Annotated in this window: 54 protein-coding genes, 1 tRNA gene and 1 riboswitch (2 of these 56 running past the window's edge); of the genes, 14 read left to right on the forward strand and 41 right to left on the reverse strand. The window is 66.9% G+C overall.

Annotated features, from left to right (window positions below; all coding sequences use genetic code 11):
* From metW to MXC11_RS05565, 5 genes are all read right to left on the reverse strand, one after another.
* Positions 1 to 328, reverse strand: the 5' portion of a protein-coding gene (metW, locus tag MXC11_RS05545; protein ID WP_250006350.1) for a methionine biosynthesis protein MetW. Its footprint begins 263 nt before the window's first position; only the first 328 of its 591 coding nucleotides appear in the window; the start codon lies at positions 326 to 328; its stop codon lies off the left edge, out of view.
* Between the two features lie 12 nt (positions 329 to 340).
* A complete protein-coding gene (gene metX, locus MXC11_RS05550) occupies positions 341 to 1,480 on the reverse strand; it encodes a homoserine O-succinyltransferase MetX (protein WP_250006352.1) in 1,140 nt (379 codons plus the stop codon).
* Between the two features lie 93 nt (positions 1,481 to 1,573).
* The gene (locus MXC11_RS05555; protein ID WP_250006354.1) at positions 1,574 to 2,170 is read right to left on the reverse strand and encodes a YggT family protein; all 597 of its coding nucleotides are present in this window, start codon (positions 2,168 to 2,170) and stop codon (positions 1,574 to 1,576) included.
* A gap of 9 nt (positions 2,171 to 2,179) precedes the next feature.
* On the reverse strand, positions 2,180 to 2,998 hold the full coding sequence (gene proC / locus MXC11_RS05560; protein ID WP_250006356.1) for a pyrroline-5-carboxylate reductase: 819 nt from the start codon (positions 2,996 to 2,998) through the stop codon (positions 2,180 to 2,182).
* A gap of 33 nt (positions 2,999 to 3,031) precedes the next feature.
* On the reverse strand, positions 3,032 to 3,736 hold the full coding sequence (locus tag MXC11_RS05565) for a YggS family pyridoxal phosphate-dependent enzyme (protein ID WP_250006358.1): 705 nt from the start codon (positions 3,734 to 3,736) through the stop codon (positions 3,032 to 3,034).
* Positions 3,737 to 3,808: 72 nt separating this feature from the next.
* On the opposite strand from MXC11_RS05565, the gene MXC11_RS05570 reads away from it, so the two are divergent.
* A complete protein-coding gene (locus tag MXC11_RS05570) occupies positions 3,809 to 4,843 on the forward strand; it encodes a type IV pilus twitching motility protein PilT (protein ID WP_250006360.1) in 1,035 nt (344 codons plus the stop codon).
* A 30-nt stretch (positions 4,844 to 4,873) separates the two neighbouring features.
* On the forward strand, positions 4,874 to 5,269 hold the full coding sequence (locus MXC11_RS05575; protein WP_250006517.1) for an NINE protein: 396 nt from the start codon (positions 4,874 to 4,876) through the stop codon (positions 5,267 to 5,269).
* 62 nt (positions 5,270 to 5,331) lie between these two features.
* Here the strand turns inward: MXC11_RS05575 and MXC11_RS05580 are convergent, their stop codons facing one another.
* The 10 genes from MXC11_RS05580 to MXC11_RS05625 all read right to left on the reverse strand — a co-directional run bounded on the left by MXC11_RS05580 (position 5,332) and on the right by MXC11_RS05625 (position 14,944).
* Positions 5,332 to 6,603 carry a dihydroorotase gene (locus tag MXC11_RS05580; protein WP_250006362.1) on the reverse strand — a complete coding sequence of 424 codons (1,272 nt, stop codon included), beginning with the start codon at positions 6,601 to 6,603 and terminating at the stop codon, positions 5,332 to 5,334.
* Positions 6,600 to 7,604, reverse strand: coding sequence for an aspartate carbamoyltransferase catalytic subunit (locus tag MXC11_RS05585; protein ID WP_250006364.1), 1,005 nt, complete (start codon positions 7,602 to 7,604; stop codon positions 6,600 to 6,602). Before MXC11_RS05585 ends, MXC11_RS05580 begins: the two co-directional genes overlap by 4 nt.
* 10 nt (positions 7,605 to 7,614) lie before the next feature.
* Positions 7,615 to 8,127, reverse strand: coding sequence for a bifunctional pyr operon transcriptional regulator/uracil phosphoribosyltransferase PyrR (pyrR, locus tag MXC11_RS05590; RefSeq protein WP_250006366.1), 513 nt, complete (start codon positions 8,125 to 8,127; stop codon positions 7,615 to 7,617).
* Between the two features lie 17 nt (positions 8,128 to 8,144).
* Positions 8,145 to 8,579 carry a Holliday junction resolvase RuvX gene (gene ruvX / locus MXC11_RS05595; RefSeq protein WP_250006368.1) on the reverse strand — a complete coding sequence of 145 codons (435 nt, stop codon included), beginning with the start codon at positions 8,577 to 8,579 and terminating at the stop codon, positions 8,145 to 8,147.
* Positions 8,576 to 9,145 carry a YqgE/AlgH family protein gene (locus MXC11_RS05600; RefSeq protein ID WP_250006377.1) on the reverse strand — a complete coding sequence of 190 codons (570 nt, stop codon included), beginning with the start codon at positions 9,143 to 9,145 and terminating at the stop codon, positions 8,576 to 8,578. The genes ruvX and MXC11_RS05600 overlap by 4 nt, the downstream gene beginning before the upstream one ends.
* A 47-nt stretch (positions 9,146 to 9,192) precedes the next feature.
* Positions 9,193 to 10,059, reverse strand: a complete 867-nt coding sequence (locus MXC11_RS05605) for a TonB family protein (protein ID WP_250006379.1) — start codon at positions 10,057 to 10,059, stop codon at positions 9,193 to 9,195.
* A gap of 66 nt (positions 10,060 to 10,125) precedes the next feature.
* The gene (gene gshB, locus MXC11_RS05610; RefSeq protein ID WP_250006381.1) at positions 10,126 to 11,085 is read right to left on the reverse strand and encodes a glutathione synthase; all 960 of its coding nucleotides are present in this window, start codon (positions 11,083 to 11,085) and stop codon (positions 10,126 to 10,128) included.
* Positions 11,086 to 11,190: 105 nt separating this feature from the next.
* Positions 11,191 to 11,910, reverse strand: a complete 720-nt coding sequence (locus MXC11_RS05615; RefSeq protein WP_250006383.1) for a 16S rRNA (uracil(1498)-N(3))-methyltransferase — start codon at positions 11,908 to 11,910, stop codon at positions 11,191 to 11,193.
* Positions 11,911 to 12,058: 148 nt separating this feature from the next.
* Positions 12,059 to 13,294, reverse strand: coding sequence for a hypothetical protein (locus MXC11_RS05620; RefSeq protein ID WP_250006385.1), 1,236 nt, complete (start codon positions 13,292 to 13,294; stop codon positions 12,059 to 12,061).
* Between the two features lie 243 nt (positions 13,295 to 13,537).
* Entirely contained in the window at positions 13,538 to 14,944 is a 1,407-nt protein-coding gene (locus MXC11_RS05625; protein ID WP_250006387.1) for an adenosylmethionine--8-amino-7-oxononanoate transaminase, read from the reverse strand.
* Positions 14,945 to 15,075: 131 nt separating this feature from the next.
* On the opposite strand from MXC11_RS05625, the gene MXC11_RS05630 reads away from it, so the two are divergent.
* Together MXC11_RS05630 and MXC11_RS05635 are read left to right on the forward strand one after the other, a co-directional pair.
* Positions 15,076 to 15,627, forward strand: a complete 552-nt coding sequence (locus tag MXC11_RS05630; RefSeq protein WP_250006389.1) for a cytochrome b — start codon at positions 15,076 to 15,078, stop codon at positions 15,625 to 15,627.
* Positions 15,628 to 15,675: 48 nt separating this feature from the next.
* Entirely contained in the window at positions 15,676 to 16,308 is a 633-nt protein-coding gene (locus MXC11_RS05635) for a potassium channel family protein (RefSeq protein ID WP_250006391.1), read from the forward strand.
* Positions 16,309 to 16,347: 39 nt separating this feature from the next.
* On the opposite strand, the gene MXC11_RS05640 is transcribed toward MXC11_RS05635, so the two are convergent.
* The 3 genes from MXC11_RS05640 to ahcY all read right to left on the reverse strand — a co-directional run bounded on the left by MXC11_RS05640 (position 16,348) and on the right by ahcY (position 20,790).
* On the reverse strand, positions 16,348 to 18,243 hold the full coding sequence (locus tag MXC11_RS05640) for a DEAD/DEAH box helicase (protein WP_250006393.1): 1,896 nt from the start codon (positions 18,241 to 18,243) through the stop codon (positions 16,348 to 16,350).
* Between the two features lie 252 nt (positions 18,244 to 18,495).
* Positions 18,496 to 19,341, reverse strand: coding sequence for a methylenetetrahydrofolate reductase [NAD(P)H] (gene metF, locus MXC11_RS05645; protein WP_250006394.1), 846 nt, complete (start codon positions 19,339 to 19,341; stop codon positions 18,496 to 18,498).
* 54 nt (positions 19,342 to 19,395) lie between these two features.
* Positions 19,396 to 20,790 (reverse strand): adenosylhomocysteinase, encoded by a 1,395-nt coding sequence (ahcY, locus tag MXC11_RS05650; RefSeq protein ID WP_462938103.1) that lies wholly within the window; start codon positions 20,788 to 20,790, stop codon positions 19,396 to 19,398.
* A gap of 18 nt (positions 20,791 to 20,808) precedes the next feature.
* A riboswitch (S-adenosyl-L-homocysteine riboswitch) is annotated at positions 20,809 to 20,926 on the reverse strand.
* Between the two features lie 200 nt (positions 20,927 to 21,126).
* On the opposite strand from ahcY, the gene MXC11_RS05655 reads away from it, so the two are divergent.
* Positions 21,127 to 21,570, forward strand: a complete 444-nt coding sequence (locus MXC11_RS05655) for a c-type cytochrome (RefSeq protein WP_250006398.1) — start codon at positions 21,127 to 21,129, stop codon at positions 21,568 to 21,570.
* Here MXC11_RS05655 and ligB read toward each other — a convergent pair.
* Entirely contained in the window at positions 21,567 to 23,252 is a 1,686-nt protein-coding gene (gene ligB / locus MXC11_RS05660; RefSeq protein WP_462938105.1) for an NAD-dependent DNA ligase LigB, read from the reverse strand. The two genes, MXC11_RS05655 and ligB, sit on opposite strands and share 4 nt — an antisense overlap.
* A 293-nt stretch (positions 23,253 to 23,545) precedes the next feature.
* Between ligB and MXC11_RS05665 the strand changes: the two genes are divergently transcribed.
* A tRNA-Thr gene (locus MXC11_RS05665) sits at positions 23,546 to 23,621 on the forward strand.
* A 270-nt stretch (positions 23,622 to 23,891) separates the two neighbouring features.
* Here MXC11_RS05665 and MXC11_RS05670 read toward each other — a convergent pair.
* Positions 23,892 to 24,215 (reverse strand): hypothetical protein, encoded by a 324-nt coding sequence (locus MXC11_RS05670; RefSeq protein ID WP_250006403.1) that lies wholly within the window; start codon positions 24,213 to 24,215, stop codon positions 23,892 to 23,894.
* Positions 24,216 to 24,631: 416 nt separating this feature from the next.
* Between MXC11_RS05670 and MXC11_RS05675 the strand changes: the two genes are divergently transcribed.
* Positions 24,632 to 24,781 (forward strand): hypothetical protein, encoded by a 150-nt coding sequence (locus tag MXC11_RS05675; RefSeq protein ID WP_250006405.1) that lies wholly within the window; start codon positions 24,632 to 24,634, stop codon positions 24,779 to 24,781.
* A gap of 18 nt (positions 24,782 to 24,799) precedes the next feature.
* Here the strand turns inward: MXC11_RS05675 and MXC11_RS05680 are convergent, their stop codons facing one another.
* The 9 genes from MXC11_RS05680 to MXC11_RS05720 all read right to left on the reverse strand — a co-directional run bounded on the left by MXC11_RS05680 (position 24,800) and on the right by MXC11_RS05720 (position 31,858).
* Positions 24,800 to 25,003, reverse strand: coding sequence for a hypothetical protein (locus tag MXC11_RS05680; protein ID WP_250006406.1), 204 nt, complete (start codon positions 25,001 to 25,003; stop codon positions 24,800 to 24,802).
* A gap of 331 nt (positions 25,004 to 25,334) precedes the next feature.
* Positions 25,335 to 26,108 (reverse strand): hypothetical protein, encoded by a 774-nt coding sequence (locus tag MXC11_RS05685; protein WP_250006408.1) that lies wholly within the window; start codon positions 26,106 to 26,108, stop codon positions 25,335 to 25,337.
* On the reverse strand, positions 26,105 to 27,781 hold the full coding sequence (locus MXC11_RS05690; protein ID WP_250006410.1) for a DUF3987 domain-containing protein: 1,677 nt from the start codon (positions 27,779 to 27,781) through the stop codon (positions 26,105 to 26,107). The genes MXC11_RS05685 and MXC11_RS05690 overlap by 4 nt, the downstream gene beginning before the upstream one ends.
* Positions 27,778 to 28,770, reverse strand: a complete 993-nt coding sequence (locus MXC11_RS05695) for a toprim domain-containing protein (RefSeq protein ID WP_250006412.1) — start codon at positions 28,768 to 28,770, stop codon at positions 27,778 to 27,780. Before MXC11_RS05695 ends, MXC11_RS05690 begins: the two co-directional genes overlap by 4 nt.
* A complete protein-coding gene (locus tag MXC11_RS05700; protein ID WP_250006414.1) occupies positions 28,770 to 29,009 on the reverse strand; it encodes a hypothetical protein in 240 nt (79 codons plus the stop codon). Before MXC11_RS05700 ends, MXC11_RS05695 begins: the two co-directional genes overlap by 1 nt.
* On the reverse strand, positions 29,006 to 29,161 hold the full coding sequence (locus MXC11_RS05705) for a hypothetical protein (RefSeq protein WP_250006416.1): 156 nt from the start codon (positions 29,159 to 29,161) through the stop codon (positions 29,006 to 29,008). The genes MXC11_RS05700 and MXC11_RS05705 overlap by 4 nt, the downstream gene beginning before the upstream one ends.
* A gap of 3 nt (positions 29,162 to 29,164) precedes the next feature.
* The gene (locus tag MXC11_RS05710; protein ID WP_250006418.1) at positions 29,165 to 29,389 is read right to left on the reverse strand and encodes a helix-turn-helix transcriptional regulator; all 225 of its coding nucleotides are present in this window, start codon (positions 29,387 to 29,389) and stop codon (positions 29,165 to 29,167) included.
* 543 nt (positions 29,390 to 29,932) lie between these two features.
* Positions 29,933 to 31,372, reverse strand: coding sequence for a tyrosine-type recombinase/integrase (locus MXC11_RS05715; protein ID WP_250006420.1), 1,440 nt, complete (start codon positions 31,370 to 31,372; stop codon positions 29,933 to 29,935).
* Positions 31,373 to 31,678: 306 nt separating this feature from the next.
* Positions 31,679 to 31,858, reverse strand: a complete 180-nt coding sequence (locus MXC11_RS05720; protein ID WP_250006422.1) for a hypothetical protein — start codon at positions 31,856 to 31,858, stop codon at positions 31,679 to 31,681.
* A gap of 77 nt (positions 31,859 to 31,935) precedes the next feature.
* On the opposite strand from MXC11_RS05720, the gene metE reads away from it, so the two are divergent.
* Positions 31,936 to 34,236, forward strand: coding sequence for a 5-methyltetrahydropteroyltriglutamate--homocysteine S-methyltransferase (gene metE / locus MXC11_RS05725; protein WP_250006424.1), 2,301 nt, complete (start codon positions 31,936 to 31,938; stop codon positions 34,234 to 34,236).
* Positions 34,237 to 34,270: 34 nt separating this feature from the next.
* Here the strand turns inward: metE and MXC11_RS05730 are convergent, their stop codons facing one another.
* On the reverse strand, positions 34,271 to 37,549 hold the full coding sequence (locus tag MXC11_RS05730; RefSeq protein ID WP_250006426.1) for a DUF3427 domain-containing protein: 3,279 nt from the start codon (positions 37,547 to 37,549) through the stop codon (positions 34,271 to 34,273).
* Between the two features lie 218 nt (positions 37,550 to 37,767).
* Here MXC11_RS05730 and MXC11_RS05735 point away from each other — a divergent pair, with 218 nt between their 5' ends.
* The 3 genes from MXC11_RS05735 (at position 37,768) to MXC11_RS05745 (ending at position 39,663) form a co-directional block, all read left to right on the forward strand.
* Complete coding sequence (locus tag MXC11_RS05735) at positions 37,768 to 38,313, forward strand: DUF3455 domain-containing protein (protein WP_250006434.1); 546 nt, start codon at positions 37,768 to 37,770, stop codon at positions 38,311 to 38,313.
* A gap of 79 nt (positions 38,314 to 38,392) precedes the next feature.
* Positions 38,393 to 38,953 (forward strand): sigma-70 family RNA polymerase sigma factor, encoded by a 561-nt coding sequence (locus MXC11_RS05740; protein ID WP_250006436.1) that lies wholly within the window; start codon positions 38,393 to 38,395, stop codon positions 38,951 to 38,953.
* Entirely contained in the window at positions 38,950 to 39,663 is a 714-nt protein-coding gene (locus MXC11_RS05745) for an anti-sigma factor (protein ID WP_250006439.1), read from the forward strand. The genes MXC11_RS05740 and MXC11_RS05745 overlap by 4 nt, the downstream gene beginning before the upstream one ends.
* A gap of 6 nt (positions 39,664 to 39,669) precedes the next feature.
* Here the strand turns inward: MXC11_RS05745 and MXC11_RS05750 are convergent, their stop codons facing one another.
* From MXC11_RS05750 to MXC11_RS05795, 10 genes are all read right to left on the reverse strand, one after another.
* Positions 39,670 to 40,098: a hypothetical protein gene (locus MXC11_RS05750; RefSeq protein WP_250006441.1), complete on the reverse strand. Its 429-nt coding sequence runs from the start codon at positions 40,096 to 40,098 to the stop codon at positions 39,670 to 39,672.
* A gap of 98 nt (positions 40,099 to 40,196) precedes the next feature.
* A complete protein-coding gene (gene ahpF / locus MXC11_RS05755) occupies positions 40,197 to 41,753 on the reverse strand; it encodes an alkyl hydroperoxide reductase subunit F (RefSeq protein ID WP_250006443.1) in 1,557 nt (518 codons plus the stop codon).
* A gap of 126 nt (positions 41,754 to 41,879) precedes the next feature.
* A complete protein-coding gene (gene ahpC / locus MXC11_RS05760) occupies positions 41,880 to 42,443 on the reverse strand; it encodes an alkyl hydroperoxide reductase subunit C (RefSeq protein ID WP_250006445.1) in 564 nt (187 codons plus the stop codon).
* Between the two features lie 160 nt (positions 42,444 to 42,603).
* Positions 42,604 to 43,308 carry an ABC transporter ATP-binding protein gene (locus MXC11_RS05765; protein WP_250006447.1) on the reverse strand — a complete coding sequence of 235 codons (705 nt, stop codon included), beginning with the start codon at positions 43,306 to 43,308 and terminating at the stop codon, positions 42,604 to 42,606.
* Positions 43,301 to 44,542: an ABC transporter permease gene (locus tag MXC11_RS05770; protein ID WP_250006449.1), complete on the reverse strand. Its 1,242-nt coding sequence runs from the start codon at positions 44,540 to 44,542 to the stop codon at positions 43,301 to 43,303. Before MXC11_RS05770 ends, MXC11_RS05765 begins: the two co-directional genes overlap by 8 nt.
* The gene (locus MXC11_RS05775) at positions 44,532 to 45,710 is read right to left on the reverse strand and encodes an efflux RND transporter periplasmic adaptor subunit (protein WP_250006451.1); all 1,179 of its coding nucleotides are present in this window, start codon (positions 45,708 to 45,710) and stop codon (positions 44,532 to 44,534) included. Before MXC11_RS05775 ends, MXC11_RS05770 begins: the two co-directional genes overlap by 11 nt.
* Positions 45,711 to 45,718: 8 nt before the next feature.
* Entirely contained in the window at positions 45,719 to 46,072 is a 354-nt protein-coding gene (locus tag MXC11_RS05780; protein ID WP_250006453.1) for a histone-like nucleoid-structuring protein, MvaT/MvaU family, read from the reverse strand.
* Positions 46,073 to 46,200: 128 nt separating this feature from the next.
* Positions 46,201 to 46,893, reverse strand: a complete 693-nt coding sequence (locus MXC11_RS05785; RefSeq protein ID WP_250006455.1) for a UPF0149 family protein — start codon at positions 46,891 to 46,893, stop codon at positions 46,201 to 46,203.
* Between the two features lie 57 nt (positions 46,894 to 46,950).
* Positions 46,951 to 47,301: a YajD family HNH nuclease gene (locus MXC11_RS05790; RefSeq protein WP_250006457.1), complete on the reverse strand. Its 351-nt coding sequence runs from the start codon at positions 47,299 to 47,301 to the stop codon at positions 46,951 to 46,953.
* 99 nt (positions 47,302 to 47,400) lie between these two features.
* The gene (locus MXC11_RS05795; RefSeq protein WP_250006459.1) at positions 47,401 to 48,039 is read right to left on the reverse strand and encodes a TetR family transcriptional regulator; all 639 of its coding nucleotides are present in this window, start codon (positions 48,037 to 48,039) and stop codon (positions 47,401 to 47,403) included.
* 136 nt (positions 48,040 to 48,175) lie between these two features.
* Between MXC11_RS05795 and MXC11_RS05800 the strand changes: the two genes are divergently transcribed.
* From MXC11_RS05800 to MXC11_RS05810, 3 genes are read left to right on the forward strand one after another with little or no spacing between them, the layout of a single operon-like run.
* Entirely contained in the window at positions 48,176 to 49,363 is a 1,188-nt protein-coding gene (locus MXC11_RS05800; protein ID WP_250006462.1) for an efflux RND transporter periplasmic adaptor subunit, read from the forward strand.
* Between the two features lie 12 nt (positions 49,364 to 49,375).
* On the forward strand, positions 49,376 to 52,516 hold the full coding sequence (locus tag MXC11_RS05805; RefSeq protein ID WP_250006464.1) for an efflux RND transporter permease subunit: 3,141 nt from the start codon (positions 49,376 to 49,378) through the stop codon (positions 52,514 to 52,516).
* On the forward strand, positions 52,513 to 53,907 hold the full coding sequence (locus MXC11_RS05810) for an efflux transporter outer membrane subunit (RefSeq protein ID WP_250006466.1): 1,395 nt from the start codon (positions 52,513 to 52,515) through the stop codon (positions 53,905 to 53,907). The genes MXC11_RS05805 and MXC11_RS05810 overlap by 4 nt, the downstream gene beginning before the upstream one ends.
* A 66-nt stretch (positions 53,908 to 53,973) precedes the next feature.
* Here the strand turns inward: MXC11_RS05810 and MXC11_RS05815 are convergent, their stop codons facing one another.
* Positions 53,974 to 54,458 carry the 3' portion of an adenovirus L4-33K/L4-22K family protein gene (locus tag MXC11_RS05815; protein WP_250006468.1) on the reverse strand. It continues 730 nt past the right edge of the window, so 485 of the gene's 1,215 nt are visible here — the last part of the coding sequence; the start codon falls outside the window, past its right edge; its stop codon occupies positions 53,974 to 53,976.

Below are 54,458 nucleotides of genomic sequence, written 5' to 3' on the forward strand. Positions count from 1 at the left end.
AGGTGATGATGCAGGTCTTGCCGACCCGCAGCATGTCCCTGAGCAGGCGATCGGGGTAGTGGACCGCCTGCAGGGTCTGGGTCATCACTACCACATCGAAGCTGTCGTCGCCAAAGTTGTCGAGACCAAGATCGAGGTTCTGCTCGATGACGTTGACCCCGCGGGCCAGGCACAGGGCGATCTTGTCCGGATCGCGCTCAAGGCCATAGCCGTGCACGCCCTTGTGCTCGCGCAGCCAGGCCAGCAGCTCGCCGTTGCCGCAGCCCAGATCCAGCACCCGGCTGCCGGGGGGGATCCATTCCTGGATGATTTCCAGATCGGCACGCATGAAACGGACTCCTCAGACGCTGATGCGGTTCATGTAACTGGCAAAGCCCTGGATATAGCGCGGGCTGGGAATCAGGAAGGCATCGTGGCCGTGGGCCGATTCGATCTCCAGATAGCTGACGTCCTTCTTCGCCGCCACCAGCGCATCGACGATCTCCCGCGAGCGCGCCGGCGAGAAGCGCCAGTCGGTGGAGAAGGAGATCACGCAGAAGCCGGCCTGTGCCGGTTCAAGGGTACGCACCAGATCGCCGCCTTGCCGGGCCGCCGGGTCGAAGTAGTCCAGCGCCTTGGTCATCAGCAGGTAGGTGTTGGCATCAAAGCGCGCGGAGAACTCCTCGCCCTGATAGCGCAGGTAGCTTTCCACCTGAAATTCCACGCTGTGAAAGTCGTAGTTGAGCTGATCGGTGCGCAGCTCGCGACCGAATTTCTGCCCCATCGCATCATCGGACAGGTAGGTGATATGCCCGACCATGCGCGCCAGCATCAGCCCGCGCTTGGGGATGGTGCCCTGCTCCTGGAAGTGGCCGCCATGGAACTCCGGGTCGGTGAGGATCGCCTGACGGGCCACCTCGTTGAAGGCAATGTTCTGCGCCGAAAGCTTGGGCGCCGAGGCGATCACCACGCAGTGGCGGATGCGCTCGGGGTAGCTGATGCTCCACTGCAGCGCCTGCATGCCACCGAGACTGCCACCAACCACCGCCGCCCACTGGCGGATGCCGAGGGTGTCGGCCAGCCGCGCCTGGCTGTGCACCCAGTCCTCGACGGTGATCACCGGAAAATCGGCGCCATAGGGGCGGCCGGTCTCCGGGTTGCGGCTGCCGGGGCCGGTGGAGCCGTTGCAGCCGCCGAGATTGTTCAGGCAGACGACGAAGAAGCGCCGGGTGTCGATCGGCTTGCCCGGGCCGATGCAGCTGTCCCACCAGCCGGGTTTGCGGTCGTCCGGGCTGTGATAGCCGGCGGCGTGATGGTGGCCGGAGAGCGCATGGCAGATCAGCACGGCATTGCTGCCCGCCGCGTTGAGGGTGCCGTAGGTTTCGTAGACCAGTTCGTAGTCGGCCAGTTGGCGGCCGCAGGCGAGCGGGAGGGGCTCTTTGAAATGCGCAACCTGGGGACTGACCAGGCCTACGGAATCTTCAGGGAAGACGGATGGCAAGGATCTGCTCCCGATACGTGAGGTGCGCCAGTCTAAAGAGCGCGGCAGGTGCCGGCAAGGGCAGGTCCGCCGCAGCGGCCTGCCCTGCAGGGCTCAGAGGAACGGGCTCAGGGCCCGGGGCATCTGGGTCATCACTGCCAGATTGCGGATCACCAGCATCTCCATCAGGTTGAGCGCGATAAAGGCGAAGATCGGCGACAGATCCAGCCCGCCGAGGCTTGGCAGCAGCCGGCGAATCGGCATCAAGAGCGGCTCGCAGACCTGCTGCACCAGCTGGGCGCCGGGGTTGCTGCTGTGCGGCGCGACCCAGGAGAGGATCACGCTGGCGATCAGCGCATAGAAGAACAGGTTGACGAACATCGCCGCCACACCAATCAGCGCCCAGACCAGCAGCTGCGGCCAGAGGGTCAGCGGCAGGCTGATGCCGGCCAGCAGTAGGATCAGCGCCATCACCGCCAGCTGCACCAGCAGCGCCAGCACCAGCGAGGACAGGTCCAGCCCGCCCAGCCCCGGAATCACCCGGCGAAGCGGGTTGAGCAGTGGCCGGGTGGCGCGCACCACGAACTGGCTGATCGGGTTGTAGAAGTCGGCGCGTACCAGCTGCAGGACAAAGCGCAGCAGCACGATCATCAGGTACAGGCTGCCGAGGGTCTGCAGCAGGTAGGTTCCGGCGGTGCCTAGTCCGTTCATCACGCCCCCTTACTGACCGAGCTGCTCGGCCATCTCGGCCGAACGCTGGGCGGCGGCCTTGAGCGCCGCCTCGACCAGCGCCTCGAAGCCGCCGTCCTGGAAGGTGCGGATGGCCGCCTCGGTGGTGCCGCCCGGCGAGGTGACCCGGCGGCGCAGTTCAGCCGGCGACAGCTCGCTGACCAGCGCCATGCGCGCGGCGCCAAAGGCGGTCTGGCGGGCCAGCAGGCTGGCGGTGTCGGCATCCAGGCCGAGGCGCTCGCCGGCGGCGCTCATCGCCTCCATGAGCAGGAAGAAGTAGGCCGGACCGCTGCCGGAGACCGCGGTCACCGCATCGAGCTGTGCCTCGTCCGCCAGCCACAGGGTCAGACCGACTGCCTCCAGGATGTTCTCGGCCTGTTCGCGCTGCGCCTCGCTGGTTGCGGCATTGGCATACAGACCGCTGGCGCCGGCATGCAGCAGCGCCGGGGTGTTGGGCATGCAGCGCACGATCGGCCGCGCACCCAGCCAGCGCTCGAGGCTGGCACAGGGGATGCCGGCAGCAATCGAGACGATCAGCGCGTGGGCCGGCAGCGCCGTTGCCAGCGCCTGACAGACCGCCTGCATGACCTGCGGCTTGACGGCCAGCACCACGAGATCGGCGCCGGCCAAGGCCTCGGCATTGTCCTCGACCGCGCGCACGCCCTGCTCACGGCTCAGCCGCTCGCGCTGCTCGGCATAGGGGTCGCTGGCGATCAGTTGCTCAGCCGGTACGCCACGGGCGATCAGGCCGCCAATCAGGCTGATGGCCATGTTGCCGGCACCAATGAATGCAATACGGGGATGCTGCATGGGGGATTCCTTGTCGATAACAGGCCGGGGGCGTCAGGGCGCGGTATCCGCGGCCGTGGCGGGAGCGGTGCGGGCGCCGAACAGCGCGCTGCCGACGCGCACCCAGGTAGCACCTTCGGCAATCGCGGCTTCCAGATCCTCGCTCATGCCCATCGACAGGGTGTCGAGGGGCAGTGGCAGCTGGGCCTGCAACTGGCGCAGGCGGGCAAAGGCGGCGCGCTGGGTGGTGGGGTCGGTGCTGGGCGCGGGAATGGCCATCAGCCCGCGCAGGCGCAGGTGCGGCAGGGCCGCCATCGCGGCGGCCAGCGCCGGCACCTCCTCGGGCAGGCAGCCGGACTTGCTCGGCTCCTCGCTGATATTCACCTGCAGGCAGATATTGAGCGGCGGCAGGTGGCTGGGGCGCTGGGCGGACAGGCGCTCGGCAATCTTCAGGCGGTCCACCGAATGCACCCAGTCGAAGTGCTCGGCCAGCGCGCGGGTCTTGTTGGACTGGATCGGGCCGATGAAATGCCAGACCAGCGGCAGGTCGGCCAGCGCCACCTGCTTGCCCAGCGCTTCCTGCAGGTAGTTTTCGCCAAAGTCGCGCTGGCCAGAGGCGAAGGCCTCGCGCAGCTGTTCGGCCGGCTTGGTCTTGCTCACCGCCAGCAGACCGACGCTGTCGGCGTGGCGTCCGGCGCTTTGCGCCGCGTCACGAATACGCTGACGGACCTTTGCGAGAGTGTCCCGGATCATCGACATTCACCTGTCCTGCCTGTGCGGCCGCTGGCTGAGACCGGCATTCTAACCCTTCGCCTGCAATTGGGTATCCCCATGGACCTTACCGAACTGCTGACCCTGTGCGTGACCGAGGGCGCCTCCGATCTGCACCTCTCCGCGGGGCTGGCGCCGCGGCTGCGCATCGACGGCGAGCTGCACGCGCTCGCGCTGCCGGCCTTGACCGACGAGGCGGTGCTGACGTGGCTGGAGGCGCTGGTCGGCGCCGAGCGCCTCGCCGATTACCGGCGCACCCACGAGCTGGATGGTGCGATCGACTGGCCGGGTCTTGGGCGCTTTCGCCTGAATGCCTTTCGCCAGCAGCGCGGTGCGGCGGCGGTGCTGCGCCGCATCCCGAGCGAAATTCCGCCGCTGGAGACGCTGCTGAGTGCCCCGGTGTTCCGGCAGATCGCCAGTCTGCCCAGCGGGCTGGTGCTGGTCTGCGGGCCGACCGGCTCCGGCAAGTCCACCACCCTGGCGTCGCTGCTGGACTGGATCAACCGCCAGCGCCGCCAGCACATCCTCACCCTTGAGGACCCGGTGGAGTTCGTGCATCAGCCGGCCCAGTGCCTGATCAGCCAGCGCGAGGTGGGGCGCGATACCCGGGACTTTTCCAGCGCCCTGCGCGCGGCACTGCGCGAGGATCCGGACATCCTGCTGATCGGCGAGCTGCGTGATCTGGAGAGTATCCGCTTGGCACTGACCGCGGCGGAGACCGGCCATCTGGTCTTCGCCACCCTGCACACTGCCAGCGCCGCCCAGAGCATCGACCGGCTGATCGATGTCTTCCCCGGCGATGAGAAGGGCATGGTGCGCAGCCTGCTGTCTGGCACGTTGCGGGCGGTGATCGCCCAGCAGCTGCTGCCGCGCAGCGGCGGTGGCCGGATGGCGGTGCAGGAAGTGCTGCTGGCGACGCCCGCGGTGCGCAACCTGATTCGCGAGGATCGGGTGGCGCAGATCTACTCGGCCATGCAGACTGGCGGCGCTCTGGGCATGCAGACGCTGGATGCCGGGCTTGCGCGGCTGCTCGAGCAGGGGCTGATCAGCCGTGACGCGGCCCGCGCGCTGGCGCGCAGTCCCCAGGATTTTTGAACCCGACGTCAGGAGGACGGCATGCGTCCGATGCTTCTCGATACCCACCGCAAGACCATTGGCTACCTGCTGTGGATCTTTGGCTTTCTCGGTGCGCACCGCTTCTACTATGGCCGTCCGGTCACCGGCACCCTGTGGTTCCTCACCCTGGGACTGTGCGGGGTGGGCTGGCTGATCGACCTATTTCTGATTCCCGGCATGGACCGCGAGGCGGACCTGCGCTTTCACGGTGGGCGCTACAGCTACAACGTCGCCTGGCTGCTGCTGACCTTCCTGGGGGTTTTCGGCGTGCATCGCCTGTATCTGGGCAAATGGATCACTGGGATTCTCTACCTGCTGACCGGCGGCTTCTTCCTGATCGGGGTGCTTTACGACTTCTGGACCCTCAACGAGCAGGTGTCGATCCGCAACGCCCGGCTGTTCTGAGCCTGGCGAGCAAACGACAAGGCCCGCGCACGCGGGCGGGCCTTGTGGGGTAGGGCAGCGGCTCAGCCCTGATGGCGGATCTCTCCATCCAGCAGGGTGTAGCGCACCGCGCCCGGCAGGCAATGGCCGCTGAACGGGCAGTTGCTGCCGCGCGAGTGCCAGTGCTCGCCGGCGACGGTCTGGGCGCGCGGGTCGAACAGCACCAGATCCGCCGCCTCCCTGACCGCCAGACGTCCGACCGGCAGGCGCAGCGCCTCGGCCGGACCGCAGGTCAGCCGCGCCAGCAGGGTCGGTAGATCCAGCACCCCTTCCTCAACCAAGGTCAACGCCAGCGGCAGCAGCAGCTCAACGCTGGATATCCCCGGTTCGGTGGCGCCGAACGGCGCCTGCTTGGCATCTGCTTCGTGGGGCTGGTGATGGCTGGCAATCGCCGAGATCACCCCGCTTTTCACTGCCTCGCGCAGCGCGTCACGGTCGGCGCGAGTGCGCAGCGGCGGCTGCACGTGGTAGAGGCTGGAGAAGCCGACCAACGCTTCGTCGGTGAGGATCAGCTGATAGAGCGCCACATCGGCGGTCACCGGCAGGCCGCGTGCCTGGGCCGCGGCGATCATCTCCACGCCGCGCGCGCTGGTGATCTGGCTGAAGTGGGCGCGCACGCCACTCTGCTCGACCAGCAGCAGGTCGCGGGCCAGCGCCACGGTTTCGGCGCTTTCCGGGATGCCGGAGAGGCCGAGGAAGCTGGCGGTCGGGCCTTCGTGCGCCAGGCCGCCTTCGGCCAGATCGGCGTCCTGCGGCTGCAGTACCACGGTCAGATCGAAGGTGGCGGCGTATTCCAGGGCGCGGCGCAGCACGCGGTTGCCGCTCATCGGCGCTAGCCCGTTGCTGAAGGCCACGCAGCCGGCATCACGCAGTGCGACCAGTTCGGCCAGCTGCTGGCCCTCGAGCCCCTTGCTCAGCGCACCGATCGGGAACACCCGGGTGTGCCCGGCGGCCGCGGCGCGATCGAGGATCAGCTCGGTCACCGCGGTGGTGTCGAGCACCGGCTTGGTCTGTGGCGGGCAGCACAGGCTGGTCACGCCACCGGCGGCGGCGGCGCGGGTTTCGCTGGCGATGGTGCCCTTGCGGGTATAGCCCGGCTCGCGCAGGCTGACCGCCAGATCGACCAGGCCGGGGGCGGCAATCAGGCCGTGGGCGGCGATCTGCTGCTCGGCGGTGAAGCCGGCGGGCGCCGCGCCGAGGGCAATGAGGCGGCCGTTGTCGATATGCAGGTCGCAGACCTGATCAAGGCGGCTGGCCGGGTCGATCACGCGGGCGCCGTGGATGCTGGTTTTCACTGGGCGTCTCCCTGTTCGAGCTGGCGCTGGGTCAGTTGTCCGCTCATCGCCATGGACAGCACCGCCATACGGATGGCGATGCCATAGGTCACCTGATTGAGGATCACCGACTGGGCGCCGTCGGCGACCGCCGATTCGATCTCCACCCCGCGGTTGATCGGCCCCGGATGCATGACGATGGCATCGGGTTTGGCGAGCTTGAGGCGCTGCTCGGTGAGGCCGTAGAGCTTGTAGAACTCGCCCTGGCTGGGCAGCAGGCCACCCTGCATGCGCTCGCGCTGCAGACGCAGCATGATCACCACATCGACATCCTTGAGGCCTTCAGCCAGATCGGTGTAGGCGCGCACGCCGTACTGCTCGATGCCGATCGGCAGCAGGGTCTTGGGCGCGATCACCCGGATGTCCGGGCAGCCGAGGGTCTTCAGTGCCAGCATGTTCGAGCGCGCCACCCGCGAGTGCAGGATATCGCCGACGATCGCCACCGAAAGGTTCTCGAAGCTGCCCTTATGCCGGCGGATGGTCAGCATGTCGAGCATGCCCTGGGTCGGGTGCGCGTGGCGGCCATCGCCGCCGTTGATCACCGCGACATGCGGGCAGACATGCTCGGCGATGAAGTGCGCAGCGCCCGAGTCGGCGTGGCGCACCACGAACATATCGGCGGCCATCGCCTCGAGGTTGCGCAGGGTGTCGGTCAGCGTCTCGCCCTTGCTGGTCGAGGAGGTCGACACATTCAGGGTGATCACGTCCGCCGACAGGCGCTGGGCGGCCAGCTCGAAGGTGGTGCGGGTACGGGTGGAGTTCTCGAAGAACACGTTGCACACGGTACGCCCGCGCAGCAGCGGAACCTTCTTCACCGCACGCGCCCCGACCTCGAGGAAGGAGTCGGCGGTGTCGAGAATTTCAGTCAGCAGCTCGCGGGGCAGGCCGTCGAGCGAGAGGAAGTGGCGCAGCTGGCCCTGGTCGTTGAGCTGCAGCGGGCGCTTGGCGTCGTTCGGCGTCATCGCGGGATTCTCAGTGGGAGGCGGCGAGGGTCTGCAGCTCGAGGGCGAGCGGTGCGGGACCATGCAATTTTACCCGCTCATCGGCGGCCAGCGACAGGGTCGCCCCCAGCACATCGGCGCAGATCGGCAGCTCGCGGGCGTTCAGATCCAGCAGGCTGACCAGCGTCACGCTGGCCGGGCGTCCGTAGTCGAACAGGGCATTGAGGGCGGCGCGCACCGTGCGCCCGCTCATCAGCACATCGTCGATCAGCACCAGGTGCTGATCCTCGACCTCGAAGGGCAGCTCCGAGGGCTGCACCTGCGGGTGCAGGCCGGTGCGGCTGAAGTCGTCACGGTAGAAGGACACGTTGAGGGTGCCAAGCGGCGCCTCGCTCTGGCCCAGTTCGGCCAGCAGGGCGCGGGCGACCCAGACGCCGCCGGTCTGGATGCCGACAAAATGTGGCTCAAGGATGCCGCGGGTCAGGTGGTCGCGCAGGTCGGTGGCCATCTGCGCCAGCAGGGCGGCGGGGTCGGGCAGGTGCATGGGCAGTCCTTGGATGATCAGGGCGAAGAGGTGGGGTGCTGCTGCAGCCAGCCTTCCAGCAGCAGGGCCGCGGCCAGGGCATCGACCGGGCGCTCGCGGTAGCCGCCGCGCTGGCCTTCGTTCAGTCGCAGGCCTTTGGCCTCGAAGGTGGTCAGGCGCTCGTCATGGGTAAAGACCGGCCGGTTGAAGCGGCCGTGCAGGCGACGGGCGAACTTTTCGGCGCGCGCACTCATCTCGCTGGGCGTGCCGTCCATGTTCAGCGGCAGGCCGACGACGATCGCATCCGGCTGCCATTCGTTGACCAGGCGCTCGATCTGGCTCCAGTCCGGCACGCCGTTCTGCGCCTTGAGCACGCACAGCTCGCGGGCCTGGCCGGTGATCGCCTGGCCGACGGCCACGCCGATCTGCCGGGTGCCGTAGTCAAAGCCAAGCAGCAGCCGCGGGGTGCTCATGCGTGGCCGGCCTGGGGCGCCAGACGGCCCAGATCGATCCCCAGCGACGCCACGGCCTGCTGCAGGCGCTGGTCGCTGGCGGTATCGAACAGGACGGCCGGGTCGGCCGGGCAGGTCAGCCAGGCGTTGTCGAGCAGTTCGGCTTCCAGCTGGCCGATGTCCCAGCCGGCATAGCCCAAGGCAATCAGGCAGCGCTCGGGACCGTGACCTTCGGCGATGGCGATCAGGCTGTCCTGGGAGGTGGACATCGACAGCGGGCCCAGATCGACGGTGGCTTGGAACTGCCAGCCGTGCGGATGCAGAACGAAGCCGCGATCGCTGTGCAGCGGGCCGCCGGCATAGATCGGCACCTGCTGACGCGCCTCGACGGCCTTCAGCTCCGGTTGCAGCTGCTCGAGGACATGCCCAAGGGTCAGCCCGGTATCGCGGTTGATCACCAGCCCCATGGCGCCGAACTCGTTGTGCTCGACGATATAGACCACGGTGTGGGCGAAATGGGGATCGGCCATCTGCGGCATGGCGATCAGGAAGTGGTGCTTGAGGGAGTGATGTGCGGTCGTATTCATGCGCGCTAGTGTCGACCTTCCGGCGGCGCGCTTCAAGTCTGCTGCGGCTATGGACTGGCCAGCCGGTGGCCGCGCTCAAAGCGCCAGGTGCGGACGATTTCCAGCACATCGACATCGGCCAGATCGCCACTGAACGGGCTGAACGGTGCTGCCAGACGCACGATGCGCAGCGCGGCCTGATCGAGCAGTGGCTGGCCGGAGGATTCCAGCAGGGTCACCTCGCGCAGGCTGCCGTCGCGGTTGATCGCCACCCGCAGGCGTAGGCTGCCGTAGAGCTGCTGGTGCCGTGCGGCCTCGGGGTAGTTGAGATTGCCGACCCGCTCGACCTTGCGCCGCCACTCCTCGCGGTACCAGTTGCCCTTGTCACGCCGGCTGCTGCGGGCATCCAGACGGTGTACGCGCAGCCCGCGCGGGGCGGCGAAGGTTTGCTCGCGGCTCAGCCCAGCCACCTCGGCGGCCAGCGAGGTGCTGTCAAAGCGCAGGCTTGGTGCGGGCACGGCCGCCTTTTGCGTGGCGCGGGCGGGGGCTGGCTTGGCAGGCGCTGCGCGCTGGGGCGCGGGCGTGGGTCGGGTGGTATCTGGCACGCTGCGCGCTGGACGCGCGGGCGGGCGCGGAGTGGGTGTGGCCGCGGTGGCAGGCCGGACCGGCGCCGGTGCAGCAGGGGGCATGCTCGGGGCGACCGCCGCGGCTGGCGGCGGCGGTGCCGGGCTGGCAGATGGCGTATCCGCGCGCTCGATCGGCGCTGGCGCGGCCGGGGCAGGCGTGCTCGGGCGCTCCAGCTGCAGATCAAAACTGCGGATCGGCGTCGGCGCGGACAGCCGCGGCGCCTGCAGGGCGCCAAGGACCAGCAGGTGCAAGGCAGCCGCCAGCGCCAGCCAGGGCAGCAGGGACGGCAGGCGGCGGGGCAGGGGCATCGGGGCGCAGCGCCAGTGGCTCTGGCCGGGGCGTAGCCGGTGATGGCGGCGCCCCGGCAGTACTCGTCAGGCGCGGCGGGCCTGCAGGTGGCGCTCGATCACTGTCATCAGCTGACCGGCGATGTCGGTATCGAACGCGGCGTCGATCTCGCGGATGCAGGTCGGACTGGTGACGTTGATCTCGGTGAGGTGCTCACCGATCACATCCAGGCCGACGAACAGCAGCCCCATCTCGCGCAGGGTCGGGCCGACCTGGGTGGCGATCCAGCGGTCGCGCTCGGTCAGCGGGCGGGCCTCGCCACGGCCGCCAGCGGCCAGGTTGCCACGGGTCTCGCCCTGGGCCGGGATGCGCGCCAGGCAGTAGGGAACCGGCTCGCCGTCGAGCATCAGGATGCGCTTGTCGCCGTCCTGGATCGCCGGCAGGTAGCGCTGCGCCATGATCTGCCGGCTGCCGTGGGCGGTGAGGATCTCAAGGATCACCGAGAGGTTCGGATCGCCCGCGCGGTGGCGGAAGATCGACGAGCCGCCCATGCCATCGAGCGGCTTGAAGATCACATCGTGATGCTCCTGGGCGAAGCGGCGCAGCACATCACTGCGGCGGCTGACCAGGGTGGGTGGGGTGCAGTGCGGGAAGCGGGTGGCGAAGAGCTTTTCGTTGCAGTCGCGCAGGCTTTGCGGGCGGTTGACCACCAGCAGGCCGCGGCGCTCAGCTTGCTCCAGCAGGTGGGTGCAGTAGAGAAATTCGCTGTCGAACGGCGGGTCCTTGCGCATCAGCACCACATCCAGCTCGTGCAGGGCGATGTCCTGCTCGTCGCCCAGTTCGAACCAGTGCTTGGGGTCATTGAAGACCTTGAGCGGGCGCGGGCAGGCGCGCACCTCGCCGTCGCGCAGGTACAGATCTTGCTGCTCGAGGTAGAACAGCGACCAGCCGCGGGCCTGGGCCGCCATCAGCATGGCCAGCGAGCTGTCCTTCTTGAAGGCGATATGGGCGATGGGATCCATGATGATGCCCAGACGAATGCTCATCGGTGGTGCTCCTGGGTAGGGCGACGGCGGGGCCGTCGGGAAGGTGGCAGGCGCTCAAGGTGGCGGCGCTATGCGGCGGAGTCAAGGGGCGGCGGCGCGTGGCGCTCAGAAATCGCCCCACAGCTGCTGGGCAACGCTCAGCGCGACCACCGGTGCGGTTTCGGTGCGCAGCACCCGTGGCCCGAGGCGGGCGGCCTGGAAGCCGCTGCGCTGGGCGGCCTGGACTTCCTCGTCACTCAGCCCGCCTTCCGGACCGATCAGAAAGGCCAGCGAAGCCGGGCGGACGTGACTTTCCAGCGGTGCGGCAACCGGGTGCAGGACCAGCTTGAGGTCCGCCTGCAGTGACGCGAGCCAGCTCTCCAGCGCCACCGGCGGGTGGATCACCGGCACCACCGAGCGGCCGCACTGCTCGCAGGCACTGATCGCCACCTGCTGCCAGTGGGCCAGGCGCTTGTCGGCGCGCTCATCGCGCAGGCGCACCTCGCAGCGGCTGCTGACGATCGGGGTGATTTCACTCACGCCCAGCTCGGTGGCCTTCTGGATCGCCCAGTCCATGCGCTCGCCGCGCGACAGACCCTGACCCAGATGCAGGTGCAGGGGCGACTCAGGCAGGCCGGCGATCCGCTCATGCAGCTCGACGGTGGCGCTCTTCTTGCTGAGCGCGCCGAGCGTGGCACGAAACTCCCAGCCGCTGCCGTCGAATAGCTGCAGCGCATCGCCGCTGCCAAGGCGCAGCACGCGGGTCATGTAGTGGGTCTGGGTCTCGGACAGGGTGTGGGTGCCAAGACTTAGCGGGGTATCGATAAAGAAGCGGGACAGGCGCATGGCAGCAGGGCAATGAAGGAGGGGCTGGCAAGCTTACTGGCCGCGGGGCGGAGCGGGTAGGGCTGTGCGAGGGCGAAGGCCAGAAACGCGCACGCCGCCCGCTGCAGTGCAGCGGGCGGCGTGGTGTTTACAGCAGCTGTGCCTGGGATTACAGGCCGAGGATGCCGAGATTCAGGAGGCCGGTACCTGCCGAGGCTTCGGTCGTGCTGCCATCCGTGCTGACGCTGGCATCAGTGCCGGTCAGGCCGCTAGTCAGGCCGCCGAGCAAGTCGCCGCCCAGTACGCCGTCCACAGTGCCTTCCACCAGATCCACGACCGGCTCCAGCAGAGCACCGTCACCAGTTGCCAGGGTGTCGACCAGATCGCCGACCGGCTGCAGGGCGCCACCTTCAGCGGTCAGGCTTTCCAGCGGGCTGGTCAGGCCATCGAGAGTGCTGCCGCTCGGGTCGACCAGGTTGTCGACCACCGAGGTCAGGCCACCGAGGGCGGTATCGTCCAGCAGGGTGTCGACGGTGTTCTGCACGTCGGTGATGGTGCCGTCGCCGCTGCCGCCATTGTTGCTGCTGTCCACCAGGCCGGTCAGACCACCGGTGACGCCGCCCAGCAGGCTGTCAGTGCCCAGCAGGTTGGTCACGGTGCCGTCCAGGGTGTCGACCAGCGGCTGCAGCAGGGCATCGTCGCCAGTGGCCAGGGTATCAACCAGATCGCCGACCGGCTGCAGGGCGCCGCTGGTGCCGGTCAGGTTGTCGAGCGAGGAGGTGACCGGAGCCAGGACGCCGGTGGTGGGATCGATCAGGGTATCCACCAGCGAGACCACCGGGCTCAGGGCGGTATCGTCGCTCAGTGTATCCAGAGTGCCCTGCAGGTCAGAAATGGTGCCGCTGCCGTCGTTGCTGCCGGCGGTCAGGTTGTCGAGCAGGCCGGTTACCGGAGACAGCAGGCCGCTATCAGAGTCGACCAAGGTTTCGACCAGGCCGTCGACCGGCTCGAGCAGGGTGCCGTCGGTCAGGTTGCTGACCGTATCCTGCACGTTACCAATCAGGCCGCTGGTGGCGGTGGTGCCGGTATCCGTGCCGGTGCCATCAGTGACAGTGCCAGTGCCATCAGTGACCAGAGAGTCATCACCAGTGCCGGTGCCGGTATTGGTGTCGGTTGTGGTATCGCCCGCACCCACGCCGCCGCCTTGGCTGGCATCGCCAGTGGTGTCGCCGCCATCCGTGCCATCAGTCCCACCAAGGCTGCTGGAGCCATCGGTCTGCTGCGCCGCGCTGCTGTCATCAACGACGTAATACCGCTTGCTGGAGCCGCTGCAGCCTGCCAGCAGACCGGTCGCCAGGATCAGGGCCAGAGCAGTGGAGCTGCGGACAGAAAGGAGTTTGGTCATAGGTCTATCCCTCAGAGAATGACGGTATTCATGCGGGGTGGAGGAAACTTCCCCCCTTTGTGAAATATGAGACCATTTTTCTGTGAAACGTTCAGCAAAAAAGTGATAAGCGTGCATTTTTGCGTGATTTAGCCATCATTTTTTGCAGTTTCGCAGATTTTTAGGCAAAAATACGTCGGCTGTATGCCTGCATCCTTTTTAAGTTGCCTGCGGTGTCAAATTACTGGCGATCTATTTGTGGCTTCAGCCCGGATCATGAAACGTCGCCCGCGCGCTCGCGGATGGACGCACGGTAACCCGCGCTGAAGTGGCCAGGTCGATGCCCTCGCTGGCCACCTCGGCGAGAAAGTCGATCTGCTCTAGGCTGATCACGTAGGGCGGCAGGAAGTACACCACGCTGCCCAGCGGGCGCAGCAGCGCACCACGGCGCAGCGCATGCTGATAGACCACCAGCCCACGGCGCTCCTGCCACGGATAGGGCGTCTTGCTGGCCTTGTCGGCGACCATCTCGATGGCCAGCGCCATGCCGGTCTGGCGTACCTCGGCAACGTGCGGATGCTCCTTGAGGTGCTCGGTGGCGTGGCCCATGTGCGCGGCCAGCGCCTGGTTGCGCACGATCACGTCGTCTTCGGCGAAGATGTCCAGGGTTGCCAGCGCCGCGGCGCAGGCCAGCGGGTTGCCGGTGTAGGTGTGCGAGTGCAGGAAGGCCTTGAGGGTCGCGTAGTCGGCGTAGAAGGCCTGATAGACGGTATCGGTGGTCAGCACCGCCGCCATCGGCAGGTAGCCGCCGGTCAGTGCCTTGGAGAGAATCAGAAAATCCGGCGTGATCCCCGCCTGTTCGCAGGCGAACAGCGTGCCGGTGCGGCCGAAGCCGACGGCGATTTCGTCGGCGATCAGGTGCACGCCGTAGCGGTCACAGGCCTCGCGCAGCAGGGTCAGGTAGATCGGGTGATACATGCGCATGCCGCCGGCGCCTTGGATCAGTGGCTCGACGATCACCGCGGCGATCTCCTGATGATGCTCGGCGAGGGTCTGCTCCATGTGCGCGAACATGGTCCGCGAATGCGCCTCCCAGCTCACTCCCTCGGGGCGCAGGTAGCAGTCGGGGCTCGGCACCTTGAAGGTATCGAGCAGCAGCGGCTTGTAGGTGTCGGTGAACAGCGCCACATCGCCCACCGACATCGCCGCCATGGTTTCGCCGTGGTAGCTGTTGGTGAGGGTGACGAAGCGCTGCTTGCGGGTCTGGCCGGCGTTGCGCCAGTAGTGGAAGCTCATCTTCAGCGCCACCTCAATCCCCGAGGAGCCGTTGTCGGCGTAGAACACCCGCTCCAGCCCCGGCGGGGTGAGCGCCACCAGGCGCTCGGACAGCTCGATCACCGGTTGATGGCTGAAACCGGCGAGCATCACGTGCTCGAGGCTATCCAGCTGCTCACGAATCCGTGCATTGATCCGCGGGTTGGCGTGGCCGAACACGTTGACCCACCAGGAGCTGACCGCATCCAGGTAGCGCTTGCCATCGAAGTCCTCCAGCCACACGCCGGAGGCGGAACGGATCGGGATCAGCGGCAGCTGCTCGTGGTCCTTCATCTGCGTGCAGGGGTGCCAGAGCACGGCCAGATCGCGCTCCATCCAGTGCTGGTTGTGGCTCATCGCAAGGCTCCGCGGGGCAGTGGGGGGGCCACAGTTTAGCGGGGCGCTCCAGCCTTCGGGCAATCCGCCTGCTGCGCCGGCCATGCGCTGTTGTTACCCTTGCGCGGTGTTTTCTCAACGGGTGCATCTTCATGCCATGGCGCAACTCGGCCGAGCGTTACGGCCTGATCGGTATTCTGCTGCACTGGAGTATGGCCCTGCTGGTGGTAGGGCTGTTTGGACTCGGGCTGTGGATGAGCGGGCTGGATCTGTTCAGTCCCTGGTACACGCAGGCGCCACGGCTGCATCAGGGGTTGGGCGTACTGCTGGCCTTGTTGCTGCTGCTGCGCCTGTTCTGGCGGGTGCTGAGTCCGCCACCCCGGCCGCTGGCCAGCCACGGGCGTGGCATACGGATGGCGGCGCGGATCAGCCACGGCCTGCTGTACGCCGGACTGCTGGGGATGGTGCTATCCGGCTATCTGCTGTCCAGTGCCGAGGGGCGTCCTGTCGAGGTGTTCGGCCTGTTCAGCCTGCCAGCGCTGTTCGCACCGTGGCCGGGGCAGCGGCTGCTGGCGGGCAGCCTGCACCAGGGGCTGGCCTGGGGGCTGATGGGGCTGGCGCTGCTGCACGCCCTGGCTGCGCTCAAGCATCACCTGATCGATCGCGATGCCACGCTGCGGCGGATCCTCGGGGGTGGCTCGTGAGGGCAGCGTACGGGCTGAGCACATCAGCGCAGCAGCGAGGTCTCTGCCATGCTGAATGAGCACCTGCTGCACTACCGCTTTCGCCTGCTGCTGCTGGCCAGCTGCCTGCTGACACTGGTGCTCGGCTGGCCACAGCCACCCTGGTGGCTGGAATGGGGCTGCCTGCTGGCGCTGGTGCTGGCGGCGATCAACACCCTGCGGCATCGCCGGCTGTTTCAGCAGCTGGCCCTGCTGCTGGGGCTGTTCAACCTGAGCCTGCTTGGGCTGGAGCAGCTGATCAATCTGCCGCAGGCGCTGGCCGATGGACTGACCCGGCTGTTCTTCTACCTGTTGCTGACGGTGGCGCTGTTTCACCGGGTGACGGTAGAGCGCCCGGTGACCCGTGAGCTGCTGTATGGCCTGTGCGCGCTGTACATCCAGATTGCCCTGGCGTTTGCCTCTGCTTATCACCTGCTCAACAGCCTGCAGCCCGGCGCCTTCCGGGGGCCGGATGCGCTGATGGGGCTGGATGACTTCATCTACTACAGCCTGGCCACGCTGACCACCGTAGGCTACGGCGATATCCACGCACTGGCGCCGCTGGCCCGTCTGCTGGCGGGCGCCGAGGCGGTGGCGGGCGTGATGTTCATCGCGCTGGCGATTGCCCGCGGCCTGACCCTGATGCACGACGAGGAGATCTGAGCCGCACCCAACGGGGTGCGGCTCGGCAGGGGCTGACCCTTACTTGGGACGGGTCAGCAGGGCTGGCTTCTCGCTGCGCGGCCGGCGCTCCAGCTCATCGAGCTGCTCGGCCGTCGGCAGGCGATCATTGTTGCGCGAGGGCTTGTGGACGATCAGCGGCTGGGTCTCGCGCGGCGGACGGGCACTGCCCGGCTCGCGCAGCGGCGCATCGCTCATCAGGCTCGGCGCCGCCTTGCGGCCACGCCCGCCCTGTCCGCCACCCTGGCGCGCTACAGGCTTGCCGCCCTGCCCGCCATTGCTGCGCGGGGCCGCGTTGGCTGCACCACCCGGACGGCGCGCACCGCCCTGTCCGCGATTGTTGCGGGCGTTCTGGTAGGGGCTGACGTACTCGACGCTGTTGCCAAAGTTGTCGTACTCATCATCGAGGAACGCCTCCGGGTCCCGATCAGGGCGGGCCGGCAGCGGCAGCTCACCGGGCGCGCGCTGGATCGCCGCCGGCTGGTTGCGGCGCGGATTTTGTCCGCTGCCCTGAGCGCCCCGGCGGCTGCGCGCGGCCTCGCCGCCCTGCGCCGACTCGCCCCGTCCGCTGCGCGGCTGGGCCTTATCGCCCTTGGCCGGCTGGCCGCTGCGCGCGGTCTTGGCGGCTTTTTCACCCTGCTCGGCGCGGCCGGTGCCCTGGCGAGCCGGGCGCTCCTTGCGCTCCTGCGGCAGGTCCTTGCGGCCGTGGCCACGACCCTGGCGCGGCGGGCGCTCATCGCTGTCGGCCGGGCCGGTTTCCACCACTTGGCTCGGGTCGAAGCCCTGCATGTCGCCCTCGGGGATGCGCTGCTTGGTCAGCCGCTCGATGGCCTTGAGCAGCTTCTCCTCGTCTGGCGCCACCAGCGAGATCGCCTCGCCGCTGCGCCCGGCGCGGCCGGTACGGCCGATACGGTGCACGTAGTCTTCCTCGACGTTGGGCAGCTCGTAGTTGACTACATGCGGCAGCTGGTCGATGTCCAGGCCGCGTGCGGCGATATCGGTGGCGACCAGGATGCGCACCGCGTTGGCCTTGAAGTCAGCCAGCGCCTTGGTGCGCGCGTTCTGGCTCTTGTTGCCGTGGATCGCCGCAGCCGGCAGGCCCTGCTTGGTCAGGTACTCGGCCAAGCGATTGGCGCCGTGCTTGGTGCGGGTGAACACCAACACCTGCTCCCAGGCGCCTAGGGTCACCAGGTGAGCGAGCAGGGCGCGCTTCTGGGTGGCACCGATGCGGAACACCCGCTGCTCGATGCGCTCCACCGTGGTGTTCGGCGGCGTCACCTCGATGCGCTCGGGGTTGTGCAGCAGCTTGCCGGCGAGATCGGTGATGTCCTTGGAGAAGGTCGCCGAGAACAGCAGGTTCTGCCGCTTGCTCGGCAGTTTGGCCAGCACCTTCTTCACGTCATGGATGAAGCCCATGTCGAGCATGCGGTCGGCTTCGTCAAGGACGAGGATTTCCACATGGGACAGGTCGATGGCCTTCTGGTTGGCCAGATCGAGCAGGCGGCCGGGACAGGCGACCAGCACATCCACGCCCTTGGCCAGCGCCTGGATCTGCGGATTCATGCCGACGCCGCCGAAGATGCAGGCGCTCTTGAACGGCAGGTCGCGAGCGTACAGCTTGAAGCTGTCATGCACCTGCGCGGCCAGCTCGCGGGTCGGGGTCAGCACCAGCACGCGCGGCTGCTTGGGGCCGTGGCGTTGTTCGCGGTCGGGATGACCGCCCGGGAACAGCAGTTCGAGCACCGGCAGGGCAAAGCCGCCGGTCTTGCCGGTGCCGGTCTGCGCGGCGACCATCAGGTCGCGGCCCTGCAGCACGGCGGGAATGGCGCGTTGCTGCACCGGGGTGGGTGCACTGTAGCCGGCCGCTTCGACGGCGCTGGCCAGTGCCTCGGAAAGGCCGAGGGAAGTGAAGGACATGCGGGGTTCCTGTGTCATGTCGGCAACCCGCCGACTCGGGGGGGATCATCGGTGATCCCGCGCGCATCATCAGGGCTTCGAACAGGGCGCAGCTGAGAGGCCGCGCCCCCGCCCGACGGCCAGCGCCCTGCGCCGGGCGGTGGTCTGGACGGAGGTCCGTAGCGTATTGGGCGTGCCGGCGCACTGCGCGGCAGCCCGGGTTCACCGCGCTGGCGGACCAGTGCGGTGGCAGGCAGGCCCGAAGGCCGAATCTCAGCGTGGCAGCTTGAGGTTGTTCCAGATCGCCAGGCTCGGTTCGGCCTGGTTCAGGGTGTAGAAGTGCAGGCCCGGGGCGCCGCCCTCGAGCAGCCGCTCGCACATTTCGGTGATCACCTGCTCGCCGAACGCCTGGATGCTCTCCAGATCATCGCCGTAGGCTTCGAGCTGCTTGCGGATCCAGCGCGGAATCTCGGCGCCACAGGCATCGGAGAAGCGTGCCAGCTTGCTGTAATTGGTGATCGGCATGATGCCGGGGGTGATCGGGATCTCTACGCCCAGCTTGCGCACGCGCTCGACAAAGTAGAAGTAGCAGTCGGCGCTGAAGAAGTACTGGGTGATCGCGCTGTCGGCGCCGGCGTGGCACTTGCGGGCGAAATTCTGCAGATCATCCTCGAAATGGCGCGCCTGGGGGTGCATTTCCGGATAGGCGGCGACTTCGATGTGGAAGTGATCGCCCGTTTCGCTGCGGATGAACTCGACCAGCTCGTTGGCATAGCGCAGCTCGCCATGCGCTTGGCCCATGCCCGAGGGCAGGTCGCCGCGCAGGGCGACGATGCGGCGGATACCGGCGTCCTTGTAGGTGCTGAGCAGCTGGCGCAACTCGGCCTTGCTGTCGCCGACGCAGGACAGGTGCGGCGCGGTCGGCACCTTCACCTCGCCGTCGAGCTGCAGCACGGTGTTCAGGGTGCGATCGCGGGTCGAGCCACCGGCCCCGTAGGTGCAGGAGAAGAAGTCGGGGTTGTAGCTGGCCAGCTGGCGGGCCACGGCGATCAGTTTTTCGTGCCCGGCTTCGGTCTTGGTCGGGAAGAACTCGAAGCTGTAGCGGCGTTCCTGGGTCATTGCGGATTCCTTCGGCATAAGGAGGGCGGAGCCGCAGCCCCGCCCTCCCGGCGATCAGTAGCGGTAGGTTTCCGGCTTGAACGGGCCATCGACGCTGACGCCGATGTAGTCGGCCTGCGCCGGGGTCATGCGGGTGATCACCCCGCCAAAGCCCTTGACCATCTCCAGCGCCACTTCCTCATCGAGCTTCTTCGGCAGCAGCTCAACACGCACGTGCGCGGCCTTCTCAGCCGCCGGCAGGTCGGCGAACTTCTCGCCGTACAGGTGGATCTGCGCCAGCACCTGGTTGGCGAACGAGCCGTCCATGATCCGGCTCGGATGGCCGGTGGCGTTGCCGAGGTTCACCAGGCGACCTTCGGAGAGCAGGATCAGGTAGTCATCGTTGCTCGGATCGAAGCCGTCCTTGCCGGTGCGGTGCACCTTGTGGACCTGCGGCTTGACCTCTTCCCAGGCCCAGTGGGCGCGCATGAAGGCGGTGTCGATCTCGTTGTCGAAGTGGCCGATGTTGCAGACCACAGCGCGCTTTTTCAGCGCCTTGAGCATGCCGGCGTCACAGACGTTGACGTTGCCGGTGGTGGTGACCAGCAGATCGATCTTGCCCAGCAGGCCCTGGTCGATCGAGGCATCGGTGCCGTCGTTCTCGCCGTTCAGGTACGGGGAAACCACCTCGAAGCCGTCCATGCAGGCCTGCATAGCGCAGATCGGGTCGATCTCGGTGACCTTGACGATCATACCTTCCTGACGCAGCGACTGCGCCGAGCCCTTGCCCACATCGCCATAGCCGATCACCAGCGCCTGCTTGCCGGACAGCAGGTGGTCGGTGCCGCGCTTAATGGCATCGCTCAGGCTGTGGCGGCAGCCGTACTTGTTGTCGTTCTTGCTCTTGGTGACCGCGTCGTTGACGTTGATCGCCGGGACTTTCAGGCTGCCGGCCTTGAGCATTTCCAGCAGGCGGTGCACGCCGGTGGTGGTTTCCTCGGTGATGCCGTGGATCTTCTCCAGCATCGCCGGGTAGCGCTCGTGGAGGATCTGGGTCAGGTCGCCACCATCGTCGAGGATCATGTTGGCATCCCAGGGCTGGCCATCCTTGAGGATGGTCTGCTCAATGCACCACTCGTACTCCTCCTCGGTCTCACCTTTCCAGGCGAACACCGGGATGCCGGCGGCGGCAATGGCGGCAGCGGCCTGATCCTGAGTGGAGAAGATGTTGCAGGACGACCAGCGCACTTCGGCGCCGAGGGCCACCAGTGTCTCGATCAGCACCGCGGTCTGGATGGTCATGTGGATGCAGCCGAGGATCTTGGCGCCGGCCAGCGGCTGGCTGGCGGCGTACTTGGCGCGCAGGCCCATCAGTGCCGGCATCTCGGATTCGGCAATGATGATTTCCTTGCGGCCCCAGTCGGCCAGGGAGATGTCGGCAACCTTGTAATCGGTGAACGCAGCGCTCATGAATAACTCCATTCGTGGGTCGAATGGGCGCCGTTGAGTCAGGAACGGCTGCAAACAGCCGTGGCGACACCCCGTCCGAGCCTGACAGACCCTCGCCGCCGGATGGGGCGGGTCTGCTGCAGCGCCCCTCGAACGGGAGGCGGGAGCGGCCAGAGGCCGCAAAGCGCGTGGATTATAGCCCTGCCAGCGCCAGTGCCCAAGCCTTTGCCGGCAATTGCCGGGCAGACCCGCCCGCGCGACCGATTGACACGGCCTGTTACGCCGGCAGGACTTGGCCGCCTGCGGTGATCTGCGGATACTGTCGCGCCACGTTCATCCCTCCTGCCGAGATGTGCCATGACTGCCCGAATCCTGCTGCTGGCCCTGGCCGGCCTGACCCTCACCGCCTGCGACAGCATTGACCCGAACTCGCCGCTCGGCCAGCGCAAGGCGCTGTTCCAGCAGATGCTCAGAACCAGCGAGGATATGGGCGGCATGCTGCGCGGGCGCGTCGGCTTTGATGAGCGGCGCTTCGCCGAGCAGGCTGTCTTGCTCGACAACCTGTCGCGTCAGCCCTGGCAGCACTTCCCCCAGGTGCGCGAGGAGAACAGCAGTGCCCGTGATGAGCTGTGGCAGCGCCGCGAGCGCCTCGATGCACTGGCGCGTGATCTGGAAGCGCGCACCGCCGAGCTGGTGGTTGCGGTCAGTCAGCCGCCCTTGCAGCCGCGCGCGCTGGGTGAGCCGTTTGCCCGCGTCGAGCAGGCCTGCAAGGCCTGTCATGAGGAGTTCCGCATCTATTAATGCGTAGCTTCAGCAAACCCGGCGATGCCGGCAGCCTGTAGCTGAGTCGCCAGCTGCGTGACCTCGGGATCGGCAAAGAACGCCACCAGCGCCTGCGCCTCGCCGGTATGCGCGCCGAGGTTTTGCCAGTCTTGCCGTGTGCGCGCCTGCAGGGCGGGCCAGTCCTGTGCATGGCCGGCCAGGTGGGTCGCCGGCATGCCCAGCGCCCGCAGCCAGACGGGCAAGGGTTGCTGGCGGGCCTGTTGCTGGGCCTGCTGCAACTGTCGGCGCCGCTGCGCGCCAAGGCCGGGGACGCGGCTCAGCGTGGCATCATCCAGCGTCAGCCAGGCGAGTAGCCCGCTCTCGAGCAATCCCGCTTCGCGCAGTGTCTGCCAGGTGCCCGGACCGATGCCGCGCAGCCCCAGACCCTGGCGGCTGCCCAGCCAGCGCAGGCGGGCGAGAAACTGCATCTGGCAGCCCTCCGTGGGCCGCCAGCAGCTCAGAGCGTGGTAGCGGGACGGCTCAGGTATCGGCAGTGACGCCCGCGTCTCGCTGCGCCACAGCACCTGCTCAAGGCGCGGAATGCTCTGCCCGGCCAGTGCGATGGCGACCTGATCGCCGGGGCGGATATCCAGTGCCTGCCAGCGCTGCAGTGAGCCGACACTGACCCGGCGAATCTGCCGTTCATCCAGCTGCACCGCCTGCAGGTGCAGCAGCACGGTGATCCGCCCGCGGCGCCCGACCCGAAATTCCACCCCACGCACCTGGGTCATGGCCTGACGGGGCGGATACTTCCAGGCGATGGCCCAGCTGGGCGGTCGTGCCTGCCAGTGCGAGGCCGCCGGGCGCTGATCGCTGCGGATCACCACGCCATCGGTGGCAAACGGCAGTGCGCTGCGATGCCAGTGCTGGCGCCATTCGGCGATCTGCTCGGCCCGGGTGACCGGATGGCTGTAGGTGGCCGTGTCCAGACCTGCAGCCTGTAACAGATGTAGGCGTGTCTCCATCGATGCCGGCCCGCTCGGCCAGTCCCAGACGAACAGGCCGATCCGCGCCGCCTGCGCCGGATCGAGCGGCTGGCGCGCCAGGGCACCGACCACCTGAGCGCGCGCGCCGCGTCCGCCTTCGCGGGCCTGCACATGATCATCCAGCCGCCAGTACAGCTCGCCCTGCAGCACCTGCTCGCCGGGTGCGACCGCAAAGCGTGGAGGGATGGCGGCAATCTGCTGCGCCTGGGCCGTCCAGTCCTGACCATGACGACCATCGCCCCGGCTGATCACCTGAGCCAGCTGCCCGTTGCGATAGATCAGGCTGACCGCGACACCGTCCACCTTGGGCTGCACCCAGAGCGCGTGGCGCCCTTGCAGCCAGCGTGACAGGGCGTGCTGATCGGCGAGTTTGTCCAGTCCGGTCTGCGCAACCGGATGCGCCAGCGGCCCGGCTACGGTGGTCTGTGCCGCCGTTGTGACCGCGCTGCCGGGAAAACACCCGAGCCAGGCGTCACGCTGCGCGCGGGCCTGATCGTAGACATCATCGCTGACCGGGCTGTGCCCCTTGTTCTGGTAGGCCTGCTCCCACTGCGCCAGGCGTGTGTTCAGCGCCTGCAGCTCGCGGGCGGCGCGGGCCTTCGACCAGTCGGGGCAGGCGGCGTGGGCGGGCAGGCTGAGCAGCAGAAGGAGTGCGAGGGGGAGGCGGGAGGTCAGCATGGCAAGGCTCGGCAGGGGGTAGATTCCTGAGCCTAGAAGCCCCGTTACGGCGTGCCTGTGGCGCTGTGCGCACTCTGCATCAGCCATGTGTGCGGGTGTCCACAAAATGCGCGATGGGCCGTCGTGTGCGCTGTTTTCCTTCCACGCGCTGGGTGATAGGCGGGAGGGCTTCGCCGTGGCTGCTTTGGCCCGCTGAGTGAGGGGACGAATCCCGACTTGCGAGTTTTTATGCACGCACGTGCGTGCGGGGAGTTTACTCGCGGCGACGAATGGTTATAATGCGCGCCATTGCCGGTATAGCTCAGCTGGTAGAGCAACTGACTTGTAATCAGTAGGTCCCGGGTTCAATTCCTGGTGCCGGCACCAAGAAAATCAACGACTTAGGCTCGCAGCGATGCGGGCCTTTGTTGTTTCTGGGGTCTGATACCCCGATTTGGTCACAGCTTTGGTCACAGCTTCTCGGTTGGTTGAACTGCTGGTCACAGCTTCTCGACCTCGACCAGCCCCTCGACCAACACCAGCACGACAGCCGCCTCGACGCCGACCAAGGTGTGACGCTGCTACTACGAAAATTTCGTAGTAGTCCGGGCGGCGCAGCGCCAGGACTTCCACCACTGGTGGATGTTCCCCAGCAGGTCACAGCCCCAACTGCTCGACGATCTCCTCCGGCCCGGCACCACGTCGCAGCAGTCGGCGCGCAGCAGTGACCAGCCGCTCGACGGCGCGGGCCTCGGCGCGATCTGCCAGGGTCACAGCATGGCGGGCTATCGCCTTGGCGATCAGCGCCGGGTTGGTGTCAGGCGCCAGCATGGCCAGCGCCTCCCGGCTGGCCTGTGCCACGGTCTGCTGCTCGATGCGCTCCCCCTCTGCGGCGGCGGCTCGGGCGATCCGGGCAGCCAGCGCCAAGGGGATCGGCTCGGGCTGGCGCTCGGGCAGGTAGTCGCGGCGGATGATGCTCATGGGCTGGCCTCTCTGGCGGTTGGTGTTGGTGCCGGTTACTGCAACGGTGATGTAACGGCACTGAGCGTTACCAGGCGCGGGGTGATCCCGCCACCTACCCGCTGGCAATGTACGATTTTCGTACTTTAAAACCCCGAATTCCGGGTATTTACGGAAGCCCTCGCGCGCACGCGCGCGCACAACGGGAAATTTCCGGGTTTGCGATGAAAGAAAGGGGACGGGGCGGTATTGCTGCGGGGACCCTCAGACTTTTGCACCGCCCTCCCGCCTCGAAAAAACGCGGCGGGTCCTTCCCAGCGTAATCCGCTCCCGCTGGGGGGCGGGTGATCCAGCCGCCAGCGGCGGGCAGATGGCCGTGACCTGCTGGCGTCCGTCTGCTGGGCTATGCTCCAGATCCACCAAGGGAGGCACTGAACATGGATGTGATGTGGGAACTTGCCATAGTGGCGCTGGCGCAGGGATTCATTGTGGCGATGGGGGCCGGGCTTGGCCTGCTGCTGGTCGGGCCGCTGCTGCTGCGGGTGCTCGATGCGTTGGCGGCTTGGCGGCTGCGGCGGATGAAGTAAGTGCCAGCGGGCTGGCCGTCACAGCCCCAGCTGCCAGCGGACTTGCTCGATGGTCTGGCCGACTCGCAGGTGGCGGCGGGCCGCGTGGATCATTTCATCTAGCGCCTTGTCCTCGAACTCCTCCGCCATCGTGGCAGCCTTGCGGGCGATCAGCAGCGCCAGCTCAGGCGGGAACTCCACCGGCTTGACCGGCTCTAGGTAGTCGCGTTCGATGATTGACATGGTGTCGGCCTCGCTGCTGGTCGGATGCCGCCATTATCCCATGGCGTAGAAGATCAGCAGCGGGCGCGCTGGCGCTCGGGCATAGGATGGGCTAGGGGTCGATGGCTTCCGCGCCTCTAGCGGCCTCTGCGGGCCTGCTGGCGGGGCTTTGCGGGTGATCCGGCACTGGAACCACGGGCGCGGCGATTGGCTCGCATATAGCGAAAGGTCGAGGTCGCACTTACCCGCGCGGGGTGGTGGTGGTTCCCAGTACCTTGACCGGGGGTGGACTCGACGGCCAGCTCGACGCCGGCCTCGACGGTGGTGTGCAGCCATCCGTGGCAGCGGTGGATCAGTCCATTGGTGTGTTGTCATACCGCTGGCGCAGATCAGCACCAGCGGCGCAGTAGCGGCCCGTGGCGGCATGGCAGGCGCGGCAGGTCATCAGGTGGCTGGTGTATGCCGCATCAGCTTCTTGCCAGGCTGCAGACGCCGTTGCGGCGGTGCGGGTGAACCGCTGCGGCTCGACCTCCTCCTCGACGATGCGCTCGACCGGCTGCTCGACCGGCTGCGGGCGGTTGATCCATGCCGGGCTGCTGCGGATCGTGTCGGCGACCTGACTCGCATCAGTACCGGCCAGCCCGGCAAGGTCGTGCTGCTCCAGATGCCCGCCTTCCAGCAGCTCGGCAGGCCGGGTGCCGAGCAGACGGGCGACACGGGCAAGCCAGACGCTCGACGGTGGCGGCGGTGATGCAGGCGCAGCGAGGGTGCCAGCCAGCGCCTTGACGATCTCCTCCTCAGCGAGCAGACGCTCGACACCAGGAACGGCCACCGGCTCGACGCGCGCAGCAGCCACGCCGAAAACCGGGCGATCCGCTCCAGTGATGCCGCACTGGATAACCTCGCCGCTATCCTGCAGCAGCAACCACAGCCAGGTGCTCGACGGCATCGGATCGTTGGCGGCGGCGACCAGCAGCTCGACCAGCTCGACCTTGTGCGCAGTCAGATCAGCGAGCAGGTCGGCGGACGGCTGGCGCTCGGCACGCAACAGCAGCCGCCCATCCTGCCCGACCGCCATCTCGACGCCGGCCTCGGTAGCGCGGCGGATCAGCTCGGCGGCGGTCATAGCGACAGCTCCCACTGCTCATCGGCATCTGCGGACGCCGGGGGCTGCGGATTCTGCGGATTCTGCGGAAGGCCGCGTGGTTGCTGGGTTTCAGCTTGCGGAAGGTTTGCGGAAGTTTGCGGAAGCTCTGCGGAAGCCGGACGGGCTGCGGGGGTGATCCGCGCAACTTCCGCAACTTTCCGCAAATCTTCCGCAATCGCAAAGCCGCGTGGCTGCTGGGTTTCCGCAGAATCCGCAGCTTCCGCAAGGGGGTTGAGCCTGAATTGCTTGCCGTCGCTGCTCAGAAGGTGGTGATGCCGCACCAGGACAGCGAGAACCCGGTCGCGCACCTTGGCCGAACGCATCGCAGCCGGCCCCGACTTGCCCAGGTCATTGGCGTGGAACTCCCCCCACTTCTTCACGCGCTTCTGGTCGCGCAGCCAGGCCATAAGCTCGACGGCCTTCTGCAGATCAGGATCAACCGCGCCGGCATCGGTGTAGCGCAGCCATTCGCTCAGGGAGTAGCGCGCCAGGGCGCACGCGCGGCGCATGCAATCGCCGTCGATATGCTCGATACCCTCGAAGCAGCCCAGCACGGCAGCCAGGCGCAACGCCTGCTCGGCTCCTCGACGGGCAAACGGTTTCAGGCCGGAGAACTTGCCGAGCGGCCCGAGGTCGCTTTCGATCTCGTTGCGGAAGCTCACCCATGCCTGCTTTGCCTCTGCATCAGGCATCAGCACGGGCGGCGCGACCTCGCCGGTTTCCGGGTCGATATGCTCCGGGCTGGCGGCGATCTCTTTGCAGCGCGACCAGTACGCTTGCAGACGCGGGTCGGCATAGGCGCTGCGCTCCAGTGACTCGACGGTGATGAAGCAGGTTCCCGCCAGGCTATCCGGTGCGGCGAGCAGGAAGCGCGCCAGGAAGCCTTGCCCGATCAGCAGTGGATTGCTCAACGTCTCGGCAACGGCTACCGGCTGCGCCAGCAGGTGAATGCTCAAGCGGCGGTTGTAGGCCACGCCTGAGCCTTCCGCGTTGCCCTTGGAGCGGGTGCGCTCGAAGTGGCCATCGTCAAAGCCCTTGGTCAGCCCTCCGAGTGTCGCGCCCACGGTGTCAGACTTGAGCGAGTGACCGCCTAGCATCTGCCCGCCTTCGTCCGTGTCCCAGCTCGCCGCCGGCATGCCTCGGATGAAGTCGCCGGCCAGCGGCTCGAAAGTCGCATCGCTGTATTGGGTCTTGGGATCGGGCGGCAGCGGATGGGCGGCCAGGAACTCCTCACGCGCCTTGCCCTTCAGCCCGGCAGCCATTGCCTCGACCTCCGCGCAGGCTTGGCGCCAGCGGGTGCGCGCCTCCTTTTCCGCTTCGTCGATTGTCTTGAAGGCCAGCTTCCGCGCGCTCGACTTGCCTTCCCCAGAGCCGAACAGCGACAGCATGAACAGCGAGCAGGACGCACCTCCCGTCCTGCCCATCGGGTGCCATGCGTTGACGCGGGTCTGCGCCAGGTGGGTGACTGCGCCGACAACGCACTGCCCAGCGATGGCGGCAGGCACCATTGCGTGCTCGACGATGGCCTCGACTGCGCGGCGCATTTCGTAGGTCAGGGCGTCTACCGGGTAGGGTGTCGGCGGCGCGGTGTCCGGCAGCAACGGTTGCGGTGCCGGCCCGGTCTGAATCTCAGTCATCAGTGGCGCAGTCATGCCCGGCCCTCCGTCCACAGGTGCAAATCGTTGAAGTCGCTCAGATGCAGCGGCGCGTCATCCGGCCAGGCCGGCAGGACGTACCCGCAACCGAGCTGAGCAGCCGCATGGATCGCCGCCAGCTTGCCCGCGTTGGGCTTGCCCTCGGCTTCCTTGGCGCGGTCATCGTCACCGCCGACGATCAGCACGGCATCGGGATAGCGGCGCTTCAGCTCAAAACCGGCTGGCAGCAAGTTTCCCGAACTCATTGCAGCGGCCACCGGCTTGCCGGTCTGCTCGTGCAGGGTGGCGGCGGTGGCGATGCCCTCGACGATCAGCAGCTCGACGCCGGCCTCGATACGTCCGAACGGGCAGTAGCAGCCGGTGATCCTCCCGCCAGGCAGGAACCGCTTGGAGCCATCGGCAGTGATGCGCTGAAGGTTGACCACTTCCCCGCGCCAGCAGATCGGAGCGAGCAGCAGGTCGCCGAGCTGGCGCAGGTGGTGCGGCCTGATGCCCTTGCGGGCCAGGTACGGGTGATCGGGGTCAGGCAGGCCAGCGAGGGCGAAGTCGCGACGTGCTCGGGCGGCAGCACGATCCCAGCCGGCCTGCCGCTCTGCGTCGGCCTTGCGCTGGCGCTGGTCACGCTGGCGGGCGATGCGCTGGCGCTCGGCCTCCTCGGCGAGCAGGTCGCGCTTGGGCAGGTCGCCGCCGAACGGCAGTCCGAGCTGCTGGGCAATCATGCGGGCGGCATCGGCCTGCCGGCAGCCGCGCAGGTAGGCCAGCAGCGATACAAGGTCGCCGCCTTTGTCGCCGCTGGCGAAGTCGAGCCAGGTGCCGGAGTGCAGGTTGATGCTGAAGCTGCCCGGCTGGCGGTCGCCGCGTACCGGGTTGGTCGGCCAGTACTCTTTCCCCTTGCGGGTGCCGTCCGGCAGCCAGTCGGCGAGCAGGTGGTCAGCCTGCTGCAGAGCGGCATCAGCGATGCGCTGAATCTCGAAGTGAAGGGTCATCAGTGCAGGCCCTCCGGCGCTTCGTGAACGTCCAGGCGGGCAGCGTCCAGAGCCTTGAGCAGCGTGTCACGACCCAAGCCCTTGGCTTGCAGGATCGTGCTCAGGCACAGCCAGGCGGCCATCGTGACAACTTCGGACGGGGTGTTGCTGGCGCGGGCATAGCCGACGATCAGCGGGAGTAACTGCTCGAAGATGAACGGCTCGTGATCCTCGACGCGGTGGGTGGTGTAGGTGGTCATTTCGACACCTCCACCAGCCAGTACAGGGCGATCAGCGCCAGCGGGATCAGTACGCCGACGAACTCCTCGACGGTGAACAGCGACAGGACGCTGGCTTTCTTCAGGCCGAACGATGCCGGCCCCGCCACGCGGCGGAGTTGTTGGGTAGGCATGGGTTAAGCCTCCGACTGCTGGGTCAGGAAGGCTTCGACGGCCTCAACCGGCCAGCGAACCGAGCGGCCGAAGCGGACGGCACGCGGGAAGCCGGCAGTCTTCGACCAGCGCCACCAAGTCGTGCGGCTGACGGTGTAGCGGGTGCAGAGCTGTGCGGTAGTGGCGAAGGTGCCGGGAATCGGCAGGTTGGGTGCTGCGGTGGTGTTGCAGGTGGCAGTCTGTGCCATAGGTAGGTTCTCCAAATGGAGTTGAAGAACCCGAGGGTGCGATCAGGATGCCACCGGAACCGCTCGACGGATCGTATGCGCTAATGCACAACAATCCGTTGAAATTCTGCGTCCCACGCAATACCTTTGTGTATGGGTGAACCCATAGTTCGCTCATCTGAAGCCCTCTCAAAAGCTTCTCCCCTCGGGGTGTACTGGCTTGCTGGTATGCGCGGACGTTGCGAGCGTCCTTCCCGGATCAGCCCCCGAGCATTGCGAGTGCCGGGGGCTTTTCTTTGTCTGCATTCCAGCGGCGACAATCTACCTCGACTCTACGTCTCATCGGCCACCAAAGGGCGGCGAGTCGTTTCATCTTGGCGCAATGTTTCAGCCAGCGGTTTGGATGGTAACGGCGCGTTTTAAGATTTTCTAGGGCACCAAAAATCCCTTATGCCTTGATGCACTGGATATTTTTGTCCACCCCGTACCATTGCGTACCAATACGTATCAATGCATGCAGTTACATTTTGGGGAGTGCGATTCCGTGAAACATTTTGTTTCAATTCACTTCCTCCTCGACAGCTTCACCACGTTGTCGGCCTGCCCCTCTCCCAGCACCTTGGCGAGCGCCCGGTCGAACAGTTCGATGGCGCGTTGCTTCTCCGGCAATGCTGCCTCGGGGTTGTTGCGGTAGTGCAGGTTCGCCACGCCGGTCTGGCCATGCGCTTGGAGCAGGTCAGACAGTTGGTCGCTGACGCCGTGCTTCTGCATCAGTTGGGCGCAGGTGCGGCGCAGGTCGCGCGGCGAGAAGCTGGGCGCCTGCTTTCCGTCGATAACCGCGTGCTCCGACTGCAGCCAGTCGGCGATGGCATGGCGCGGGCTGCTGACGACGATGTGCTGCTTTCCGGTGGTGGTCCACGGCCAGGGGTGGCAGCCGTTGATCTCTCTCACGCGCTCCAGAATGGCGACGGCGCGCGGCGACAGCGGTACAAGGTGCGGCCTGCTCATCGTCTGGCCTCCGCGCCCCTTGCGGTGGATCAGCCGCACGGTGCCGGCTTCCAGGTCGTAGTCATCCCAAGTGGTCTGGCAGACGTTGAGAATGCGTTGCCCGCCTGTGGCAATGACGAACTTGAACAACAGCGCCATGACCGGCCCGACGCCTTCGGTGGCTTCGATGGTTTCCCAGAGCTGGCGCAGCTCGGCATCCGACAGCGCCCGGGTGGCTGGCGCTGACACCTTCTCGACCGCCACCACGGTGGCCGGGTTGCTCTCCAGATGGTAGCTCTTGGCATTCGACCTGCCGACCGCGTTCTCGGCTCGCAGGCCATGATTGAATGCCGCCGACAGGAACGAACGCATACGCTCGGCCTGAACCTTTGCGCCGCGCTCCCAGATCGGATTGAGAATGTCGAGGATGTGGTCGGGGCGAATGTCGCGCGCCTTCATCGCCATGATGCTAGGGTGCGGGCCAACCATGTTGGTCTGGTACAGCCGTTCCAGTTCCTTGACGACGCCGGGGGTGGCCTTCTCCCGGCGCGATTCGATGTAGTCGAGAAACAGCTCGCTGAAGGTGCCGCGTGACGCTTCGATCTCGGCTAGGCGCTGGCGCTCTTGGGCTTCCTCCTCCGCCTGCAGGCGTGCCGCCTCGACGGCGCGCTCGTGCTCGACTCGTGCTGCTTCTGCATCCGCTTCCAGCTTCGCCAGGTACGCCTTAACGTCGCCGTGCTCTTTGGCTATCTGCGCCATTGCGGCGGCCTTGTCGCGCAGCTCCGGCAGGGTGTGGCCGACTTCCCGAGCGGTGCGTCGATACGCCCCCAGCTTCACCAGCACTTGCTTGCCGGCCAGGTGATAGCGGTAGTAACAGACGGGTGCGCCATCGTTCGGACGCTTGAAGATCAGCGAACCCGTGCCGCGCCCGGGCAGGCTCTCGACCAGCGGCGAGCAGCCGGGCGTCATGCCTCGCACCTTCTGGTCGTTCACGGTCTTCGATGTGTTGCTCGCCATTGGTTGCCCCTCGGGTTTGGTCACAGCTTCTCGGGTTTTGGTCACAGCTTTGGTCACAGCTTCTCGGGTGACTGAAGGCTACAACGTGCAACAGGGCGAAACAACGGTTAAGGCTGAAAGTCTTGTATATCAAGGGCTTGGGCGATTTCGTGTTATCTGCTGAATCATGGAAAAACGCGGGGACAAGCCGCTTGTAATCAGTAGTTCACGGGTTCAACTCCTGGTGCCGGCACCAATAAAATCAACGACTTAGGCTCGCAGCGATGCGGGCCTTTGTTGTTTCTGGGGTCAGATGCCCCGATTTGCTCACAGTTTCTCGACCTCGACCAGTGGCTCGACGATCTCCCCAACGCCGATCTCGCCGGCCAGGGTGGTCGATTCCATGCGTACCCGCTCGACCGGCAACTGCTGAGCGTCCCTCCCTGCGGCCAGCGCAGCACTGCCGCCAGCGCCCGGATCAAGATCATGAGCATCCCTCTTGATCATCACAAATTAATTGAGTTTGTTTCATCATCATCCTGCCAAGGAGAATGCCGCCGTCCAATCTGACAGGAGGTTTCCCCATGGCTCTGGCCCACACCCTCGGCTTTCCACGCATCGGCCGCGACCGCGAGCTGAAGAAGGCGCTGGAAGCGTACTGGAAAGGCGAACTTGACGAGGCCGGCCTGCGGGCCGTCGGCCGCACGCTGCGAGCCGCCCACTGGCAGGCCCAGCAGGACGCCGGCATCGCGCTGCTGCCCGTCGGCGACTTCGCCTGGTACGACCAGGTACTGACCCATTCGCTGACCTTCGGCGTGATTCCCGAGCGCTTTCGCCCGGCCGAAGGCACCCCGCCAGGCCTCGACACCCTGTTCGCCATGGCCCGCGGCGTCGACGCCTCCCGCTGCGCCGCAGGTTTTGCCCAGGAAATGACCAAGTGGTTCGATACCAACTACCACTACCTGGTCCCCGAATTCACCGCCGAGCAGACCTTCACCCTGAGCTGGGAGCAGCTGTTCGAGGAAGTCGCTGAGGCCCAGGCGCTCGGGCATCGGGTCAAGCCGGTGCTGATCGGTCCGCTGACCTACCTGTGGCTGGGCAAGTGCAAAGGCGGCAGCTTCGATCGCCTGCAGCTGCTCGAGCGCCTGCTGCCGCTGTACGGGGAAATCTTCCGTCGCCTGGCGGCGCAGGGGGTCGAATGGGTGCAGATCGATGAGCCGATCCTGGTGCTTGACCTGCCCCAGGACTGGAAGAATGCCTTCGAGCGCGCCTACCACCTGCTGCAGCGCGAGCCGCTGAAAAAGCTGGTGGCCACCTACTTCGGCGCCCTGGACGACAACCTGGGACTGGCCGCCGGCCTTCCGGTGGAAGGCCTGCACGTTGATCTGGTCCGTGCCCCCGAGCAGTTCCCGCAGATCCTCGATCGCCTGCCGGCCTACAAGGTGCTGTCCCTTGGGCTGGTCAATGGCCGCAACATCTGGCGCTGCGACCTTGAGGCCGCCCTCGATACAGCCCGCCAGGCCGCGCAGCGGCTCGGTGAGCGGCTGTGGATCGCGCCATCCTGCTCGCTGCTGCACTGCCCGGTTGACCTGCAGCGCGAGGATCAGCTCGATGGCGAGCTCAAGCGCTGGCTGGCCTTTGCCGTGCAGAAGTGCACCGAGGTGGCGCTGCTGGCGCAGGCCATCAACCAACCCGAGGCCCCTGAAGTCCACGCGGCCCTGGCCCTGAGCCGCGAGGTGCAGGCCAGTCGTGCGGCCTCGGCCCGCATCCACAAGCCGCAGGTCCAGGCCCGTGTGGCAGCCATCACCGCCAGTGACAGCCAGCGGGCCACGCCGTTTGCCACGCGCATCGCCCGCCAGCGGGCGGCCTGCGCGCTGCCGGCCTTCCCGACCACCACGATCGGCTCCTTCCCGCAGACGCCGGCCATCCGTCAGGCCCGCCAGGCCTTCAAGGCCGGCCGCCTGAGCGCGGCGGAGTACACCCAGACCATGCAGGCGGAAATCCGCCACGCGGTGCAGGTGCAGGAGCGGCTCGGGCTGGACGTGCTGGTGCATGGCGAGGCGGAGCGCAACGACATGGTGGAGTACTTTGCCGAGCAGCTCGACGGCTACGCCCTGACCCGCTTTGGCTGGGTGCAGAGCTATGGCTCGCGCTGCGTCAAGCCGGCGGTCATCTACGGCGATCTGAGCCGTCCGCAGGCGATGACCGTGGAATGGATCAGCTACGCCCAGCGCTGCACCGCGCGACCGATGAAGGGCATGCTCACCGGGCCTGTGACCATGCTGATGTGGTCCTTCCCCCGCGAGGATGTCAGCCGCGAGGTGCAGGCCCGTCAGCTGGCGCTGGCGATCCGTGACGAGGTGCTGGACCTTGAGGCGGCCGGGATCCGCATCATCCAGATCGATGAGGCGGCCTTTCGCGAGGGGCTGCCGCTGCGCCGCGCCCAGTGGCAGGCCTATCTGGACTGGGCCAGCGAGGCCTTCCGCCTGACCGCCAGCGGCGTGCAGGACACGACGCAGATCCACACCCACATGTGCTACAGCGAGTTCAACGATGTGATCGAGGCCATCGCGGCGATGGATGCCGACGTGATCACCATCGAGACCTCGCGCTCGGACATGGAGCTGCTGTCGGCCTTCGAGCGCTTCGAGTACCCCAACGACATCGGCCCCGGCGTCTACGACATCCACTCGCCCAGGGTGCCGGCGGTGGCCGAGATGGTGGCGCTGATGCGCAAGGCCGCCCAGCGCATCCCGGCCGAGCGGCTGTGGGTCAACCCCGACTGCGGCCTGAAGACCCGCGGCTGGCCGGAGACCGAGGCGGCGCTGGTCAACATGGTGGCGGCGGCGCAGCAGTTGCGCGCCGAGCAGGCGGTGCAGGCCTGAGGGAGCACCCCGCCCCCGGTGGGGGCGGGGTGGTTTAACCGGCATTCAGGGCAAAGCGCACGCTCATCGGCTGACTGCCGCTGTGGCTTTGGTAGCTCAGTGTGCCGTGATAGCAAAACGGTGCGGCTTTGCCGTTTTCCAGCTTGTGTTCGCGCACAAACAGGTGAATGGCGATGCCCAGTGCCGCGTGCTGGATGATCTCACGGCCGCGCTTGCTGTCGGGCGAGGTCTGGTTTTGCGTCTGCCAGTGGAAGTGCTGCGCGTCGATCCAGTGATCGTGATAGCGCAGATCCATGGCTTTGCCCTGCTTGTTCAGGGTGACCAGCAACACATGGGCGCGGCGCTCGGCGATCACCACATGACCGCTGTTCCAGCTGCCGGGATTGAACGCGACACCAAACAGCGCCGGGATGTCCTCACGCATGAAGCGCTGGCCAATCTGCATTTCCAGCGGGTCGATCACCGCCTTCAGGCGGGCGAAGGTTCTGAACTGCTGCTGCAGTTCGGGGCTGACCAGAATGTCGGCATAGTCGGGGTTATAGGCCCGCAGGCGGTACTGGCCGCTGGGCTCCTTGAGCACCTGGCGCAGCAGGTATTGATTGTCGCCGGCCTCATCCTGGCGTTCGATGGCCAGCACTGAGCCGGTGATGCTGCCGCCGCGCTCGCCGCTGAGCACTTCCAGCAGCAGGTAATCACCATCACGGATCGGCTGTTTGCCGCCGTTCATCGAGTGGCCGACCGCCCGGGCCAGGCAGTGACGGCTGGGATCGAGGACACCATAGTGGCGCGCCAGGGTACGGCGTTCTGCATGATCAGCCCGGCTGCTGCGAAAATGCCCGCAGGCGATCTGCAGGCTGGGGAAATAGGCCAACTCCACCGCCTGCGGGCGCTGAGGCAGCGTCACGACGGATGCGGGCTCATGCTCTGCATCGGCGCTGGCGCGGCTCAGGCGGTAGTCGATCAACTCCTGCACCAGTGCGCTCAGCGGCTCCAGGGCGGCGTCTTCGACCATGAGGTTGGCGATGAGCTGCTCGTCCTCGAGGCTGAAATAACGCAGCCGGCACCAGGGGGCGATGGCGCTGCGTTGCCAGTACGCCGGCCAGTCGGCGGGCCTCTCGTGCGCATGACGGTAAGACTCAGGCAGTGCCCGCAGCAGGGCGCGTCGCCGCTGCAGAATCTGCCAGGCCTGTTCGGCCAGCGCGCTCAGGCTTACGGCATTGCGCCAGCCGTCCAGCTGCTGGAAGGCTTCAAGGGTCACCAGGGTATGGCCCTGATGCAGCGCGCTGGTTTCCAGCGTCTGCAAAAAGGCGCCGTGCACGTCGATCAGTTGGCGCTCGATCGGGCTCAGCGCGGCTTCGGTGCCGGCCTCATCCTCATGGGCGACCAGCGCAAACCAGTGGCCAAACAGCCGGCGCATCTCCTGCAGGCTGGCGCCGGCGCGGTAGAACTCGCTGAGGCTGGGGCGCCGGCCGAGGGTTTCACACAGGCTGCGGTACTCCTTGAGTACGCTGTCGCTGTCCAGTGATTTGAGGAAGTCGAGAAACGCGAGGTCGTAGTTGATGAAGCAGCCCTTGGGGAGGGCCAGTTGGCCCTGCTCGGCCTGTCTGGCGAAGTCGGCCAGCTGGCGGTGGTTCATGCTGTGGTTCATCAGTGCCATGGGCTTGTGCAGGAAGCTCCTGTGATTGGCGACAAAGTCGAGCACCACCAGGCGCTCCTTGCCCTCTGCGCGCCGCAAACCGCGGCCTAGCTGCTGCAAAAAGAGGATTTTCGATTCGGTCGGGCGCAGCAGCATCACCGTATCGATGCCTGGAAGATCGACCCCTTCATTGAAGAGATCGACGCAGAACAGCACCTGCAGTGTGCCGTTTTCCAGCCGCTCCAGTGCTTCACCCCGTGAGAGCACCGAGTCGGCATAGACGGCTGCGGCGCGGATCCCCTGCTCGCTGAAATAACGCGCCATGTAATCGGCGTGGCGGGTGGAGACGCAAAAGGCCAGCGTGCGTTGCTGGGCGTGCTGTTGCCAGTGTTGCAGGGCATGGCGGGCACGGCTCAGGGTGGCCAGCTTGCTGGCCAATAGCTCCGGGTCGAAGCGGCCGTTGCGCCAGGGGATCGCCTGATAGTCCACCTCGCTGTCCAAGATGCCGTAGTAATGGAACGGTACCAGCAGCTGCGCTTGCACCCCGCAGAACAGATTGCGCTGATAGACCAGGTTGTCATCACACAGGGCGAGGATGTCGGCATTGTCAGTGCGATCGGGGGTGGCGGTCAGGCCGAGCAGGAAGCCTGGGGTGAAATGCTGCAACAGGCGCCGATAGGTGGGGGCCGAGGCGTGGTGAAATTCATCCACCACCACATAGTCGAAGTGCTGCGGCGCAAAGCGCTCAAGATGTTCTGCCCGGCCCAGGGTTTGCACGGAGGCGCAGAGCCAATCGACCTGCGTGTCGCGTTGCTGGCCGCGGTAAAAACCGATGCGGGCACGGGGCTGGATGCGGGCAAAGGTGGCGGCCGCCTGATTGAGGATTTCCTCGCGGTGGGCGACGAAGAGTACCCGCTGTGCGCCCATCTGCTGTACATCAAAGGCGGCCAGCCAGGTTTTGCCCAGCCCGGTGGCCAGTACCACCAGACCGCGCTGATAGCCCTCGGCACGGGTGGCGCGCAGGGCCTCGAGGGCCTCGCATTGCAGTGGGTTCGGCGTGGGCGGCAGGTCGTTGTCGTGATGGTCCGGTGTGGGGCGATACGCGGTTTGGGCGCGGCGCTGCTGGTAATCGGCAATCCAGGCGTCGCTGAGCAGCGTGCTGCGGGGATGGTGAAACAGCGCCTCGAAGCGGCGCCGGGCTTCCAGATAGCCGTCATCGCCTGGGTAGTCGATGCGGTAGTTCCACTCCAGACCATGGCGCAGGGCCTGACGGCTGATGTTGCTGGAGCCGATGAACGCCCGCCCCCAGTCAGCACCGGCAAACAGATAGGCCTTGAGGTGGAAGCTGCTGCCCTGGCTTTCATAGATGCGCACCTCAGCGCCCTGTTCGGCCAGCAGCATCAGCAGGCGCAGCGCCTGTGGATCGGTGACTTCCAGATAGTCACTGGTGAGGATGCGCAGCTGCGCGGGCGGCAGTTGAGTGCCACGGTGCTGCAGGGCTTCCAGCAGGTCGGGGAGCAGTAGGCGCAGGCCGCTGACCTTGATGAAGGCCACCGCCATATCGATGTATTGGGCCTGATGGATCGCGGCACACAGGTGCGGCAGCAGGGGGTGATCCTCGCCACCGCTCACCAGTTTGAGGGGCGTATCAGCGGTGATGTTGCGGGGCGTATCCATGTTGGTGACCTGCGCTCTGCCTTGAGGGGCGCCACCATACCCAGCCTGGGAAACGCGGTAAAGGCCATGGGCGAGGCCGCCGCCGACTCAAGCGCCTGCGCTGGGCGTCGGCAAAAAAATTCACAGCCGCTGCATCCAAAGACGCTGCCGGCGGGTAGTCAGCATCAGGCAGCCGGAAGCTGCTGCTGACAATCCCGACCCTTTGTGGAGTAACCTCGATGCAAATTGCCTCCCTTTCCCGCCATACCTCCCAACGTCTGCTGGCCGCCGCGGCGCTGCTGGTCGCCGGCAACGCGCTGGCGCAGAGCGCGCTGCCCGAGAGCATCCAGGTGCCGGCCGGCCATGTGCTGGCGCTGGAAACCGTCGGTGTCGGCGAGATCACCTACGAGTGCCGTGCCAAGGCCGATGCGGCGGGCCAGTTCGAGTGGGTGTTCGTCGGCCCGAAGGCGGTCCTCAATGACCGCAGCGGTCAGCAGGTCGGCAGCTACTACGGCCCGCCGGCCACCTGGGAGTCCACCGATGGCTCCAAGGTCACCGGCACCCAGCTGGCGGTAGCCCCGGCCGGCGCCGGCAACATCCCCTTCCAGCTGGTACAGGCCAATCCGGCGACGGGTGAGGGCAGCATGCAGGGCGTCACCTATATCCAGCGCACCGCCACACAGGGCGGTGTGGCGCCGGCCAAGGCTTGCGCGGCGGGCAATACCGGTGCTCAGGAGATCGTCCAGTACCAGGCCGACTACCTGTTCTGGAAGAAGGCTGACTGAGCCCAGTGGCTCGGGTAGTCTGAAGCGTCCCGAAACGAACCCCCGCCCCGGCGGGGGTTCCTGCGCCTGGAAGCGTCCCGTGCCTGATCACGATTTCGACTATGAAGCGGCCCTGCACGCCTGCGCCGCCGGCGAGCAGGCGGCGCTGCAGCGCCTGTATCAGCATGAGGGGCCGCGGCTGCTCGGGGTGGTCAAGCGTCTGGTGCGCGACCATGCCCTGGCCGAGGACATCGTGCACGATGCCTGCCTGCGCATCTGGATGCGGGCGGCGAGTTTTGACCCGCAGCGTGGCTCGGCCCGCAGCTGGATCTACAGCATCGCCCGCCATCTGGCCCTCAATGCACGGCGCGATGGCGGGCGGGAACTGACCCTGGACGATGAGGCCCATACCCGGCTCGATGTCCTCCAGTCCCTGGCGGCCTGGCAGGCGGGCGGCGATGCCCTCCTGCAGCAGGTGGAGATGGCCCGCATCGGCCACTGCCTGCAGCAGCTGGAGCCGGTGCGGCGCCAGTGCATCGTGCTGGCCTACGTCGAGGGGCATTCCCACAGCGAGATTGCCCAGGTGCTGCAGGCGCCGCTGGGCACGGTCAAGGCCTGGATCACGCGCAGCCTCAAGGCGCTGCGGGAGTGTCTGTCATGAGTGAGCCGGCATCCACCGATCTGCACGCCCTGGCGGGCGAGTATGTACTGGGCACCCTGCCGGCCGAGCAGCGCCGCGCCCTTGAGCAGCGCCTTGGCGCTGATCCGGCGCTGGCGGCGGCGGTGCGTGACTGGGAGGAGCGGCTGCTGCCCCTCACGGCGCTGGCCGGTAGCCTGGCGCCCTCGCCGCAGCTCTGGCCACGCATCGAGCGCAGCCTCGCAGCCCTTGAGGGGCCTGCGGCGCGTCCAGTGGCGGCGGCCAGACCCTGGCAGCGTCTGGCCTTCTGGCGCGGTCTCAGTGCGGCCGCGCTGGCGGCCTGTCTGCTGCTGGGGCTGAGTACGCTGCTGCTGCTCAATCGCCCGGCGCCCGCTCCGCGCTTTGTCGTGGTGCTGGCGGCCCCGCAGGACCGCACCCCCGGCTGGGTGGTACAGGCCGGCGATGAGCGCCATCTGCGCCTGATTCCCCTGACCCGCACGGAGCTGCCGGCTGATCGGGCCCTGCAGTTCTGGACCAAGGCCGACAGCTGGGCCGCGCCGGTGTCGCTGGGGCTGGTACAGCCGGGGCAGAGCCTTGAGCTGGCGCTGGAGCAGCTGCCGCCGCTGGAGGCGGATCAGCTGTTCGAGCTGACCCTGGAGCAGGCGGGCGGTTCGCCCAGCGGCCGACCGAGCGGGCCGATCCAGTTCATCGGCCGTGCGGTGTCGGTGTTCTGAGCCGCGTCACGACGCTCCGGCTTCGCTCTCGGCTTCGGCGCCCGCGTGCTGCAGGCGCTCGAGCAGCTGGTCGCGCTGGGTCTGGCTGTAGCGCCGGCCGTACATGATGTCGCTCAGTGCACGGTACAGGCAGTCGAAGGTCTTGCGATCCAGCCACAGCCTGGCGGCGGCCTGGTCGTGGGGGTTGTCCAGCAGCGTGCGGACGGCGACCAGCGCCTCTTCATGGCTGGAATGGCTGGGGGCGCCGTGGTTGATGGCGTCCTCGAGCACGTCCTGCAGCTCCTCGAGCAGCGCCCGGTACAGCCACAGGCCATCGGTGAGCGCACGCAGGCGCAGGACTTCGGCGGCCAGCTGGCGGATCAGCGCGGCGGGGACGCGCGGCGGATCCTCGGTGTCCAGCAGGCGGTGCAGCAGGGCAGGGCTCAGTTCACTCATGGCGGGCATCTCCGGTTGTCTGCTGAGTCTAGTGCGTGACCGGCGCCATGACGCAAGAACCCACGCCGGGGCGTGGGTTCTCTGCGGGTTTGGCTCGATCAGCCCTGACGGATCAGGTGATCGAAGGCCGACAGCGAGGCCTTGGCGCCTTCACCGACCGCAATGACGATCTGCTTGTAGGGCACGGTGGTCACGTCGCCGGCAGCGAACACGCCAGGCAGGTTGGTCTGGCCCTTGGCATCCACCACGATCTCGCCAAAGCGCGACAGCTCGACGGTGCCCTTGAGCCAGTCGCTGTTGGGCAGCAGACCGATCTGCACGAAGATGCCTTCCAGCTCGACGGTGTGCACCGAGTCGTTGTGGCGATCCTTGTAGACCAGGCCGGTGACTTTCTGCCCATCGCCCAGCACTTCGGTGGTTTGTGCCATGGTCAGGATGGTGACGTTGGGCAGGCTGCGCAGCTTGTTCTGCAGCACCGCATCGGCGCGCATCTGCTCACCGAACTCCAGCAGGGTGACATGGGCGACGATGCCGGCCAGATCGATGGCCGCCTCGACGCCGGAGTTGCCGCCGCCGATCACTGCCACGCGCTTGCCCTTGAACAGCGGGCCGTCGCAGTGCGGGCAGTAGGCCACGCCGCGGCCGCGGTATTCCTGCTCGCCCGGCACGTTCATTTCCCGCCAGCGGGCGCCGGTGGCGAGGATCACGGTCCGGGCCTTCAGCTCGCCGCCGTTCTCGAACTGCACGGTGTGCAGGCCGTCCTCGGTCTCGGCCGGCACTAGCTTGCTGGCGCGCTGCAGGTTCATGATGTCCACCTCGTACTGGCGGACGTGTTCTTCCATGGCGCGGGCCAGTTTCGGGCCTTCGGTTTCCTGCACGGAGATGAAGTTCTCGATGCCCATGGTGTCGAGCACCTGACCGCCGAAGCGCTCGGCAGCCACGCCGGTACGGATGCCCTTGCGCGCCGAGTAGATGGCGGCGGCGGCGCCAGCCGGGCCACCGCCGACCACCAGCACATCAAAGGCGCTCTTGGCCTTGAGCTTTTCGGCCTCGCGGCTGGCGCTGCCGGTGTCGAGCTTGGCGACGATTTCCTCGACGCCCATGCGCCCGGCACCGAAGACCTCGCCATTGAGGTAGACGGTCGGCACCGACATGATCTGCCGGCGCTCGACCTCGTCTTGGAACAGCGCACCGTCGATGGCGGTGTGCTTGATGTTGGGGTTGAGCACCGCCATCAGGTTCAGCGCCTGCACCACATCCGGGCAGTTCTGGCAGGACAGCGAGTAGTAGGTCTCGAAGACGAACTCGCCCTCCAGCGACTGGATCTGCTCGATCAGCTCGGCGCTCAGCTTGGAGGGGTGGCCGCCGACCTGCAGCAGGGCCAGCACCAGCGAGGTGAATTCGTGGCCCATCGGCAGACCGGCAAAGCGCAGGCTGATCTCGCGGTCATGGCGCACCAGGGCAAAGGACGGCACGCGAGCATCGTGGCCTGCGGTGTTCAGGGAAATCTTCTCGCTCAGGCTGTTGATGTCATTGAGCAGGGCGAGCATTTCCCGCGACTTGGCGCCGTCATCCAGGGTCGCAACGATCTCGAACGGCTGGGTGACCTTCTCGAGGTAGGCCTTCAACTGGGTCTTAAGATTGGCGTCCAGCATGGTGACGGTGTCCTCTGCAGGGTTCAGGGCGAAATGCGGAAAAAAGAATGCCCAGGCAAGGGCGCCCAGGCATTCGGGCACTGGGAGGGGCGAGCCCCTCCGCGGCGCTACAGCAGGGGGGACGGCTTAGATCTTGCCGACCAGGTCCAGCGACGGGGTCAGGGTCGCTTCACCTTCCTGCCACTTGGCCGGGCAGACCTGGCCCGGGTTGGCGGCGGTGAACTGGGCAGCCTTGAGCTTGCGCAGGGTTTCCTTGACGTCGCGGGCGATTTCGTTGGAGTGGATCTCGGCAGTCTTGATCACGCCTTCCGGGTTGATCACGAAGGTACCGCGCAGGGCCAGACCTTCTTCAGCGATGTGCACGCCGAAGGCGTTGGTCAGCTGGTGGGTCGGATCGCCGACCAGCGGGAACTGGGCCTTGCCGACCGCCGGGGAGGTTTCGTGCCAGACCTTGTGGGAGAAGTGGGTGTCGGTGGTGACGATGTACACCTCGGCACCGGCCTTCTGGAACTCGGCGTAGTTGTCGGCAGCGTCCTCGATCTCGGTCGGGCAGTTGAAGGTGAAGGCGGCCGGCATGAAGATCAGCACGGACCACTTGCCCTTCAGGGCGTGCTCGGTGACTTCCACGAACTTGCCGTTGTGGAAGGCGGTGGTGCTGAAGGGCTGGACGTGGGTATTGATCAGGGACATTCACTGAACTCCATAGGAGGGGTGGGAAACTATGAGCAGCACGATACAGCGACAGGCAGTCTGGTGAAAATTGATTGAAGGAATCAATCTGATAGCGCCTGCCTATGCCGTGCGCCCGTCGGTCCGGATGGACCGGCCCCGAGTCTAAGCCAGCGGACGCTCACTGTGCAGCCGTTGTCGGCGCATCCCGCACGATTCGCCCGTCGACCAGTTCGATGCAGCGTGGACAGCGAGCCGCCAGGCGCGGGTCGTGGGTGACCACCAGCACTGCGCAGCCGAACTCGCGGTTGAAGCGCCTGAACAGCTCGAACACCGTGTCGGCGCTGCGGGTATCGAGGTTGCCGGTCGGCTCGTCGGCTAGCAGCAGGACCGGACGGGTGATCAGCGCCCGGGCGATCGCCACCCGCTGCTGCTGACCACCGGAGAGCTGTCCGGCCGGCTTGTGTTGCAGATCGCCCAGCCCGACGGCGGCCAGCAGTTCGCCGGCCCGGGCGCGGGTCTCGGCATCCGGGCGGCCGTGGCGGATCATCAGCGGCATCAGCACGTTGTCCAGCACGCTGAAGGCGCTGATCAGGTGATGGAACTGGAAGACGAAGCCGAGCTTGTGGTTGCGCAGGCGGGTGCGGGCGTCGTCGTCCAGCGCGCGGGTCGGCACCCCTTCCAGGTACAGCTCGCCCTCGGTCGGGGTGTCGAGCAGGCCGATCAAGTTCAGCAGGGTGCTCTTGCCGGAGCCCGACGGGCCGATCAGCGCGCACAGCTCGCCGCGCGCTAGCTGCAGGTCGATGCCCTGCAGTACCCGCTGCTCGAGCGCAGTGCCGGGGTTGTAGGCCTTGCCGAGGCCCTCAAGGCGCAGCACCTCAGACATAACGGATCGCCACGGCCGGATCGAGGCGGGCGGCGCGGCGGGCCGGCAGCGCGGCGGCCAGCACACCGCTGAGGGTAGCGATGGCCATCGCGCCCAGCACCAGATCCGGCGCTACCGGGATCTCGAACAGGCGGGGGCCGAACAGGTTGAACACCTGCACCAGCGCCCAACCGACCAGCGCACCGAGCGCCGAGCCGGCCAGCCCGAGCAGCCCGCCCTGCAGCAGAAAGACCCGCAGGATCTGCCCGCGCGGGCTGCCCATCGCCCGCAGGATGCCGATCTCGCGGGTGCGCTGCACCACGGTGACCGCCAGCACGCTGGCGATGCCAAAGGCCACCGACAGGCCGACGAACAGGCGGATCATCTGGGTGGTCATGGTCTGTGAGCGCAGTGCATTGAGCAGCTGGCTGTTGGTGCTCATCCAGCTTTCGGCGCGCAGGCCGGTCAGTGCCGCGAGGCGCTGGGCGAGGGCTTCGGCGGCGAAGATGTCGTCCAGGGTGGTTTCGATCACCGTCACCGCGCCGGGCAGATCCAGCAGGGTCTGGGCCTGACGCAGATCGACGTAGACGTTGCGGGTGTCGATCTCGCGCACGCCCAGCTCGAAGATTCCGGCAATCTCGATCACCGCCTCGCGGCCATTGCCGCCGTCCACTCGCAGCTTGTCGCCCACGCCAAGGCCCAGATCGGCAGCCAGCTCGCTGCCGATCAGCCCGCTGCCGGCCGGCACGGCAAACTCGCCGGCCAGCAGCGCCTCATCTAGAGCAATGATCTGCCGGTAGCGCGCCGGGTCGATGCCGATCAGGGTGATCGAGGCGCGCGCGGCGCCGCGCCGGGCAATCGCCGGGCCACTGACCAGCGGCGACACCGCGCGCAGCAGCGGCTGGGCGTCGAGGACGGCGCGCAGGTCATCGGCGTTGAGCAGGGCGCGCAGCCGCTGGGCGCGCGGGCTTTCCAGCGTCAGATCCAGCAGGCCGGGTGCCAGTGGCGCGCGTCGGTTGATCTCGTCGGGTGGCAGCAGGCGGATATGCGCCTGACTGCCCAGAGTGCGTTCGATGACGTTGGCCTGCAGGCCGGTGATCAGCGCGGTGATGAACACGATCACCGCGCTGCCGACGCCAATGCCGATGCAGATCAGCAGGGTCTGCAGCGGGTTGTCGGCCAGAAAGCGCAGGGCGATCTTGCTTTCCAGCCAGAGCGCCGCCAGCGCCGAGCGTGAGGCCGCCTCAGCGGGCATCGGACGACTCCTGACGGACGCCGGGCAAGGGCTGCGGCTGCAGGCGCGCCCGCTGGCCGACTTCGGCCGCCCCGGCCAGCACCGGATCGCCGGCCGCCAGCCCTTCGAGCACCTCGCTCAGGGTGCTGCCGGCCAGTCCGAGGCGCACGGCGCGCTCCTCGACCCGCCCATCCTGCGCGAGCACCCGCACGCGCGCCTGGGCGCCCTGGCGCGCGTAGAGGGCATCGTGGGGGATCACCAGCGCCCGCTCGCGGGCGGCGGTGCGAATATCTACCGAGACGGTCATGCCCTGGCGCAGGAAGGGCGCGGGGTCTTCGACCTCCAGGTGCACATCGACGGTGCCGCGGGCGCTGTCGATGGCCGGGGCGATGAAGCTGACCCGCGCCGGCAGCGCCTGCTGCGGGTAAGCATCGGCGATCACGTAGGCCGGCTGGCCGATCGCCAGCGGGGCCAGGTGTTTTTCGTCCAGCGCCACGCGAATTTCCCGGCTGTCGGCGCGGGTCAGCTCCAGCAGCAGGCGGCCGGGCTGGACCAGATCGCCCGGCTCGACATCGCGGCTCTGCACGGTGCCGTCCACCGGGGCGAGGATGCGGGTGCGCGCCAGGGTGGCCTGGGCAGCCGCCAGACGCTGTTCCAGCTGCTGTTCCTGGCTGGCGCCGGGGGCGAGGGCGGCCAGATTCAGCTGCGCCCGGCGCTCGGCCTCGCGGGCACTGGTTTCACTGCGCCGGGCCTGTTCGAGGGCTTCCAGCGGCAACAGGTTGCGGGTCTGCAGCGCTTCGCGCCGTGCGCGCTCGCGCTGTGCCTGGGTGTGCTGGCTTTGTGCTTCACGCAGGGCGGCCGCCGCCTGCGGGCGCTCCAGCTCGCGCAGCTGGCGCAGCGCCGCCTCGGCTTCACGCACCCGCGCGCGCGGCTCGTCGCTGCGCAGTTCGATGAGCAGATCACCGGCGCGCACCGCATCGCCCTCGCGCACCAGCCGGCGCTCGACCGTGGCGGTGATTTCGCTGCCGATCTGGATGCGCGACTGGCTGCTGACCAGCCCGCTGGCCACCACCCGCTGCTGCAGCGGCTGATAGTCGAGCACATAGCCCGGCAGCAACGGCCCCTGCCAGGCGCGCCAGGCGGGGAAGGCGAGCAGCAGCAGGGGCAGGGCGAGCAGCAGGCGTTTCATGGCGGGCGTCAGTCCTGCCGCCAGTGGCTGACAAACTGCTCGCCGTATTCGGCTTTCCAGCGCTTCAGGGTCTTGTTATTGGCGCTCTTGGTTTCCAGGACTTCGCCGGTAATGGGGTTTTTCCAGATCTGTACTTTGCGTCCGCGCTGCAATACGTCCAGTTGCGGAATATGCACGGCGGGCGGATCGAGAATATCCACCACCTGGGTCAGGCGCATGCCGTATTCCTGCATCAGGGCCTTGAGTTGTTGCTCGAATTCCATTTCGCGCTTGAGTTCGGAATCTTGTTTGAGCGATTCCAGAAGAGCCAGTTGTTCGGCAAGTTCGCGCTCGGCGCGGCGAAACTCCAGCAGTTTGGACACGAAAAGTCTCCGTCGGAGGCAAAGTCAGGGGAATGAAAGATGAAAACGGGCGGGATCACAGGGAGCCCGCCCGTCTGGCTCTCGTTGTAAAGACAAGCGTTGCCAGCGTCAACCGGCAGCGTGGCCGCTTAATGCAGGCAGCATTGTTTGAACTTCTTGCCGCTGCCACAACTGCACGGATCATTACGTCCCGGTTTGGCGACCTTGGGCTTTTCACTTTCGTTGATCCAGAAGTCACGCACGGCAAAGACCGAATCGACAATCGCCTCGCGCAGCAGGTCCAGATCGGCGGCATCGGGCTGTTCGCCGTCTCCCAGCGAATAGCCGCTGAAGATCATCATCGGTGCCAGCAGTTCCGCCTGCTGCTCCAGCAGCGGCTGCCAGCGCTGTTCGTGCATTTCCACGGCGCGCATGTAGCCGTAGCACCATTCATCGACGATGATTTCTTCCTCGTCACCGTCCTCGCCGTCGCCGATCTCATAGATCGGTGCAAAGTCTTCCGGGTGCTCGTACAGGTTGTCGGCCAGGGTATTCATGTGCCGGATCAGAAGGTCGGTCAGGTGCTGCAGGTCATCCTCGCTGGCAAAGGTCGGCAATTTGCCGCGCCACAGCGCCGGCAGCCAGACCGAGGGGGAAACCGGCTCGGGGCCGGTCAGAAGGGCCGTAAGAAAACCGTCCAGCTCGGAAATGCTGAAGACGCAATCCACTTCCTCGCCCGGTTTGCCGTGGGTTTGTTCCACCTGTTCGGAATAATCGAACAGCAACTGGTTGAGCTGATCGATTTCCGCATCATCAAGCGGGGCGATCTGTACTTCTTTCATCGGATATGTTCCTGAAAAGGGCCGGGCGCATTAAAGGCGGTTTGCCAGAGCAGCGCCTTACTTTTGCTGTTTGTCCAGCAGGGCTTTGAGATCGGCGAACGGGTTATGTTTGACCTGCGGTGATTTCTCACCGGGAATTACGGCACTGCCGTTTTCGCCGTTATAGATCGAATACTTGGAATGTTCGTGGTCGTGGCAATACAGGCAGAGCAGTTCCCAGTTACTGCCATCGGCCGGGTTGTTATCGTGGTTGTGGTCGATGTGGTGAACGGTGAGCTGGCTGAGGTTGGAATAGGTAAATTCCCGCGCGCAGCGTCCGCACACCCACGGATACATCTTCAATGCCTTGTCGCGATAGCCTGCCTCGCGCTGCCGGTAACTGGCGCTGCTGCCTGTACGGTCGGACATGGTCCTTGGGCCTCTGTGTCGGTGATGAGGGGGTCGCCTTGACCCGTTGGCCGACAGTCTGGGGCAGTGCGCGCAGGCCGACAACTGCCGGCCGCCGCTTCAGGCCGGGCGGCGCAGGGCCGGGCTGTGGCGCAGCATGTCGAGCAGCGCCGCGACCAGCGCTGGCGCCTCACTCTCCAGCGGGTAGCTGTCCGGGCGCAGCAGCCAGTTGTCGATCAGGCCGTGGATATAGGCGTGCACGGCAATCGCGGCACGCGGCAGGTCAAGGTCGGCCGGCAACTGGCCGTGGGCGATGGCATTACCGAGGGTCTGGGCGATGTCGTGGTCGATCTCATCGCCCGTATCCTGCAGGCGCTGGCGCAGGGCCTGCTGCTCGCCTGCCAGCTCGCATTTGTGGTGGAGGATGTCACTGACGCGCCGATGCTGCGGGTCGAGCACCACCTTGGCGAGAAAGTGGCAGAGCAGGGTATGCATCTGGCCCAGCGGGTCGTGCTCGTCGGCGGCCAGCGCCGCGGCACAGACCACCTTGTTACTGTCACGCTGCCGGGCCAGCATGGCGTCGAGCACGTCGATCTTGCTGGCAAAGTGCCAGTACACCGCCCCGCGCGAGACGCCGGCATCGCTGGCGATATCGGCCATGGTGGTGTGCGCCACGCCCCGCTCGGCAAAGACCCGCTCGGCGCTGTCGAGGATCTGCTGGCGGGTGATTTCGGCGTCTTCTTTGGTTCTGCGGGCCATGGCGCTCTCGGGGTTGCCGACCGTTCCGTGTCGTTTACAAACAAACGTGAATGTAAGTATATTGCCTGAACCGGGAGATGCAATCCTCTCTCCTGTCCGATTCCTGCTTGAGCTCAACGATTTCGAGGCGTTCCCGATGAAATGCACTCCCGCTCGCGCGACGCTGCGGCCACTGGCCCTGCTGTCGCTTTCGCTGTGGCTGCTGGCTGGTTGTCAGCAGGAGCAGAGTACCGCCGCGCCGCCGCGCCCGGCGCCGCTGGTTGGGGTCATCACCCTCGAGGCGCAGCCCTACACCCTGACCAGCGCGCTGCCCGGCCGTACCGTGGCTTACCGCGTCGCCGAGGTGCGCCCGCAGGTCGATGGCATCCTGCAAAAGCGCCTGTTCAGTGAAGGCAGCAACGTGCAGGCCGGCCAGCCGCTCTATCAGATCGATCCGGCCACCTACGAGGCGACCCTCAAGAGTGCCGAGGCGAGCCTTTTGGCCAGCCGGGCGCTGGCCGAGCGCTACCGGGCGCTGGTTGCCGAGCAGGCGGTGAGCCGTCAGCAGTACGACGAAGCCCGTGCTGCCCAGCTGCAGGCCGAGGCGGCGCTGGAGCGGGCGCGCATCGACCTGCGCTACACCCGTGTGCTCGCACCGATCAATGGGCGCATCGGGCGCTCGGCGGCCAGTGAAGGGGCGCTGCTGCGCAGCGGCCAGAACGAGGCGCTGGCGGTGATCCAGCAGCTGGACCCGATTTATGTCGATATCACTCAGCCGGCCACCGAGCTGCTGCGCCTGCGCCGCGAGCTGGCCAGTGGCCAGCTGGAAACGGTTGCCGCAGGCGCGGCGCGCGTCGAGCTGCAATTGCCCGATGGCAGCCGCTACCCCCATGCCGGGCAGCTGGCGGTCTCGGAAGTGTCGGTGGATGAGGGCACCGGTTCGGTGACCCTGCGGGCGCAGTTCCCCAACCCCGAGCAGCAGCTGCTGCCGGGCATGTTCGTTACCGCGCAGCTGCCGACCGCCGGCAAGTCAGCGGCGATCCTCGCCCCGCAGCAGGGCGTGACGCGCAACCCGAAGGGTGAGGCGGTGGCCATGGTGGTCAACGCCGACAACAAGGTTGAGCTGCGCACCCTCAAGGCCGAGCGCACGGTGGGCAACTTCTGGCTGGTCAGCGAGGGGTTGGCGGCGGGTGATCGGCTGATCACCGAGGGGTTGCAGTTCGTGCAGCCGGGGGTGGCGGTGCAGGTCAAGCCGGCGGGCAATGTCCCGGCGCTGGCGGCCCCGGCCGCATCTGGCACCTCCGCCACGCCAGCCGCCCCGGCGGCGGCTGCCGAGCGTCGTTGAGGGAGCGTCAGCATGTCGAAATTCTTTATTGATCGGCCGATCTTCGCCTGGGTGATTGCCCTGGTGATCATGCTGGCCGGGGGGCTGGCGATCCTCAAACTGCCGGTCAACCAGTACCCGAGCATCGCCCCGCCGGCCATCGGCATCTCGGTCCGCTATCCGGGCGCCTCGGCGCAGACCGTGCAGGACACCGTGGTGCAGGTCATCGAGCAGCAGCTCAACGGCATCGACGGGCTGCGCTATATCAGCTCGTCGAGCAACGCCGATGGCAGCATGGAAATCACCGTGACCTTCGAGCAGGGCATCGATCCGGACGTGGCCCAGGTGCAGGTGCAGAACAAGCTGCAGCTGGCCACGCCCTCCCTGCCGCAGGAGGTGCAGCAGCAGGGCATCCGCGTCACCAAGTCGGTGCGCAACTTCCTGATGGTGATCGGCCTGGTCTCCGAGGATGGCCGTCTGGATCGTAACGATCTGGCTGACTACATCGTCTCCAACGTCCAGGACCCGCTGTCGCGCACCAAGGGTGTCGGTGACTTCCAGGTGTTCGGCGCGCAGTACGCCATGCGCATCTGGCTGGATCCGGCCCGGCTCAACAACTACGCCCTGACGCCTGGGGATGTGCGCAGTGCGATTCAGGCGCAGAATGTGCAGATCTCCTCTGGGCAACTGGGCGGCCTGCCGGCGGTGCCCGGCCAGCAGCTGACCGCCACGCTGATCGGCAAGACCCGTCTGCAGACGCCCGAGCAGTTCCGCAACATCCTGCTCAAGGTCAATCCGGATGGCTCCCAGGTGCGGCTGGGCGATGTCGCGCGGATCGAGCTGGGCGGTGAGAACTACAGCATCAGCGCCGAGTACAACGGCCTGGCGGCCACCGGGATTGCCATCAAGCTGGCCTCCGGGGCCAACGCACTGGAGACTGCCGCGGCGGTGCGCCAGACCCTCGCCGAGCTTGAGCCGTTCTTCCCGCCGGGGGTCAAGGTGGTCTACGCCTATGATTCGAGCCCGGTGGTGGCCGAGTCGATCAAGGGCGTGGTGATGACCCTGTTCGAGGCCATCGTGCTGGTCTTCCTGGTCATGTACCTGTTCCTGCAGAACCTGCGCGCCACCATCATCCCGACCCTGGCGGTGCCGGTGGTGCTGCTCGGCACCTTCGGCATCCTGGCGGCGTTCGGCTACAGCATCAACACGCTGACCATGTTCGCGATGATCCTGGCCATTGGTCTTCTGGTGGACGATGCCATCGTGGTGGTGGAGAACGTCGAGCGGGTGATGAGCGAGGAGGGCCTCTCGCCGCTGGAGGCGACCCGCAAGTCGATGGGGCAGATCTCCGGCGCGCTGGTCGGCATCGGGCTGGTGCTTTCGGCGGTGTTCGTGCCGATGGCCTTCTTCCCCGGCTCCACCGGGGTGATCTACCAGCAGTTCTCGATCACCATCGTCTCGGCCATGGTGCTGTCGGTGCTGGTGGCGCTGATCTTCACCCCGGCGCTGTGCGCGACCCTGCTCAAGCCGATCCCGGCGGGCCATCACCATGGCAAGCGCGGCTTCTTCGGCTGGTTCAACCGCCGCTTCCAGAACGGCGTGGACAGCTATGGGCGCGGTGTGCAGGCGGTGCTGCGGCGCAAGAGCCCGTACCTGCTGCTGTATGTGCTGATCGTCGCCGGTCTGGCGGTGCTATTCACCCGCATCCCGACCGCCTTCCTGCCTGAGGAAGATCAGGGCGTGCTCTATGCCCAGGTCACCACGCCGGCCGGTGCCACCGCGATACGCACCGAGGCGGTGCTCGATGAGATGCGCCGCTACCTGCTGGAAGAAGAGGGCGATGTGGTGCGTTCGGTGTTCACCGTCAACGGCTTCAGCTTTGCCGGCCGTGGCCAGAACGCCGGGATCGCCTTCATCAACCTGCACCCCTGGGCAGAGCGTCCGGAGCCTGAGCAGAGTGTGTTTGCCCTGGCGCAGCGGGCCCAGCAGCGCTTCTTCGGCTTCCGCGATGCGATGGCCTTTGCCTTCGCCCCGCCGGCGGTGCTGGAGCTGGGTAATGCCAACGGCTTCAATGTCTACCTGCAGGACCGCGCCGGGCTCGGTCAGGCGGCGCTGGCGGCGGCCCGTGACCAGCTCTTGGGGCTGGCGGCGCAGAGTTCGGTGCTGGTTGGCGTGCGCCCCAATGGTCTGCGCGATGAGCCGCAGTTCCAGCTGCTGATCGATGATGAAAAGGCCCGTGCCCACGGCGTGGCGATTGCCGACGTCAACCAGACCCTGTCGATCGCCTGGGGCGGCAGCTACGTCAATGACTTCATCGACCGTGGCCGGGTGAAGAAGGTCTACCTGCAGGGCGAGGCCGAGGCGCGCATGAATCCTGAGGATCTGGACAAATGGTTCGTGCGCAACGCGGCGGGCCAGATGGTGCCGTTCAGCGCCTTTGCCAGCGGCCAGTGGGTGTTCGGCCCGCCCAAGCTCTCGCGCTACAACGGCGTGCCGGCGATGGAAATTCAGGGCGCCGCGGCGCCGGGCTTCAGTTCCGGCGAGGCGATGGTCGAGATCGAACGCCTGGCCCGTGAGCTGCCACCGGGAATCGGGCTGGCCTGGAGCGGCCTGTCGCTGGAGGAGCGCGAAGCCGGTGATCAGACCACCGCGCTGTATGTGCTGTCGATGCTGGTGGTGTTCCTGTGCCTGGCGGCGCTGTATGAGAGCTGGTCGATTCCGTTTGCGGTGATGCTGGTGGTGCCTCTGGGCATTCTCGGCGCGCTGCTGGCCACTTACGGGCGCGGGCTGTCCAATGATGTGTACTTCCAGATCGGCCTGCTGACCACCATCGGCCTGTCGGCGCGTAACGCGATCCTGATCGTCGAGTTCGCCAAGTCGCTGCATGAGCAGGGCATGAGCCTGGTCGAGGCGGCGGTCGAGGCCTGCCGGATGCGTCTGCGCCCGATCGTGATGACCTCGCTGGCCTTTATCCTCGGCGTGGTGCCGCTGGCGCTGTCCAGCGGTGCGGGGGCTGGCAGCAAGCAGGCGATCGGTACCGGGGTGATCGGCGGCATGCTGTCGGCACTGCTGCTGGCGATCTTCTGGATTCCGCTGTTCTATGTCCTGATCTGCTCGCTGACCGAGCGCAAACGCAAGGCGGCCGGTGTGGCCGACAAGGAGTCCGTACAGTGAGCAAGTCGATCCTGTCCCTGAGCGCGGCCGTGTTGCTGGGCGGCTGCTCGCTGATTCCGCAGTACCAGCGCCCGGTCGCGCCGGTGCCAGCCAGCCTGCCCGAACAGGGCGTGTATGCTGGCAGCACCACCCAGGCGGCGGCTGCGCTGCCGGACTGGCGGGGCTTCTTCCGTGATACCGCGCTGCAGGGGCTGATTGCCCAGGCGCTGGAAAACAATCGCGATCTGCAGGTTGCGGCACTGAATGTCGAGAGCTTCCAGGCGCGCTACCGCATCCAGCGCGCCGAGCTGCTGCCGGCCCTGGATGTCGGGGCCAGTGGCACACGCCAGCGCCTGCCGGCTGACCTGGGCAGCGGCGGACAGGCGGGCATCAACAGCCAGTACGGGGTGAATCTGGGTACCAGTGCCTGGGAGCTGGACCTGTTCGGTCGCCTGCGCAGCCTGCGCGAGACGGCGCTGGAGGAATACCTGGCCAGCGAGCAGGCGCGTGCCGGCGTGCAGGTGGCCCTGGTGGCCAGCGTGGCCAGCGCTTGGCTGGGGCTGCAGGCGGATCAGGCGCAGCTGGCGCTGGCCGAGGAAACCCTGGCCAATTACCAGCGCAGTTTTGAGCTGACTCGGCGCAGTGCCGAGGTGGGGGTGGCCAGTGCGCTGGAGCTGAGTCAGGCGCAGACGCTGGTCGAAAGCGCGCGGGTGGCGGTGGCGCAGTACCGCCGGCTGGTGGCGCAGGATCGCAACGCACTGCAGCTGCTCTTGGGCGGCGCGCTGCCCGAGACGCTGCCGGCGGTCGAGCTGAGCGCCTCGCCGCTGGCGGCGCTGCCGGTGGCGCTGGCCTCCGAGCGTCTGCTGCAGCGTCCGGATATCCAGCAGGCCGAGGCGGCGCTGCGCGGCGCGAATGCCAACATCGGCGCGGCGCGTGCGGCGTTCTTCCCGCGTATCGCACTGACCGCCAATGCCGGCACCGCCAGCAGCCAGCTGTCTGGGCTGTTCGATGCCGGCAGCGGCAGCTGGCTGTTCCAGCCGCGCCTTGAGCTGCCGATCTTCAACGCCGGACGCCTCAAGGCGAGCCTTGAAGTGGCCGAGCTGCAGCGTGATGTGCGGATCGCCCAGTATGAGCAGGCGATCCAGAATGCCTTCCGTGAGGTCAGTGATGGACTGGCGGCGCGCAGCACCTTTGCCGAGCAGTGGCAGGCCCAGCAGGATCTGGTCACCGCCAACCGCGAGTACTACCGGCTGGCCGAAGCGCGCTATCGCACCGGCGTGGACAGCCAGCTGACCCTGCTGGATGCCCAGCGCCAGCTGTTCGCGGCCCGCCAGCAGCTGATCGCCACCCGGCAGGCCCAGCTGGGCAGCGAGATTGCCCTGTACAAGGCACTGGGCGGCGGCGTGCAGTGAGTGGCTGCCCCGAAGTCGCGTCTGGTAGACGCGCTTCGGGGCGGGATCAGGATTGGCCGCGGCTCCTCAGCGCTCGGCCAGCAGCATCACATTGCGCGGGGTGAGCGGCGTGGCGCAGAAGGTGCCGAGCTGCACCCGATAACCCTGCTCAAGCAGATACAGCGCCCGGTCGAGGAGCAGCCATAGCTCCAGCGGCCGGCGGAACAGCCCGCGCAGCAGCTCCAGATTGCGCACCTCGGCCAGGCGCTGCCAGCCGTGCGCCTCCAGCGCCGCCCAATCCTGCGGGCCAGATTCTGGCAGCCCCTTGAGGGCGGCCAGCTCGCGGCACCAGTCGGCGAATGGCCAGTCCAGCCAGGGGGCGGGCAGTGGGGGCGTTGGCAGGTATTCGTCGCAGCCGCGCAGCGCGCGCTGCAGCTGATCGAAGGCCAGCCGCCGGGCCATCGAGCGGTCACGTTGCCGGCGCACCCGTGCCCCGGCGGTGACGGTTTCGGCCAGCGGCAGGCGCAGGTCGTCACGACTGAGCTGCAGGGCTGAATCCTGCGCGGCGCGTG

Origin of the sequence: Pseudomonas eutrophicaquae (genome assembly GCF_023544715.1) — a bacterium.
Classification (GTDB): Bacteria; Pseudomonadota; Gammaproteobacteria; order Pseudomonadales; family Pseudomonadaceae; genus Geopseudomonas.

Excerpts from the sequence above, each read along its gene's own strand:
- MXC11_RS05615 (WP_250006383.1), bottom strand. The coding sequence starts at position 11,910 with ATGCGCCTGTCCCGCTTCTTTATCGATACCCCGCTAAGTCTTGGCACC.
- MXC11_RS05750 (WP_250006441.1), bottom strand. The coding sequence starts at position 40,098 with ATGAGTGAACTGAGCCCTGCCCTGCTGCACCGCCTGCTGGACACCGAG.
- gshB (WP_250006381.1), bottom strand. The coding sequence starts at position 11,085 with ATGAGCATTCGTCTGGGCATCATCATGGATCCCATCGCCCATATCGCC.
- MXC11_RS05745 (WP_250006439.1), top strand. The coding sequence starts at position 38,950 with ATGAGTGAGCCGGCATCCACCGATCTGCACGCCCTGGCGGGCGAGTAT.
- MXC11_RS05635 (WP_250006391.1), top strand. The coding sequence starts at position 15,676 with ATGCTGAATGAGCACCTGCTGCACTACCGCTTTCGCCTGCTGCTGCTG.
- MXC11_RS05790 (WP_250006457.1), bottom strand. The coding sequence starts at position 47,301 with ATGTCCGACCGTACAGGCAGCAGCGCCAGTTACCGGCAGCGCGAGGCA.
- MXC11_RS05765 (WP_250006447.1), bottom strand. The coding sequence starts at position 43,308 with ATGTCTGAGGTGCTGCGCCTTGAGGGCCTCGGCAAGGCCTACAACCCC.
- MXC11_RS05705 (WP_250006416.1), bottom strand. The coding sequence starts at position 29,161 with ATGCCTACCCAACAACTCCGCCGCGTGGCGGGGCCGGCATCGTTCGGC.
- MXC11_RS05680 (WP_250006406.1), bottom strand. The coding sequence starts at position 25,003 with ATGTCAATCATCGAACGCGACTACCTAGAGCCGGTCAAGCCGGTGGAG.
- MXC11_RS05695 (WP_250006412.1), bottom strand. The coding sequence starts at position 28,770 with ATGACCCTTCACTTCGAGATTCAGCGCATCGCTGATGCCGCTCTGCAG.
- ahcY (WP_462938103.1), bottom strand. The coding sequence starts at position 20,790 with ATGAGCGCTGCGTTCACCGATTACAAGGTTGCCGACATCTCCCTGGCC.
- MXC11_RS05785 (WP_250006455.1), bottom strand. The coding sequence starts at position 46,893 with ATGAAAGAAGTACAGATCGCCCCGCTTGATGATGCGGAAATCGATCAG.
- ahpF (WP_250006443.1), bottom strand. The coding sequence starts at position 41,753 with ATGCTGGACGCCAATCTTAAGACCCAGTTGAAGGCCTACCTCGAGAAG.
- MXC11_RS05605 (WP_250006379.1), bottom strand. The coding sequence starts at position 10,059 with ATGCCCCTGCCCCGCCGCCTGCCGTCCCTGCTGCCCTGGCTGGCGCTG.
- MXC11_RS05625 (WP_250006387.1), bottom strand. The coding sequence starts at position 14,944 with ATGAGCCACAACCAGCACTGGATGGAGCGCGATCTGGCCGTGCTCTGG.
- proC (WP_250006356.1), bottom strand. The coding sequence starts at position 2,998 with ATGCAGCATCCCCGTATTGCATTCATTGGTGCCGGCAACATGGCCATC.
- MXC11_RS05720 (WP_250006422.1), bottom strand. The coding sequence starts at position 31,858 with ATGATCAAGAGGGATGCTCATGATCTTGATCCGGGCGCTGGCGGCAGT.
- MXC11_RS05670 (WP_250006403.1), bottom strand. The coding sequence starts at position 24,215 with ATGAGCATCATCCGCCGCGACTACCTGCCCGAGCGCCAGCCCGAGCCG.
- MXC11_RS05555 (WP_250006354.1), bottom strand. The coding sequence starts at position 2,170 with ATGAACGGACTAGGCACCGCCGGAACCTACCTGCTGCAGACCCTCGGC.
- metF (WP_250006394.1), bottom strand. The coding sequence starts at position 19,341 with ATGACCCAGGAACGCCGCTACAGCTTCGAGTTCTTCCCGACCAAGACC.
- pyrR (WP_250006366.1), bottom strand. The coding sequence starts at position 8,127 with ATGCACCTGCCCGACCCCGCCGCCCTGCTGGCGCAGATGGCCACCGAC.
- MXC11_RS05775 (WP_250006451.1), bottom strand. The coding sequence starts at position 45,710 with ATGAAACGCCTGCTGCTCGCCCTGCCCCTGCTGCTGCTCGCCTTCCCC.
- MXC11_RS05600 (WP_250006377.1), bottom strand. The coding sequence starts at position 9,145 with ATGAATACGACCGCACATCACTCCCTCAAGCACCACTTCCTGATCGCC.
- MXC11_RS05575 (WP_250006517.1), top strand. The coding sequence starts at position 4,874 with ATGCTTCTCGATACCCACCGCAAGACCATTGGCTACCTGCTGTGGATC.
- MXC11_RS05805 (WP_250006464.1), top strand. The coding sequence starts at position 49,376 with ATGTCGAAATTCTTTATTGATCGGCCGATCTTCGCCTGGGTGATTGCC.
- ahpC (WP_250006445.1), bottom strand. The coding sequence starts at position 42,443 with ATGTCCCTGATCAATACCCACGTCCAGCCCTTCAGCACCACCGCCTTC.
- MXC11_RS05685 (WP_250006408.1), bottom strand. The coding sequence starts at position 26,108 with ATGACCGCCGCCGAGCTGATCCGCCGCGCTACCGAGGCCGGCGTCGAG.
- MXC11_RS05675 (WP_250006405.1), top strand. The coding sequence starts at position 24,632 with ATGGATGTGATGTGGGAACTTGCCATAGTGGCGCTGGCGCAGGGATTC.
- MXC11_RS05730 (WP_250006426.1), bottom strand. The coding sequence starts at position 37,549 with ATGGATACGCCCCGCAACATCACCGCTGATACGCCCCTCAAACTGGTG.
- MXC11_RS05710 (WP_250006418.1), bottom strand. The coding sequence starts at position 29,389 with ATGGCACAGACTGCCACCTGCAACACCACCGCAGCACCCAACCTGCCG.
- MXC11_RS05585 (WP_250006364.1), bottom strand. The coding sequence starts at position 7,604 with ATGACGCCGAACGACGCCAAGCGCCCGCTGCAGCTCAACGACCAGGGC.
- MXC11_RS05715 (WP_250006420.1), bottom strand. The coding sequence starts at position 31,372 with ATGGCGAGCAACACATCGAAGACCGTGAACGACCAGAAGGTGCGAGGC.
- MXC11_RS05735 (WP_250006434.1), top strand. The coding sequence starts at position 37,768 with ATGCAAATTGCCTCCCTTTCCCGCCATACCTCCCAACGTCTGCTGGCC.
- MXC11_RS05800 (WP_250006462.1), top strand. The coding sequence starts at position 48,176 with ATGAAATGCACTCCCGCTCGCGCGACGCTGCGGCCACTGGCCCTGCTG.
- MXC11_RS05770 (WP_250006449.1), bottom strand. The coding sequence starts at position 44,542 with ATGCCCGCTGAGGCGGCCTCACGCTCGGCGCTGGCGGCGCTCTGGCTG.
- MXC11_RS05655 (WP_250006398.1), top strand. The coding sequence starts at position 21,127 with ATGACTGCCCGAATCCTGCTGCTGGCCCTGGCCGGCCTGACCCTCACC.
- ruvX (WP_250006368.1), bottom strand. The coding sequence starts at position 8,579 with ATGAGCACCCCGCGGCTGCTGCTTGGCTTTGACTACGGCACCCGGCAG.
- MXC11_RS05620 (WP_250006385.1), bottom strand. The coding sequence starts at position 13,294 with ATGACCAAACTCCTTTCTGTCCGCAGCTCCACTGCTCTGGCCCTGATC.
- MXC11_RS05795 (WP_250006459.1), bottom strand. The coding sequence starts at position 48,039 with ATGGCCCGCAGAACCAAAGAAGACGCCGAAATCACCCGCCAGCAGATC.
- MXC11_RS05690 (WP_250006410.1), bottom strand. The coding sequence starts at position 27,781 with ATGACTGCGCCACTGATGACTGAGATTCAGACCGGGCCGGCACCGCAA.
- MXC11_RS05565 (WP_250006358.1), bottom strand. The coding sequence starts at position 3,736 with ATGTCGATGATCCGGGACACTCTCGCAAAGGTCCGTCAGCGTATTCGT.
- MXC11_RS05700 (WP_250006414.1), bottom strand. The coding sequence starts at position 29,009 with ATGACCACCTACACCACCCACCGCGTCGAGGATCACGAGCCGTTCATC.
- MXC11_RS05640 (WP_250006393.1), bottom strand. The coding sequence starts at position 18,243 with ATGTCCTTCACTTCCCTCGGCCTTTCCGAGGCACTGGCCAGCGCCGTC.
- metE (WP_250006424.1), top strand. The coding sequence starts at position 31,936 with ATGGCTCTGGCCCACACCCTCGGCTTTCCACGCATCGGCCGCGACCGC.
- MXC11_RS05570 (WP_250006360.1), top strand. The coding sequence starts at position 3,809 with ATGGACCTTACCGAACTGCTGACCCTGTGCGTGACCGAGGGCGCCTCC.
- MXC11_RS05630 (WP_250006389.1), top strand. The coding sequence starts at position 15,076 with ATGCCATGGCGCAACTCGGCCGAGCGTTACGGCCTGATCGGTATTCTG.